This window comes from Rhodococcus sp. D-6 (genome assembly GCF_040256695.1).
GTDB lineage: Bacteria > Actinomycetota > Actinomycetes > Mycobacteriales > Mycobacteriaceae > Rhodococcus > Rhodococcus pyridinivorans.
In genome coordinates this window covers 1-54612 of record NZ_CP132972.1, presented here as the reverse complement: position 1 = coordinate 54612, position 54612 = coordinate 1, and the positions used below count along the sequence as shown (strand labels likewise).

The window sequence follows — 54612 nt, the reverse complement described above, 5'->3', positions numbered from 1 at the left end:
CCCCGCGCGGGCGTCGCGCCGAATCGCCGCATACAGCTCGACCCGCGACCCTGGGGTCAGGGCGTCAGCGCGAACTTGCCGATGGTGGCTCGCGCCTCGAGTTCGGCGAGCGCCTTCGGCCCGTCGGTCAACCCGTAGACGGTGGGCTGGCTGGTGCCGAGCACTCCGGCCGCGATGAGTCCGAACATCTCGCCCATGATCTCGCCGAAGATCTGGGGCGCGGACTGGATCAGAATCCCAATGTTGAGGCCGATGACGTGGACCTGGTGCTTGTAGACCAGGTCCCAGTTGTTGATCGTCGCCTCCCCGCCGGCAAGCCCGTAGACCACCACGCGGCCGGTCACTCGCTTGGCTGCCGCGAGGCTGGCCTCAAGGGTGCTGCCACCCACAGATTCCAAGACGAGGTCGACGCCCGCTCCGTCGGTCAGGTCCCGGACTTCGGCTGCGATGTCACCCTCACGGGAGTCGATGACATGGTCGGCTCCGAGCGATCGCACGGCCTCGTGCTTGTCGGCCGCTGCTGCGGCGATCACGGTCGCGCCGTAATGCTTGGCGATCTTCACCGCGGCCTGGCCGGTGCCACCGGCCGCGGCGTGGATCAGCACGGTCTGGCCCGCCTCGACCTGGCCGAGTGGCTTGAGCGCCGCCAACGCGGTGGGCCAGGACACGACCATGCCCAGTGCCTGTTCGTCGGTCCACCCTTCCGGCACCGGAACCGCGCCCATCGCGGGCAGCACCATGTACTCAGCGAACGCACCGCCGGCGATGCCAGCCCCGATGACGTGAGCGCCGGGCTCCACGCCAGATACTCCTTCGCCGACGGCGACGACCTCGCCGACCCCTTCGATGCCTGCCACGTAGGGCGGCTGCGGGCCACCGGCCGACAGGCCACGAGACTGGAGGACGTCGAGGTAGTTGACACCTGCAGCGGTGACCCGGATCAGGACCTCGCCCTGACCCGGGTTCGGCACCGGTGCGTCGTTGACCAGGCGAAGATCCAGCGGCCCGTTCAGTGACGTCTGCTGCAGGGCGCGCATCGTGGCGGGAGTGCTCATGACCATCCATTCGGTTTGTTTAGGGATCGACAAACAAACCTTGGCACGACAGGATGCGTCGGGTCAACGTAAACTTGATCGAACGACAAACAATTCGGCCAGAAGCAGGAGGCGCACCCGATGGCTACTCGCGGCCGACCGCGCACCTTCGACCCGGACATCGCCCTGGAGCAAGCAACAAACCTGTTCTGGGAACGGGGCTACGAAGGCACCACACTCAGCGACCTGGCCGAAGCGATGGGGATCGCCTCAGCCAGCATCTATGCCTGCTTCGGCAGCAAGGCCGACCTCTTCCGCCAGGTCATGGGGCGCTACGGCACGACCTACGGCGGGCCACCCAAGTGCGCCCTGACCGAACACCCAACGGCCCGCGCCGCAGTCCACGCCATGCTGAACGCCACCGCCGATCAGATCACCCGCTCCGATGCGCCCCACTACTGCATGCTGATCCTCGCCGCGCCCACCGGCGCGGTCGAGAACCACGAAGTCAGAGAGTTCCTCGCCGATATCCGACGCTCGCAGTTCACTTCCATCAAGGAGCGCCTCGAACAAGGCATCGCCGACGGCGACCTCACAGTGCCAGACGATGCCGTCGCCGCCATCGCTCGCTACTACGCCACGGTGGTGCAAGGACTGTCCGTCCAAGCCCGCGACGGGGCCACCCGCGACGACCTCGAAGCGATCATCACCTGCGCCATGGCCGCGTGGGACACCCTCACCTCCACGGCGGACACAGAACTCGCGCTCGGATAGCTGGAACCGAGACTCACCCTCGGCAAGTCACCCCGACCCCAGCCAGACCGAGACGCGGGGCCGCTCTGAGCGCCCGCCAGGGTGGTGTCAACTCCCACCAACACTGGGGTGCCCTCCAGGTCCGGGTGATGTCAGCACTGACCTACAAGCGGTGCCGGTGGAGACCTTCATAGCCAGAGGGCCGGCTGTTTTCAGGCCGTGCCGGTCGCGGCGCTTCTCGGGTTAACGTCGCTTCTTCGGCAGGCCTGCCCCCAAGGGGATCGCGGACACGGCGAAGGCCGCGTCGTGGGCGCCGTCCAGCGGGAGCGGAGTGAAGCCACTGATGCGGATCGAGGCGTCCAGACGTCGCCCGAAGTCCTGCACGTTCCAACCGGCCGGAACCGTGATCGAGACCGCGGAGGCCACCTTGACCAGCGACCGGCCCCGCTCGAGCTTCTCGTCACGATCGGCCAGCTTGCCAACCGAGGAGCGGTCCTTGGCCCGCTCGACCTTGCCCGCCTTCTCCCGCAGCGTCCCCGCCATCACCGCAGACATCTGTGCCCGTCCGGTGGACCGGTCGGCGGCCTGCTGAGAGACCGGCCGGTAGAACACCGTCAGTGCGCGGCGCTCACCCGGCTGGGAGGGCACCAGGACGCGGGCCAGCGCACCCATGCGTGCGCCCTTGCGGGGCAGCAGGATCGTCGAGGACACCGACTCCCACTCGCCGTGCCGATAGGAACGCATCGCGGTCGAGGCATTGGTCGGACCGGCGGCCGCGACCGGGCCACCCGCTGCGATCGAGGGGTCTTCTCGGTGGTGGATGTCCGCGTCGGCGAGAGCAGGCAAGTCGCCGGGCTCGAACCCCGTGCGGATCGCGACCGCGAGCTCGGAGGTGTCGAGCCAGTTGACCCGCGTGCAGCCGATCGACCCGGTGAGCCGGGCCTCGACCTCGGCGAGGACCGAGTACAGGATCCGCGCGCGTCCGATCACGCCCCGGCCGGCACGCTTGGCGTCCTTGTTGATGACGTCCTCGCGGACCACCACGGTCACGAACGCCTCGTGACGCACCGCCGCGCCGGCGGTCATGGCCTCCAGTTGTGCGTTGACCCGCGCCGACACCTCGGGCTCGTCTGGACGCGCGTTGTGTCGCACCCACTCCGCGCGCTCGGTGCCGTCGTCCGGGATCGTGCGGACCTGCACCACGACCAGGTCGATCTGGTTGCCGGCCGTCGCAGCTTCCATCATCTCGGTCAGCCCGGCGCCCATGCGGAACCGGTCAGCCTCATCGCTCATCCCGATCCCGGGATGGACGATGCGGGCGGTGGCCGCCCAGGTGCGGGTCGCGTGGTTCTGGATGATCGCCGGCCGCGCTGTCTGCCCACTCATCGGCGGCCCGTCGTGGATCTGGATGCCCGCCAAGATGCCCGGCAGGTCCGCCTCCCCGGCCTCACCCTCGTCGTCGTCACCGTTGCCGAGGTCCAGGTCGCCAGCGGCGGCCTTGGACTGGAACCGCGACCAGCCGAACGCGAGGCCGGACATGTGCCGGAACACGACACCGATCCACTGGATCGCCGAGTGGCCGCGGATCGGGAGGCAGACCAGCAGTCCCACCACGACCCACAGCGGCAGCAGGACGAGTAGCGCCAGCCATTGCTGCATGGCGATCGCCATCCAGGTCGGGAACCCGGCGGCAAGGACCAGGAAGAACTGTGGCCCGGTGAGCCCGAACAGCCACGCCTGCCGGTCTCTGGTGGCCGATGCTCCGTAAACGCTCATGTCTAGCTCCGCTCTGGTGTCTCGAAAGTTGGGGCTCGCGTGGCTGTGTGGTCGCCGCTAGGCGAGGAAGACCTCGGGGTCCTTCTCGGCCACGTCCACCGCCTGCTGGGCCTGCGGCGGGATGTCGTTGGCGACGCCGTCGCCGTTGGTGTCGTTGAACGGCTTCATCTGGTGTGCCCGCTTGTTCTTCTTGGGGTCGTGCTCGGTCGGGTAGTAGCCCTGGTTGCCGATGCCGCCCTGTCCGAGCACGTCGACGCTCATCGCGGCGCCGGCCTGGGCGACCTTCCCGGCCGCATGCATGCCGTTGCCGAAGGTCTTCGCGGGGTGCCGCACCGGGTAGGAGAGGCCCTTGCCGGCGCTCTTCGCGAGCGAACCCGCGCTCCAGCGATGCCCGTGCTCGGCCTCAGCACCGCTTTCGGAGGAGCTTCGTCCGTCCGCCGCGGTCTGTGCGGCAGCACCGGACCCGGCGGCCTCTCCCCCACCCGCGCGCTTGCCTCGCATCAGACCCGAGATACCGCCGTTGGCGTCCATCGTGGACCGGAACGAAGCACCCGAGGCCGTGCCCGGGTCGACGAAGGCGAGCAGGCGGAACAGCACCATCGGCATGAAGCAGGCGACCAACATGATGATCGCCCCGACCACCGACATGCCGATGTTCTCCGAGGTGGAGCCGGTCACCAGCTCCGCGGCCTTCTCTGCGGTGGTCTTCTCACCATCGGGCATACCGGCCCAGGCGAACTGGGTTCCCATCCCCAGCACCAGAGCCAGCAGCGGTTCCATCAGCACACACGCCAGGAACCAGCGAATCGACTTCCACATCCACGACTTCGTGCCCTCCGACAGCGCACCAGCCGCGGCCAGGGGCATGGTGGCAACCAGGATCAGCAGCGCGGCCGAGCGGACCATCATGATGATCATGTGTCCGAACGCGGCCGGGATCAGGATGAACAGTCCGCAGATCCCCAGCACGGTTGCCTGCGTCGTGCCCGAGACGGTGTCGACGAACCCGTCGCCGGCCGCGTAGCCGGAGAAGCTATCGACGCCGAGCAGGGTGTCCAAGATGCCCTTGGTCAGCCCCGAGGCGGCGGCGATCAGCCCGGCGCACACTCCGATCCAGCACGCGAGGACAGCGCCGTACTGGATGACCCCTGCCGCCAGGGTGCCGAATCCGCGCCCGTCCTGCCGAAGAACCGCGAGCCCGATCTGGCCGAACCCCACGATCAGGGCGATCACGAGTGCGATCCACAAGGTGACCGAGTACAGCTTGTTCAGGTCGGGGTCGGCGACGTTGGGGGTGAAGTTGTCGATGAGGTCGAAGGCGGTCTTGAGCAGCCACATGGCGCCCGACCAGATCGCCATCATCATCGAGGTGAAACCGTCAGCCAGAGTCTCCTTGGCCTTGCCGCCGAGCCACTTGAGCGGGTTGAGGGTGAACATCGGGACGATGTTCACGATGAGCGTGTCCCTCATGGCTGCGCCACCTCCAGCCACTGATAGCCGGCATCGAAGGAGGCCTGCGAGCCGGGCCATAGCGACGGGGCCGGTGCCGGCTCCTCGCCCTCGCCGATCACCCACCGGTCCTCTTGCCACACCATGCGCTGGCAGTCGGCGGCCGCGACCTGCTGCGGCTGCCCCGAGGTGGTCGTGGCGGTGACGATGAAGTCGATACACGGAATGACGAAGTCGTCACCGACCGTGCCCTTGATGAACCCCATCTTCGCTTCGACGGCGATCGTGAGCGAGCTACTCGCCTCCGAGGACATGCCCGCCGACTCCAGCAACGCGGCTACCGCCTGCACGCCCGACCAGCTCTCGGCGGTCGGGCCACCGGGGGCGGCCCACTCCTTGATGACGTCTTGGGCCACCCGGACCGATGCCGAGGTCAGCGCGGTCGTGTCGATCGCGGCCAGCTGCGCCAGCGCACCCTCCGGGGTGTGCGGGTAGCCGGTCGCAACCCCGACCTCCCCCACCTCCGTCGGTGGCGGAATCTCGATCGTGCCCGTCTCGCCCGACGACAGGCTGCCCGGCTGGGCGGCCTCCACCGGCGCCTCGGGCAGCTCCTTGTCAGCGAGCTCGTCTTGGGCCGACTGCGCCGATTCGGACCCGGCAGCATCGGACGCCGAGGAGCCGGTGAGCATGTTGACCACCGACCAGGCGCCGCCCACCACCAAGGCGAGGACGACGACCACCGCGACCCCCAGCAGGATCTGCAGCCGCAGCCGGGTCCACTCAGTGTCCGGGTCAACCAGCCGTGACTGGTAGACGTGACGGGTCCGGTCGAACATGTCAGCAGCCGTTCCCGACGATCCCGTTGAGGATGGCGTAGATCGTGACGAACGCGATCGCGCCGAGCACGGTCCAGAACAGCCCCGACGCTCCGATCTGTGCGGCACGGCCCATCTGGCCGAACTTGCCCACGATCAGGGCACCAGACGAGGCGAACCCGGCGCCGATGATGATGGCGATGACGCCGTACTTGACCCAGCCGAGAATGTCGTTGACATAGCTCTCGACGCCGGTCGGTGCCTTCGCGCACACGTCGTTGACGCCCTTGGCTTGGATGTCTCCGGTGAGCGCCACCATCTGGGTGGCGACCTCGGAGATGGTTTCGATCATCATTTGTGAATCTCCTCTTCCTTCTAGGCCCGGTTCGCCGACAGCGGCCCGGTGATGGTGGTGATCCGCTCCAGCAGGCGCTGGGAGGGGCTTGTGAGCTGCTTGGGCAAAGGGTCGGGGCCCAGACCCGGCAGGGTCTTGCCTGGAAGGAGCGGCGCGAACAGCACGGCCTCCTGCTCGTGCGCTCGGCGGAGCAGTCGTCCGGCGCTCGCGAACTCGCGGTCACTCCAGCGGCCGGCGCCCACGACGACAACCACGACCTGGTCGGCCGCCAGCTGGTCCTCGAGGTGTGTCATTGCCGCTTCGGTCTGGCTCAGCGCCAGCGCGTTCGGCCGGGTCACCAGAACCTCGGCGTGCGCTGGAGCGGCCGCGACCCAGGCTGTGTCCTCGGCGGCGACGAGCTCCCGCATCGACCAGCCCGCGTCCAGCACCGTCAGGTCCACCCCATCGGCCGAGCGAGGGCTCGGCACCGCCGACGGAACCCGGACCGCGTCCTCGACGCGGTCGATCAGCACCCCGTCACCGCGGCGGCCGCGGCGCCAGCCCTCGGCGGCACCCAGCTCGGTGACCGTGGCCCCGAGCAGCCCGGACCACGCCGGCGCGGCCGCATCGAGCACCCGCGTCCGGACACCTGCGACGTCGGCGGCCTCCGCGAGGGCGAGGGCGATCGTCGAGGCACCCGCGCCGGCGTTCGCCGCCCGCACCCGCACCAGCGGCGCCAACCCGCAGGCAGCCGTCACGTCGACCCGCGGCGCCGCGGCAGGCTCGGTCGCCGTCGCGCCACGCTCGGCGGTCAGGACCGAGGACTCGTCGAGCACCACGGTCCGGTTGGTCTCCGGTGTGGTCAGCGAGCCGGTGGCGAACTGTCCGGCCGCCAGTGCCTGGGCGGCGGCCTGGAGCTCGCGGGTGGAGTACCGCGGAGCGGTGCGGGTGCTCATCGGACCACCTCGACCCGGGCGGCCCGCAGACGCAGCGCCTCGCGCAGAACCTGGGCGGGCGTGTTGCGGAGCACCTCACGTGCCTCCGCGGCCTCTGCGGCATCGGCACGCAGCCGCGCAATCATCTGCTCCATGTCGGACAGGGCGACCTCCACGCTGTGGTCGGCCATCACGTCCAACAGCTGCGCGACGACCTCAGGGGTCGGCTCGGAGACAGGGACTGCGGTCTGCGTTTCGCGGCTCATGTTTAGAACAGCAACCGCTCCCCGCCCGGATCGGACAGGGAGCGGCAAGAAAGTTTCAGCGGGCCGGCGCCGAGAGGATTGTCAGGCGATGGCAGCCAGGTACTTCGCGGCAGCCTCCTGTAGCCGCTCCGCGGCGCGGGTAGTGCGACGACGGATCGTCCGCATGGTCACACCGTGCCGCTCGCCGACGACCCGCTGCGCCTCCTCACGGCCCAGGCCGTCGTTCTCGGCGGCGATCAGCTCGACGAGCAGGTCGACGTCCTCGGTACCGATCACGCCGACCCCGGTGGCCCAGGTGAGCAGGTCGGCCAGGTCCTCGACCGGGTCCTCGACGTCGGGAACCGCGATGAGCAGGTCACGGTCGCGATCTTCTCGACCGACACCGTCGCTGTGCAGTCCCAGGGACAGCGCGTTGTTCGTCTGAATCCGCGCCTCCAGTGATGTGGTGTCGATCCGGGAGACCATCCCGGCCGCCGGACGGCTCAGCCGCTGCCGAGCCCGCTGCAGCAGGTAGCGCGCCGCGTGGGAGCCCAGCTGAGGCTCCGCGCCCTTGACCTCCTCCCAGACGGCGGCGTTGACGTCGTCGAGCTCCCACACGTCCGTCAAGGTCATCGTCACCCGGTTCACCCCGTCCTCGAGCAGCACCGCCACCGCGAGCGCGGCGTCGTCGTCGTCCGCGCCGCGCCGCGACCCGAGCGCGGTCAGCCCGGCCACGACTTGGTAGCAGCGCTCGTCCCGGCGACGCCACGCCTCGCGAACCTCCTCGAGGCTGGCGAACCCGGCCAGCCGCGGCTCGACCTCCTGCCACTGCGCCCACTTCCCGGAGCGCTCCAGGCTGGCGATGACCGAGGTCGCCAAGGCGCTCTGGGCCTTGCGTCGTTTGTGCTGGCCGTCCGCCCAGGTGATGGCGGGGACGTGGTTGTCGTCGTCGAAGTACGGGGTGAGGGTGTTGGCCGACATGGCGGTCCTCCGAGAGAGGCGATCAGGACGCGCCTACTGCAGAGCCGACCCCTCACCACCTCGCTCACCAAGCCGCTCACCACCGCCCACCACCCCCGTGGTGACCGCTCACCAAACCCGCTCACCAAGCACGAAACCGCAGGTCAGAGGCCGTTTCGGCGCTCACCACCTGTCGGGGAAAATTCCTGAGAAAAGTTCGCCCAGCTGCTTGCATGCACCCCGAAAAGCGGGCTCGGCCCCGTCTCACCACGGTGGTGAGACGGGGCCGAACCCGGTGTCCATGGAGGCTGCGGGTTACCCGGTGGCACCCCACTCGCGCTGCTCCACGATCGTCTCCGAGCGTGCCGGCAGGTCCTCGTCGAACCGGTCGAGGACCTGCTCCCGCACCAGCTCGCCGGCCGCGGTCCGGCCCGACTCGGCCTCGGCTGCCGCGGCCTGATCCAGCCACGCGATGTCGCTGTGCGGGCTGGCCTTCCGAGCCGCGTCACAGGCAAGCCGGACCAGGTCGGTGCGACCGTCGGCGACCGCCCGCGTCGCCAAGATGTGGGCGGCGTCGTGGATGGCGGCGACCAGGATCTCGTCGTGGCGCTGCTGCCCGGCTTTGAACAGCCACTTGAACCGGTGCTCGGTGGCGGCCTCGAAGGGAGCGCCCGTGACCAGCGACAGCGCTTTCACCAGGTCCTCCTCGCAGCCGTTGTCGCCGCGGCGCGCGGCGCGGTTCTTCAGCCGGATGAACAGGTCGCCGCTGATGAGCACCCCGCCGGGGTCGCGGACGAGCTCATAGGTCGGGCTGGTGCCCCGCATCGCGCCCGCGCTCAAGCTCGCGTCCGGCAGCCAGTCGCTGCCGTCGGGTCGGGTGCCGAGCAGGAAGCGGGCGTTGGTCGCGCGGTTCTGAACCGTCTTCTGTGTCTTCCATCCGCAAGCGGCGGCAGCCCGCTCACCGGTCACCCCGTGATCCTGAACGGCCAGGTAGGCGATGAAGGCGATGGTGCCGCCGAGGTTGTCGATCGCAGATGGGTCGCCGCCGTTGAGCGCGGACACCTCAACCGGCCCCAGCAGGTGAATCTTGGGCCGCGGCGAAGACGGGTCAAACCAGTCCGCGACGTCCTGGTCCAGCGCCGGGTCCAGGGCCTCGATCTCGGCGCGGACCTCGGCCGGGACGCTCGGGGCGGCCGCCGCGAGGTCCTCCGGTGTGGTTGCCGCGGTGGCCAGATAGACGTCGTCGGCCTCGGGCAGCATCGAGGACGGGTCGTTGCCCTCGGTACGGCGAGGAGCGGTGTACTCCTCACGCAGCGAGCCGTCCGCTCGGGCGTACTTGCCCAGCGGCCCCTCGTCAGAGGTCATGGCCGGGATCGGCTCGTCGTTCAGGTTGCGCGTCGACTTGATCAGGTCAGCCATCGGCCCGGCGTCCTCGGCGGCCAGGGTGAACGCTTTGACGCTGATCCCCCACATGGGCAGGAAGGCCATCCCGTCGCCGGCCAGCTCGACCGCCGGGGACTCCTCGTCGCCGTGCAGCACCACGACCCGGGAGCGGTCCCGGCTCTCGATGTCGGTGACGAACTCTTCGTCGGGGCGGGAGGACACCACGACCACCACCGGGTTGGTGGTGTCCAGCAGCAGCCCATCGCGGCGTCGGGTCAGTACGTCGGTGTCCAGGTTCTGCTCGCCCTCGGCCATCTCACCGGTCAGCACGGCTGCCCGGGCCAGGGCAGCGCTGCGGCGGACCTGCCGGAGCCTGGCCGGGTTGAGGCGAACGGTCTCGGCCGCGAACTCGTCGGCCAGCAGGACCTCGCATCCCTCGGCCCAGTCGTTGACCGCGAGCTCGGCGACCATGAACCGGGCAAGGTCGGCCACCTGCTGCGGCTCGCCCCCGATCCCGCACATGCCCAGCGTCTCCAGGTCCAGGTACCAGGTGTGGCCACCCTCATCCAGACCGACGCTGACCAGCGCCGGGTACGGCGGCGGCTGGCTCTCCAGCTCTTCCTCGAGGATCGTCCATCGAGGCAGCATCCATGCGCGGGCGTCATCGGTCGCCGTCCACCCTTCCGGCACGTCCGTCTCAGCGGGCTGGGTGAACAGCACCGTCAGGTCCTCATCGCCAAGCACTGCAGCACCCAACGGAGGCAGCGGGGCGTCGGCCACCTTGCACGATGCCGCGACGTACCGCAGTGCACGGTCGAGGAACTCCGCGTCCTTCTGTGCCGCAGTGCCGTGCTCGATGATCGACTGCTCCACCTCGACCAGCTCGTCGGGAGTGGACGCGATCATCCGACCGACCGGCCGCTCCCGCCACTGGCGACGACGGTTGTGCAGCAGCAGCCCCAGCGCACCGGCCGACAGGCACAGTGCGCTGGCCAGCAGCGCGTCCAGGGCGCTGATCCCGTTGTCCTCGTCGGCCTCCGCCACGTCGGCGCTCGGGGACTCGGAGGGCTGCGTGGAAGTCCGTGGCTCCTCGACGGGCGCCTCCTGTTCCGGCGCGGTCGGGGCGGCCGGTGCCGCAGGAGTCTGCGACTGGTCCTGACCAGCCGCACCGTCATGACCGCCTCGCTCCCCATCGGTGGGCCTGCCGGTCGAGTGGTCACCCTGCGCGGGGCGCTCCCGCGAACCCGCTTCGGTCTCGGGGTCGGCTGCGCCGCCGGTGCCCGGCAGGACGATCACCTGGCCGGGATGGATCAGATTCGGGTCGCTACCGATCACGTCCTCGTTGGCCTCGTACAACGCCGGCCAGTTGTCGGCGTCGCCGGTGGTCTCCAATGCGATTTCGCTCAGCGTCTCGGTGGGGGCCACGGTGTGCTCGGTCTGAGGGGTCTTCTCACCGGGCAGGTTCGTCGCATCCGCGGGCAGCAGGAGCTCCCAGCCTGGCTCGATGCTGCGCGGGTTGCTGAACACGCGGCCATCGGCCATGACCCGCCCCTTGTTCAGGTCCGCGATCTCCTGCCAGCGGAACCCGTCATTCAGGTGTGTCTCAGCCAGACCCCAGAGCGTGTCGAACTTGTCGGTCACGATCCGCGGCAGATCGGCCTGGCTCTGGTCAGTGCTCGGTTCGGCCTTGACCGGTGCGGCGGACGCCGGTGCCTGCGGGGCCTCGGCCGGAGCCTCGTGTGCCACGTGTGCGATCGGCTGCAGAGGCGCTGCCGGTGCAGCCTGCGCGGTGGCTGCATGCGAACCCATCAGCGTCGTCGAGGTCACGCCGACCGCGAGCACGGTGTGCACGAGGTACCTGATGAACCTCTGCTGACCACCGATGGCGATCGGCAGCCTCGAGGCACCCTCGGGCTCGCGACGTAGCGCCGGGGGGATCTCCCACAGCGTGCACAGCAGCAGCTGCGCCCACACAAACCAGCCCAGCAGCGCGATGATGCCCATCACGGCCGAGTTGCTCATCAGCGACAACTCGTTCAGGCCACCATCGGGCCACGGGTTGCCCACGGCCGAGATCAGCAGGACGGGGAACCCGACGAGGATGCCCAGCAGCAGAGCGAGGGCTCCGAGTCGCGTCAGAAACCGCAACATAGTGCTTCCTTCTTCTCCCGGAGGGACCTAGTTGTGATCCGGCAGGACGTGCTTGATGGTGTCGCGCTGGCAGTTCCCGATGCAGGGGACGTCCCTCGGGAAGTGCTCAGTAGTGCGCACTTTGTCGTCAAGTTCCGCATCGGATGTCCAGGCACGGGGTTGTGGTCATGTCCAGAAAGGCAACGGGCCAGCGGGTGGATCGGACACCCGGGTCCGCTCCGGCAGAACTTTTCCACGATTTCGCCGCCGCGTGTGCGAGCTGCGTGCCGGGGAACCTCATGACGCGGCTCAATCCGGGCCAGTGATCGAGGTGGCCGTGCCGGTCTCGTCGACCGGGAAGCTTGGGAAGCCGATAGCGCCAAGGAACGCGTTGTCGGACTTTCCGGTGACCCGCACGGTGACGTCGAGGCCGTTGATGCTTACCGTTCCGTGCCATCCTGCCTGCCGCAGGACCTGGTTGGCGCGGGCTCGGGCGGTCGACTCGTTGATCCCCTCATTGCCATCGCGGACACCGCGCATCTCGTCGGCGGCCGCACGGGCAGCCTGCTCAGCGGCCCGGTGGGCCTCGATGCGCTCGTTCATGGCGTTGCCGCCGTCATAGACCAGGCCGAGCAGCACCAGGAACACCCCGGAGGCCGTGAGGATCGTCCATGTGGAGATCACGCCTCGCTCGTCACGGCGGGACCGCAGGCGTCGCATCAGCGGCCTCACGGCAGCCTCCTGTACTGCTCGATGGGCACCACCGCCGTGGCCGTGAAGCTCTTTGCGCCTGGAAGGCCGAATCCGACCACGTCGCTCAGGTTCGCGTGACAGGTGACTCGTGCGGTGACCTGTCCAGAGGTGCGGAAGTCGGTGCCCGCGAATGACACGGTGAGTTGGGTGCAGGCCTTCCCCCGGTCCGCGAGCGAGTCCTTGGCCGCGTCGCGGCCGGCGATCTGTGCGGCCTCGAAGCTCGTTTCCAGGGATGCTGCTCGCGCGGCGGCGTACGCCGCGTCGTCGACCTGGCTATTGGAGTCGACGATCCTGCCGCCGCCGACGACGACGGTGATCATGCCGACCAGCACAGTGGTCATCGCAAGCAGCTCGACCGCGGTGTAGCCGTGCTCGTCACGGGGTCCGCGCAGACGCGTCAGCCAGCGGCGGCCGCGTGAGTTGGAGTGGCGGCGCATGGACTGGATCGACTGCACCACGACCCACGGCGAAGCGTTGTTCGCGAAGCCGTCGACGTCCCATCGGTCCCTGTCCGGCCAGCGGTCGTCCTGACTGGGCTCCTGCCGGGTGACCGGCACCCCGGCAACCATGAGCGTCTGGCCGGGCGCGAGGTCGTGGAGAGCCTGCACGAGGTCGGGGTGGGCGGCCGCCAGTGCGGCGTCGCCGCCGGGGCCGCGGTGGTAGAAGGTGTCGATGGCGTCGCGCCAGTCAGTGGTGGTCGGGTGTGTCATTCCGCGAACCTCTCCCGTGGAACCGTCGCGGTGGCCGAGACCCGTTTGGTCATGCCGGGCAAGAGGGTCATCACGTCCCCGGAGACGGTGACGGTGACCTCGGTTGCGCCCATGCTGATCCGGACGCTGGTGTTGGACAGGTCGCTGCCGGTGTCGGCGAGGTACTCCTTGGCGGTCTGCTGTCCTGCGGCCTCGGTGCCGTCCCATGAGGCTGCGTCGACGGCTGCCTCACGGGCGGCGGCGTGCACGATCCGGTCGTTGTACAGCTGGACCGACCACTGCACCAGCATCAGGAAGATCAGCATCACGACCGGCATGACGATGATGAACTCGGGTGCGCCCATGCCGCGTTCGTCGCGGCGCCGGCGAGGCCGGCGGCGGCGCGACGCCCGTGGGCGGTCCGGGGTCATCGTCGTTAGTCCTTCTCGCTGATGCTCGTGGCGTCTGGGTCGGGGCTTACTTGCCGTTGAGCTCGTTGCCCTTGTTGGTGACGAAGGTGCGCACCGCCACGATCGCGAGTGCCGCGATCGCCAGGATGCCAAGCAGCATCACCAGGTACTCCGGCGCCGAGGCGCCGCGCTCGTCGCGGCGGGCGACTTCCCAGCGGGAGCGCCAGTAGTCGTACGCCATCTTCAGGTGCGTGAACTCGTTCATCAGGTTGTTTCCTCTCTTCAAAGGTCTGGTTGCTTCGGGTTAGGCGGTGAACAGGAACAGCACGCGGGCGAGGATCACGTACGCTGCCGCGACCAGTGCCATCACCATCAGGTTGTTGCGCATAGCGTCGGTTGACTTGTTGGCCCGGCCCTCGGCCTCGTGGAGTCGGGCCTCGCGCATCGACTGGGCTCGGGCGATGAGGGTGTTGCGGATGCTGGTGCCCTCGTCCTGCGCCAGGTTGAGTGCTGCCCGCAGGTCGAGCAGCTCCACGACGCCGAACCGTTCACCGACCTCACCGAGTGCCTGCCACGGCGTCATGCCGTTGGGTCGGGCGTTGTCGATCGCGTCGTGGAGGGTGTGGAAGGCCCACCCGTTGCCGATTTCTGCGATGTCGGGGAGCGCGTCGGCGTGGCTGCGGCCACCTTCCATCGCCATCACCACGAGGTCGAGGAAGTCCGACAACGCGTCGCACAGCTCCTCGCGGCGCTTGGCGGCCTTCTCGCGCAGGTCCTTGACCTCGCCGATGACTGCGACGATCGCGGCGAGGAGACCCAACGCGGGGGCAACGAGCATCGGGACACCCAGGCCACCCGCGTTGGCGATCAGCACCAGGGCGACCGGGCCGAGGAGGCCGACGAGGAACCACACGAGCAGCTTGGCCAGCCACTCCTCCATCGGCTGGCCGGTGATCGCGAGGTCGCGCTCGTAGGTCTGCATGTCGTCGGGCCGGCGGGTGCGCAGGTGCTCGGCGAACCACTCCGCGGCCCTCTGCGACCAGGTCTGGTCCTCGGGCGCGACATCCCTCAGGGCGCGACGGCCGGCGCGGGCGCGTGCCCGTTCCCACCGGGCCGCCTGGTCGACCAGGGGCGGCGCCGCGGGGAAGGCCAGTCGGTGAAGCCGCACCAGCCCCAGTCCCGCGATGGCGGAGACGATCAGCATCGGGATCACTGCGCCACCTCCCGGCCGGCGGCCTGCGTGAGGGCGGCCGCCCCCGATAGGAACCTGGGGTGCGGTTCTGGGGCGGCCAGACGCTGGAGCCGGACCAGCAGGGCCACGTAGACCGCGGCGAGCGCGGCGAGCACCATCTGCCCGTACACCGAGCTGTACGGCTCCACCCAGCCCCGCAAGAACACAGCCTGCAGACCGGCCAACGCCAGCAGTCCGATGGCGACCTGGTTGGACTGGCGCCGGACGCCGTTGCGTTCGGTCAGCACCTTGCGTCGCATCTCCAGCTCGGCGCGGGTATTCGCTGCCAGCGTGGTCAGCACCCGCTTGAGGTTTCCGGACTGCTGCTGTGCGGTCAGCGAGAGAGCGATCACGACCTTGTCCGCGCCGCGGTCGTCGACCTCGTCGGCGAAGTCGGCCAACGCGATCGGCAGCGGCGTACGCAGGTCAATGGCGTCGATCAGGTTCCGCAACGGCCGGCGCAGCAGAGCGGGCGCCCCGTCCATGGTGGCGGGCAACGCCTGCGCCAGCCCCGACTCGGACGCCGCTGCATCACGCAGCGACTCGGTCCAGTTCGCGATCGCCTCGATCTTGGCCACGCTGCGCTTCTCGATCGCGCCCGACCGCGCCAGCTTCGGCCACAAGAGCACGACGGCGACCGCCATCGCGCCGGCCACCGGCCACCGCGTCAGCGCCCAGACCACGACCCCGACGATCAACGCGATCGTGACCTGCCGGGCTGTCCCTTCCCGATCAGCCATCGTGTGGCGGGTCGCTGCCACCCGGGCGGGAAGCAGGCTCTTCCCACGTGCCGTGCGGATGATCCCGATGATGCCGAGGCAAGCCGCCAGCACGCACGCCACGAAAAGGGTCATCAGATCCACGACCCTTCATCGGTGTCGCTGCCGGTTCGTTCGGTGAACCTGCGCAGGTCGGCCGTGCCGTCGGGGTTCCAGCCGACCTCGAGGAGGTCCTCCTCGCAGGCGATCGCCTTCCGGGTGAACTCGGTGCGGCCCGTGGCCCTGTTGAACTTCCACAGTTCCGTCGTCTTCACGCCGTCCTCGTCACGGCCGACGACCTCGCGGATCGACTCGATGATGCGGCGCTGGCCACCGTCCGCGGTGCGGATGCGGCGCATGAACACGATGAAGTCCAGCGCGCCTGTGATCAGTCCGTTGGTGGCCTCGAACGGCAGCCGCTCGGCTGCCTGCAGTGCGTACGTCTGGATCTTGGAGACGACATCCTTCGACGAGTTCGCGTGGATCGTCGAGAGGCTTCCGTCGTTGCCCTGCATCATGGCGTTGAGCATCGTGATGACCTCATCGCCGAGAACCTCGCCGACGATGACCCGGTCGGGCTTCATCCGCGTCGAGTCGCGGACCAGGTCGGCCAGGCTGACCGCGCCGGCACCGTCGACGTTCGGCAGCCGTTCCTCCATCGCCACCACGTCCGGGTGACGCTCGGGGTCCTTATGCAGGCCCAGCTCGATCGACCGCTCCACCGTGATCAGCCGCTCGCTCGGGTCGATCTCGGACGCCAGCGCGCGCAGCAGCGTGGTCTTCCCCGCGCTCACCGCACCCGCGATCATGATGTTCTTACGGGCACGTACCAGCGCCGACATGAACGCCGCCAAATCGGGGTCCACGGTGCCCTGGCTCTGCAGGTCACGGGTCCGTTCCCGCTCCGGCAGGTGAGCCTCCCGTGCAGCCAGGCCGGGATCGGGCAGGAGGGTCACCTTGGTGAACCGGTGCTTGCGGATCGAGATCGACAAGCCGGTGTCCGTGACTCCCTGCACCGCGTGCAGACGCGACCCGTCAGGCAACCGAAGGGTCACGCTGTAGTTCAAGACATCGAAGGCCCGCGTGGAGAGCCCGTCGTAGGTGGAGATGGTCTTGACGATCTCCTCCAACTCCTTGTCCGAGTTGGCGATCGGCGCCAGCTGGGCCTTGCTGCCGTTGGCGTAGGTGACGAGCACGTTCTCGTGCCCGTTGATGGTGATGTCCTCGACATCGGGGTCCTCGAGCAGCTGGTCGAGGTTGCCGGCCCCGAACAGCTGGGACTTGAGTGCCGCCTCCAGCCGGTTCCGTGCTTCTTCCTCCAGCGGAGTGCCACCGTCCTCGACGAGCTCGGACTCGTACTGGTTGAGCACTGTGGCCAGCAGGGCCTCGGTGTGCTGCCGGGCGTCTTCGCCCTTGGGCGGCGTCTGTCCGTTGCGTCGGAACTCCTCCAACGCCTTCGACCGCCGGGCACCCACACGAGACTGGAGTCGTTTGACGAGCACCTGGTCGACCGGCGCGAACCGCTTCACAGGCATCCCGTTCGAGTGGGCGCCGTACCCGTTCGCGTGTGCTCCGCTGCTCACCATCAGGCCTCCCCCGTCTGGACCGCGTAGGTGTCGACCGGCGCGGCCTGGGCCGCGGCGTACGGTCCGACACCGGCGGCCTGGCTGATCTGGTCGTTGAGCACCCCGGCCGACTTCATGAGCTGCGTGCGCGCGTTCTTCCCCGCCACCTGGCCGGCGTACATCGCCTCGACCCCGGACGGGTCCAACGCGAGCCACCCAATCCCTGCGACCGCGCGGGCCACGTTGCTCGGTGCGAGCATCCGTCCCACTTCCGCAACGACCGCGTTCGCCTGCCGCTTGGGTGTCACCACCACCGGCACGATGATCGGCGGCGCGTTGCGGATGCTGGCCAGCACCGGCGCGAGCCGCTCCAGCCTGTCCTTGAGGTGCAGCACCGCCCCTACTTCTGGGCGCGTCACCATCACGACCACGTCCGCGGCCGCCGCGATCGGAATCGTCGGCGAGCTCGAATGGATCCGGCCCAGGTCGGCCACTACCCGCGACGAGGACGCCCGCAGCGCCTCCGCCAACGGTGCCCAGTTCTTCACACCCGCGGCCATCTCGGCCGAGAAGTGGCCAGGCACGATCCGCGTCGACCCGGTGAAGTCGTGCGCCTTGCTGGCCACCAGGCCCGGGCTCATCGACGTCCGCGCCTCGGTCGCCAGCGTGAGCACCGTCGGCGTCGGCGGGAACGCCTCACCGTGGCCACCCGGGGCGACGCACCGCAGTGCCAGGTCCCCGCCAAACGGGTCGGCCTCGACCACGATCGTCGGCTCCGGTGTCGAGACACCCAGCGCCAACGACGACGTCGTCGACCCCGGAGCGCCCCGGTCGCAGCACACAGCGATCAGCATCAGCCCTGCCCCCCGGCGTCCTCTGGTGCGGAGTCCTCGGGATCGCCCTCGGTGATTGGGGCCTGCAGCAGGGTCAGCTGCCCCACGGCCCCGTACGCCGCGACCGTCTTCGCATCGGTCTCGGAGATCAGGATCGTCACGACCACGGTGCCGTCCTGCGACCTCTTCGTCGAGTACACCGTCGCGCCCGCCGAGATGACCGGCGGCTCGTCGAGCGCCTTCGGGTCACCCGACTGGCCCTCCTGAGGCACTGCGATCGCGTCAACCACAGCACCCGGAGCCAACGTGTCAGGCACTCGGCCGGCCGGGAGGTTCACCGCGATCAGCCGCTTGCCGTCCTGCGGCAACAGGTCCTCGGTCAGCGAGTCCTCGGTCAACACCTGCCCCGGCAGCAACGCGACCGTGGTGCGCTTCCCGAACACCTCATCGACCTCCGAGACCGGGATTGCCCCGTCGATGCCCGACACGCTGCGGGCAACCAGCAGCGGGTCCGTCGAGGTGCGGACGTCGTCCTCGGTGATCGGGTGCCCTGCCGGGATCGGCTGGTCGACGACCAGCACCTCCTCCACGCCGCCCTTGTTCATGTAGAGCCAGCCGCCGGCGACCACTGCCGCGATCACGACCAGGACCATGATCAGCATCTGCCCGTACTTGCGCGGCGTCTTGGACACCGCCTTCGACAGTGACGCCGCACCGGGCAAGCCGCCCGGCAGCGACGCCCGCTGGCCATCGGCTCGGTTCGAGGTCCGAGAATCCACAGAAGTCACCGTTCTAACCGCCGTTCTTGTTGACCGTTTGGCGCTGGTACACCGTGATCGTGGTTGAGTCACCCGCCGCGGCGAGCTGCGAGCCCAGGTCTCCACTCGTGGAACCGCCACAGTTGCCCGTGCAGGTCCACGCCAGCGTGTAGCTGATCCGAGCCGACACGGTCCACGTGTCGCCCTCGGGGTCCTCCATCTCCTCGTACGCGTAGGAGCAGTTCGTCGGCGCGTTCTCCGGCATCCCCTTCACCCACGCACGACCAGCACCGACACACGAGACCGTGTCCTCGTTGCCCATGTCCCACTCGACGTACGACGGAGACGCCGTCAACGTGACCGTCGCACCCCGCACCGACCGGCTCGCGGAGACCGTGTGCCACTGCGACGACTCGATCCACAACCAGTTCTTGTACGAGATGTAGGTGTGATACGTCGGCGGCGGAGCGATCTTGGCGTCTGCCAGTTCGAACGGAATCCTCAACACCAACTCACGAGCGACCGCTGCACCGTCCACCGGCGCAGCACCGCCGCTCGCCCACCAGACTGTGTAACTTGCTGCGTTCCCACTCGCACCGGTCTGGCAGGTCCACCACATGCCGTTCTCGTTCTCGTGACCCCGCGGCGGCGGATTCTGGGGCTGTTGCGGCTCGGCGTAGCACCAGCGCGGAGAACCCCACCACGTCAGGCCGTCCTTCGTACACGGCACCTCGGTCCCGTCTTTGTCGTGGCATGCGGCTGTTCCTCCGCCCGGCTCACCGGTGTTTCCGGGCACTGTCGGTGTCGCACCGGGGATAGTCCACTTGAGGCATGTCTCGGTCTCCTCGTCGTAGACCTCGCAACCTTCTGGCCCATCTGCCCACGAGCTCGAGTTCCCGGCAGTCACCATGAGGAAGCCCGCGAGGATTGCTCCGATGGTGCCGACCACACTCGCGGTGGCCCGAGCTGAGCGACTCATGGCGCCGTGCGTGTGCATGTGGTCACCCCCTTCTTGTCCTCGAGCTGCCTCTCCTTCTTCCAGCCCTCACTGGTCTTTCGCATGCGTACTCGAGCCAGGACGAGCAGGGGCTCCTTCTTTGGAACCACCTCGCCGTTGACCGTCACGCGGGAGTTGGTGTGGTCAAGGCAGTAGTTGAAGTCGACGACGTCTTGCGTAATTCGCTCCGCACTTGTCCACAGGACCTCAGGTGGCACCTCCGACCGTGCACCGCTTCTGACGTAGTTGTCGAGGAATTGCGAGCGGTCACCTAGTGGCGACATGGAGTACTTCTCGAACCCGGACTTGACGCCGGGGGTATCGACTCCCTTGCGGGTGATCTCGGTGTAGAAGTCCCAGTACTCCAGCCAGCGGTCACGCGCGGCGCGGTAGCTCTTGAGCTGCGCGGGGCTGTACTTGTCGTCCCAGGTCGGCTCAGGCGTGGTGGTCGCGGAGGGCGACGAGGTCGACTCTGTTGGCGTCGGGTCGGCCTTCGGCTCGTCCTCGCTGCAACCGGCGAGCGTGCCAGCGAGGGCGAGCGCTGTTGCAGCAATGAGAGTGCGCTTCATGAGGGTCCTTCCTGAGCCCGAGTCGCCCGATGCACGGGCCTTGGGCACCAGTCTCGACGACATGGCCGACAGGTTGCCGACCTCGCCGTACTGCGAGTCGGGTTCACGGTGAAGTCCTTCCCCTCCGAATGGGCTCTCTATCAATGAAGGCAACCGGGCACGGAGCGGATCGGACACCTTCCGGCGAACAATCTTCGAGACGCGCGCTCTGGCGCGTCAGGCGAAAGGGGCGGCGCCGCATCAGTCGCCGGCCCGGGTGGGCCAGCGAAGGCCGCAGCATCAGAGCCAGGTCGTTACAGGTGCGAGCGGCCCATCCATGGCCCCGTGATGAGCAGTTGGACGCGCCAGGGCTCCCCGGGGGTGTCTTCGTCCCCGGCGGCCTGTGCTGACGTGTCCCCACGACCGCGTCCTTCCTTCCTGGGCCCGAACCCAGGGCCCCTATTGTCCGTCGACTCGTCAAGTCGCCGCTCCGACGCGACCCGTGGCTCCCACCATCGGGCCGTGTCGTGCACTAGCCTGAGCATGACACAAGAACGGCGCTAAAGGCAGTTCTAGCGAAAATGGGCGAGTCTCGGGATCCGGCACAATGCGGCACGTGCCCCGTCTGTCGAAGCCGCCAAAGATGCCCGAGGAGGTGCTGGCGATCATCGACGCGATCGGCAACAGTGCGCGCACCGAGATCCTGCGCCACCTCTCGGTGCGGCCAATGAATGCGATGGAGCTCGCGGAGGCCGTCGGCATCGACCACAGCCGGGTTCTTCGACACCTGGCCGTCCTGGAAGACCTCGAGCTCGTCTCCGCCGACCACCCTCGCGGTGCCCGCCGGGGCATCGGCCGAGTGGTGATGTGGGAGACCAACCAGACCCGCGTCAACGAGGTCGCCAACACCTGGAAGGCCTACGCAACGGGCCAGGGCTCCGCGCCCGAGGACAAGTAGGAGCCGCGCAGGTGGGGCAGAATCTCGGGTCAACTGTCCGATCTGGTGTGACTCCTGTTGCTCTTGTTGATGTGAGGGACCACCACGAGCAGCAGCAGCGCGACAGCTCCAGCCGGAGCCCGAAGCCCCGACCTTCCGCTATTTCTGAAATTTGCGACACGCCGCGTTGCCCCGGTTGCAGGGCGCGACTGGTCGAAGCCGATTGGATAAGCGCATGGGTCGCAAGTCCAAGGGTGAGCGCCACACGTTCATGACTCGCGTGCCAGAGCTCGCGGGTGCGCGAGTTCGTCGCGAGGCGATGGCGCTCGGGTGCCACTACACCGACTACCTCGCGTATGTGGTCTGCCGTCACGTTGACGTACCGATGGAGGTTCCAACGGGCGGAGTCGTCGACCATGCAGAGCCGCCGGCCGTCGCAGACGACCGAGTGCAGTTCATCGCCAGGGTGCCGATGGCCGCTGCGTCGATAGTCAAGGCCGAGGCTGAGGACATGGGCGTCTCACTCAGCGACTACATCGCCAAGGCGATCTGCGACTTCCACGACGTCCCCTTCGAACCGAGGGTGATGAAGAAGGCTTTGAAGGCTCGAGCGAAGGCCGCTGAGGCCGGAGAGCAGATGCGGATGACGGGTTGACCGGGTCAGGGCAGTGCCCTGAAAACGACAACGGCCCCGCGGGAACGGGGCCTAGTCGGAAGCTCCACCGGGTTGCCGCCCGGATTCGCAAAGTCTGATCCCTCACGAGGAGGTGTTGTGCTGCCCACTGTAGAGCAGGCCCGCGTCGCGTGGAAGTCATTCCCGCGCTGGCGTGTCGACGCGCGCGTTCAGCAGCACTCCCCCTCGCTTCGTGGCGGCGACGTCCGAGTCCAGGTCGCGGCAGCCGTAGAGAGCGCCCGGTCCATGTACTTCCTGTCCATGCGAGCACGGAAGGCGGTGATGGCGGCCGGCAGCGTCCGGGACGGCCCATAGGCCCAGAAATGACGAAAGGCCCCGTTGGCGCGGGACCTGACCGTCTTGGTGAAGACCGGGAACCAGTTGGCGCTGGCGACCGGGAGACTCCGAAAGGAGCTATCAAGATTTGTTGCCGGTAACTGTACCGGCGTCGCACCGCGATGCCGCACACCCTGATGCAGGTCGGCGTGTCTCGCCGGCCCTGCTGGCGCTCGACGAGTGGATGTTCAACCCACACGCGACGCAGTGGTTCTTCATCGACGACGGCAACACGGCTGTGCCGAAGACGACGGTGACCACGCTGGTGGATGGGCTCGAGCTGGTCGGCCGCGGCCGGATCGCCGCCCTGGTCGGGCATCTGCGTGACGGCGTCGGCGTGGTCGACGTCGACGTGCCCGGCGAGTTCGGCACCTTCCTCGCCGCTGAGATCGCCGACTGGCTGCGCCGGCGCGACTGTTGGGTGCTGGAGCGTCCCTCGGGCGGCGCCCCGGGCCGCTGGCACATCTACTTCGCCCGCGCTGACTACCGCTACGCACCGGCCGCGACGAGGACCGGGTTCTGCGCCGAGGTCGGCGCCTTCCTGACGGGGCTGGCCGCGGACGTGAAGGTCCCGCGCAACGAGCTCGACCTGCGCGACGCCGTACGGCCGCTCTGCTCGCCACACAAGACGGGCGCGGTCACCAAACCCAAGGGCGACCTGCGCCAGGCGCTGCGCGACTTGAAGCGGGTGTTGCCGGACCGCCCGGTCCCGTCGCCGCTGCGGCCCCGCCGCAAGGCCAAGGCCACCACGACCGGCCAGCACGCCCCGACGGCCGGCGGCGGGCAGGGGTTCGTGGTGCCGCTGGCGTTGCAGCGGTGGAAGCGGCAGCTGCGCCCCGACTGGCGCCGCTACCTGGTCGAGGGCCAGGTCCCGGCCGGGTCGTGGGCCGCCGGCTCCACGAAGACCCGTGACGCGGTCGACGTCGACCGCTCGCTGGTGGAGGCGGCCTGCACCCGGGAGATGGTGTGGGCGATCGGCGACCCCGAGACCGCGTGGCGGCTGATCCGCGAGTCCCATCCCACGGCGATGACCAAGGCCAAGCACCAGGGCTACTCGTGGTGGCTGGCCTATGTGTGGAACGAACTGGTCCGCACCGCGTCCGAGTTCAACCTCGACCCCGACCAGAAGCCTCGGCAAGTCGAGGCGCCACCCGAGGAGGTCGTCCACGCTGTGGCGGCCGGCCGGGCCGAGTTGGAGCGACTGATGTGGACGGTCCCGGCCCGCCAGCGGCCGGCGCTGCTCCAGGTCGGGCACCAGCTGCTCGACCGTGTGCTCCGCACCGGGGAGCTGCGGGTGCCGTGCCCCGAGCGGGATCTGCTGCTCGACACCGGGCTGGGTGACCGCAAGACCATCCGCGCCGCGCTGCGCCTGCTGAACGGCCGTCTCGGGACGCTCCACACCGACTGCCTCTCCTTGGTGGAGCGGGACTCCACGAGCTACGAGTTCGAAATCAACTCCGCCCCGAGCACAGGGGGACGGGAAATCCCCCCACCTGCGTTTGACCCACCCCCGCCGGTGCGCGGCCTGTGGGCCACCCTCCCCCGCCCCAGCCACAGCCTCTGGCGCACCCTCCTGACCTCCTCAACCCCGCTGGCCCCGAGTGAGCTGGCAGTGAAGGCAGGCCTGGTGGAGACCCCGAGTGATGCGCCGTCGAAGTCGACCAGGTCCACCGCGAAGGCGGCGCTGGTCGCGCTGGCCAAGGCCGGGATGGCCAAGGTGGACGAGCACGGAGGCTGGCAGGCAGCGACCCGACCCCGGTCGATCCAGGTCGAACAGGAGGCGGCCGCGGCGTACACCCGCCAGCTCGAGGTCGTCGAGTCCGAACGCGCTGCCTACCGAGCCGGGATCACCTCGAGCTGGACTGCCGGCCGTGCACGCGCGATCAAGGCACAGAAGGCGAAGGAGAAGGCCTGGTGGGACAACCTCTCCCCCGCGGCCCGTGCCGAACGCATCGCGGCGAAGCGGCTCGAGTTCGACCAGATGTCCATCACCCAACAGTCCGCACTCAAGGCCCGTCTCGCCGAGCGACGGGCCCGCGCCGGCATCGACGAGCTCGACCAGTACCAGACCTGGCTCCGCAGCATCCCCGCCGACGAGTACGTCGCCCGCAGCCTCGACCGCAAACGACGCTTCCAGGACCTCTCCCCCGCCGAACGCGGCGCCTCGGTCGCCGCATGGGACCGCCACCGACTCCGGTACGGCCTCACCGCCCAGCGACTCGCCACCTCGGTGGTCGACGAGCGACCACTCAGCCCGGATGTCGAGCGGGCAGCACTACTCCCCGACGGGCCAGCAACACGCGACGCCGACTTCCTGGAGCGCCAAGGCCACCTGTTCGACCAGGCCGCAGACGAGCAGGCCGTCGGCTAAGGCAGGGCCCTACTCCGCCGGCGGAAGTCCTCTACGGGCAACGCGCTCCCGGGCGTCCCGCAGGATCGCCTGGAGACGCTGCTCCAGCTCGTGCTTGGGTGGCAGCGCCGTCCAGTACTCCGCAACCACGATGCCGTCCTTGTGCATCTCCAGCAGCTCGACCTGCTCGCGGCTGGCCTCCGTGCACAGGATGAGACCGATCGGCGCTTCTTCTCCCTCAGCGCGCTCGTAGCGGTTCAGCCACTTGAGGTACAGCTTCATCTGGCCCTCGTGTCGGGCGTCGAACTTGCCGATCTTGAGCTCGACGGCGACCAGGCGCCGCAATGGCCGGCTGAAGAAGAGGAGATCGAGGTGGAAGTCGTCGCCGTCGATGATCATTCGCTTCTGGCGCTCGACGAAGCTGAAGCCGGTGCCGACCTCCAGCAGGAACGCCTCCAGGTCACGCAGGATCGCGGCCTCCAAGTCCGCTTCGGCGTACCCGTCGTGGAGGCCGAGGAAGTCGAGCAGATAGGGATCGCTGAACGTGTCGGCCGGCACCATCGTCCCCGGCTCGACCTGTGAGTTGGCGATCGCGCGGCGCTCGAAGGCCTTGCGCTGTATCGCCTTCTTGAGCTCCCTGACGGTGAGCCGACCGGTGGCCACCTGGTCTGCATAGAAGGCTCGGGCTTCCTGCGACTTGAGTGGCAGGAGGGTCACGAAGTGCGTCCAGCTCAATTGTCGCGCCAGCGACGCGACAATCTCGGCGTCGGGGTACAGCTGGGCGAACTTGATCATGCGGCGCAGGTTCTTCTCCTCGAAGCCCCGCCCGAACCGCTCGGTCAATTCTCGCGCCAGTGACGCGACAATCTGGGCACCGTACTCGGCCCTCTCGCGGCCAAGGACCTCGGAGTCGATCAGCGCACCGACCTGCCAGTACGTCATGGTCAACGTCGCGTTGGTGTACGACGCGATCGCCTCACGGGCCTCAAGAACCAGCGACGAGACCCGTTCGACCAGGTCGTCCGGCGTAGCAGCCTGACCTGCCGAGGCTCGGCGCACTGGGCTGACGCCGCGGTCCTCGCTCGGGATCGGCTCACTCATGGGTCAACTCTCCCAGCACGGTCCGACATTCACCGGTCCGACGGCGGCATCCACTCGGGGGTGACGCTGAGTGAGCGGGGCTCCTTGGTCGAGGACAGCGCACCACGGCGGTGCAGTGCGTCGATCATCGCTGAGGCCAGCGGCCCTTTCACGCCGAGCGCGGCCGCCAGCTCACGCCACGTCGGCCCCTCCCCTGTCTCGGCCCGCACCCGCGCGACCTGCTCACGAGCCGCCACGGCGTGCTCGTCGGCCAGTTCAGCGGCCTGCTTCCGGATGCGTGCCGCCCGCGCCTGCCGTGCTTCTCGCCGCCGCTTCTCCTCGGCGTAGATCTCGCGCACGTGTGGCACCTCCGGTGCACCCATCGCGCCGTTGAGGATCGCGACCGCGGCCTTCCACCGAGGCAGTCCCGGCTTCCCCGCGTGCGTTGCGAACCGACGATGCTCCTGGAGGACCTCCGGCGTGACCGCCCGGTTGTACCCGGCCGCCTGCAGCAGCTCCTCGACCCGCTCGTCGCTGGCCTTCGGCCGCGGGCGCTTGTCACGACGAGCACTCGGCCGGTCAGCGGCGGTCGCATCGCCACCCCCGCCGCCCGAGGACTCCGCCGAGGGCGCGGCATCAGATTCAGCCCGGCTCGGTGCCGCATCCGGCGGAAATTGAGCAGCGCTCGTCAGCCGGCCACGGACCGCATGTCCGCAGGACCGGCATAGGGCGTAGGGCCACTCCCCCACCCCACCTGGCCGGGTCCGGTCAGCCTCACGCTGCATCTCGACCCAGGTGTTGGTCGACCTGCACGCGATGCACGGCGTGCCCAGTGGCCGCCGCGTGCGGGAGGCCCTCGTCTCGTCCGCTCTCGTCCTCATGTGGGCTGCCCGGTGGCCACCTTGAGCGCTCCGATGACGACGTGGGTGCGGGTGACCTTGGTCTTGGCCTTGCCCTGAGCCCGCTTGAGTATGTCGTCGACGGCGTCGAGCTCGAGCGCATCGACTCGAGCCGTGACCTGCAGCGCGGCCGCCCCCTCGCGGTTCGGCCCGCGCAGCCGGCGGCTTCCGACGCTGTCGGCAGCAAGGGCCAGGACTTCGGCGAGGACTGCATCGTGGTGGTCCTGACACGTCCAGGCGATCAACTGGCCCCAAGAGGGCTTGCCGACGCCCTTCACCAATGGCAGTGCCTCGGCGTAGAGGTCGCCCGGTACGCGGGCTGGGACCTTGGTGATGGTGTCGACGAGTTCCTTGCCGGCCGCGGGGCGGCCGCCGGTGCCTCGAGGTCGCGGCGATGACTTGGGCTTCTCCGCTGCCGTGCCGTCGTTGTCCTCGGTGCTGGAGAGTGCGCGTTCTGCGGGCACGGCCGCGGGTGCTGGTGGCTGCGTCACGGGTGGTGCCGACGTCAGGGGTGGCAGGTCGTCGTCGTACTTGGGTAGGAGGCCGGTCGTCGTTGTACTCGTCGGGGCATCAGCCTCCACGTCGCGGTCGACGGCGAATGCAGGCTTTCGGGCTGCCCTAGGCAACGTTGGCTCCGAGCTTCTCGCCGATCCGGCCGAGGATCTGCTTGGTGAGGTCCGTGTAGTCGCCGGCGAGGCCGGAGCCGTCACGGGTTGCCCAGAGCTCGTCGGGGTCGGCCAGCCGGTCATCGGCGCTCGCCTTGTGGCGACCCGGCTTGATCTGCTTCCTTGCCTCCCGGACCTCGCTCTTGGCGCGCTTGGCGATCTCCTTGCGCTCCTCGGGGCTCGGGCCGCGGTTGTTGGCCGCTCGGAACTCCGCGACCAGTTCCCTGCGGCGGTCGCTGACGTCCGGCGCCATCTCTGCCGCCCGCTCGCGGAGCACTTTGAATCGCGTGCGGCGGACCTCCTCTGCCTTCTCCGCGACCTGGCTCGCCGACAGTCCGTATCGGCGGGTGTCGCTCCGGGCGGCCTTTGAGTCGCGGATCATCGCGGTGAACGGCTCCCCCGCACCCTCGACCGCGGCGGCCAGGTCCTCCAGGACTGCCTTGTTGCGCACGGTGGCTTGGTGGTCGACCAGGGTCAGGACCGCGCCGAGCAGTTCGATTTCCGCGCCGCGGTTGCGGGTGAGGTCGACGGTGCGGGCGCCCATCTTGTCGAGGCCGTCGAAGCTCGCCTCGTCGCCGTCGACGACCGGGACGACGAGCCACTTGGCGGTGAGCATGTAGGCGTCGAGGAGCTTCGTGTCGCCGGGGCCGGAGTCGATCAGCACCAGGTCGTAGCGGTTCTGAGAGCACAGGCGGGCCAGCGATCCGCGCAGATTCGCGGCCATGTCGAGGTCGACGTTGTTGGCCGCGCCGAGTGCGCCCAGCAGCTCCGGACCGCCGCAGACCACGTCGACGCCGTGCGCGCTGATCGGTGTGAGGTCGGTGCCGTATTGCAGCGCCATCGCCAGGCCGCGGCCGCGGTCGGAGTCCCATCCCCCCACCTCGACCAGGCCGAGCCCGAAGTCGATCTTCGACAGGTTGCCCTGGGGGTCGCCGTCGATGACGAGGACTCGGTAGCCGAGCCGGCCTGCCTCGTCGGCCACGGAGCGAACGATCGAGCTCTTCAAGACGCCGCCTTTGCGGTTGGCGACGAGGAGCACGCGACGGAGGTAGGCGGAGAACTGGTCCCCCGTGCTCTTCAAGCCGCCGCCCTTGCTGTTGGCGACCACCGTCGGGTTCTGGATGACTGGGGAAGAGTTAGTCATAGCCATAGACATACCGGCTCTCCGCTGTGGTTTTGTGCGCGACACGCGCTGTGGCTCTGTCTGCTTCCTCCTCTGCTTCCTCCTGTGCTTCCTCCTCTGCGTCCCCATCTGCGCCATCGCCTGCTATCGCGTCGTCGCCCCCGCCTGTGCGCTCGTCGGAAACCCCGTCTCTGATTGCGTCGCTTGACGCGTCGGCGCTGCACGCTGGCAGTCCGTCTGTGCCGCTGTATGTGGGCGTGTATGTATCTTTAGACGAGCGCACCGATGGGACCATCGATGCGGCGACGTCTGCTAGTTCTACGGCGGTGACATGCCGCCGGGCTTCGACAGCCGATTGGACCTCGCGAGGCGTGGTTGGGTCCGCCGAGACCGTCGTAGGCCGCGAGAGCGGCATTCTGAGGCTTCTGACGGGGTGTCTGAGTGAGGCTATGAGGTCGGTAAACCACAGCGTGGTGATTCGCTCAACTTCCGGAAAATGTCCGATCGTGGGGGAGTGGGTGCCCGCTGCGCCGGGTCCAGGATGACCACGGAGTGTCCGGTGGGGTCATTGACCGAGGGGGATGTCGACGTACGCCGCCGGAGGTTGGGTGCGCAGGAGGAACGCGGAACCGAGCTCGTCGGCGTGACGGAGGTCGACGTTCCAGCCGATCAGTGCTGACGGGTGAGACGCGGCGACCTGCCGTCCGTTGGTCCGCGGCACTCCGAACTTCACGCGCCCCTTGACGAACAGCAGCGACGTCGCTGACGCCATCGCCTCATGCCAGATGCGAGTGTCGGTGTGCGCAGGGATGAGCAACACGACCCGTGACCCGGCCGCGCCGGCCTCAGCACACCGACGTACCCACCGCACCCGCGCCTCGCCGTACGGCGGGTTGCAGAACACCGTTGCAGCCGACCACGAACGAGCAGCACCATCATCGGGAAGCGCGTAGAACCGCTCAGCACCGACAGGATTGTCCGCCGTCGTACATGGGTCGAGCTCGATCCGCCCGCCGAGCACGGCGCGGACCGGGTCCAGCACGTACTCCGGCGTCAAGTGGACCTGCTCCTCGGCGTCCTCGGCTCGCCGCCGCAGGCCGTTGTCGAACCGGAACAACGCCAGCTCCGCAGTCACGCCACCAACCTCCGGCCAGTCAGCGACTCGGAGCCCGGTCAACCGAGGCGCCCGCGGAGGTGACCGGCGGCCGCGGAGGCGCGGTGGTCGGCGTGTGCAGCGCGGCCGCCTGCAGGGCGACCGCCGGGTCCGGCGCCCAGCCTGGCTGGTGGGGGAGTGGCCGGTCAGCCGGGGTCGCGGCCCGCTCGTCGAACAAGGCACGCTCCTTGGTGCCGCCCATCGCCATCGGCACCAGCGACCTGGTCTCGAGCCGAACCGCGTCCCAGGTCGCAACTCGGTCCGGCGGGGCTTCCTTCCGCTTGAGCGGCATGATCCGGTATTCCTGCCGCAGCGCCATCACGGCCGCCGCGGCAGCGTGGTACCCCGACTCTGCGGCAGTCTCCCGCGCGACGCGGCGCACGTGGTCGACGGCGGTGACATGGTCGGTGAAGCGGGCCTGTTCACTGGTCATCAGAACTCCTTCGCTCGGTGGGCTTCACCGCGGAGGCCCCGAGCGCGGCTGGGAAACCGCGGCCGCGGGGGAGTGCGGCTGAGTGGTCAGGGCCTGCGACGTCGTCACGGCGAGCGCCGAGCGCATCAGCGAGGTCCCCGTCGCCGGCGCGGTTGTCGGCTCGCACCCGGGGCTGGCCTGGCCGGTCACCTCAGCGAGCAGAGCGATCGCGCGGTCAGCGAGGTCGCAGCCGGCGTCGTCGCTGTCGTGCCAGTCGTCGCCCGCCACGTAGCGGCCGGCCTCCTCGGCGGCCGAGAGGTCGGCGCGTTCCGCCCGCCACTCGGCGTGCTCGGCGAGCAAGTCGGAGGCGGCGCGGAGCTGGTCGACCGTAGGCCCATCGACACTCTTGCCCAGCGCGGTGGCGAGAAGCGGCAGCAGCTCCTCGGCGGTGGGCAGGTGTACGTCGGCGGCTTCGCGGTGCTGGCGGTCCCAGTCGGGCCGCGCGCCGGGTGGATGGCCTTCGTAGTCGCAATAGTGGCCGTCCTCGACACCGTCGAGCGGATACCCGTCGACCGTCGCACCCGACACGACCCACCGGCTGGTGCCGGCCTCGGAGCGGCCTTCGCCGGAGTCGGCGACGAAGACCGAGCGGAACGTGGGACCGGCGTACGTGCCGCCCTGGTCGAACGACACGAAGACACCGGTGCCGTCGGTGGTCCAGCCGGTCACGGTGCCGAACTGCGCCCGCCCTTCCCCGGTGCGGCGGAAGACCCGGGTGCCGGCGGGCGCGGCCTCCTGGGTGGCGACCACGGTCTGAGTCGAGGACTGCTCGAGGTGGAGGTAGACCTTCACGTGGTTCTCGATTCGATGCGGATAATCCGGATCATCAGCCCACGGCGACTCCTGGGCAGGGGAGGGGGCGCCGGCGGCCGCCGGGTCGGTCGAGTGATCGCTCATCGTCAGCGCTCCTTGGATGGGGTGGTTGTGTGCCCGGCCCCGCAGGTACACCTCCCCCGAAAGGAGGAAGGGGATTGTGGGTGCCCTTCGCCGCACCGCCATTCGACGGCGTTGACGGGGCCAGGCAAGCGTGTGGAGTTGTCAGAACGCCGGGGCGCCGTAGGTGGCGCTCCGGGCCGCCGGGAACGGCGTGGGTGGCCGCGCCGACGAGGTGGTGGGGGTCAGGTTCAGGGACTGCTGGAGCGCCGCACGCTGGAGCGGGTTGCTGAACCGGGCCGCCGGCTCGCTCGGGGCTGGCATGTTCACCAGGTCGGTCAGCGTGGCCTCCAGCCGTGAGCGGCGCCCGACCCGCACCGGGCCGTCGCGATGGCGGGGGTGAGCGTCGATGAGGTTGCTCGTGGTGCGGAGCAGCTCGCGGCGCAGCGACTTGCCGAGGTTGTGGGTGACCTCGTGGGTCGCCTTGGCCAATTCAGCCATCTGGGTGGGCTGGAGCCGGATCGGGACGCCCTGGTCTTCCATCCGCGCAACCGCGGTCGTGAGCTCGCTCTGCTGCCAGAAGCGGCGCATGTTGGGCTCCTGGGCCGGCGAGGCGTCGGCCAGGTGGCTGATCTGCGGCTGCAACGCCTCCAACACCTCAGCGCGGTCGGCGAAGAACGCCGCGAACATGCTCGTCTTCGGTGACTGTCCGGCGGCGGCCGCGAACGCCCGGCACAGGTAGAGCTGGCTGGCCGTGATCTGCCGCGCCGAGTCGGCGGTGATCTCCGGCTCGGCGGCGTAGAACGCCTCGGAGGCCATCATCGGGCGCAGGAAGCGGCCGAGCCGCTGCTGTGCGGTGGCGAGGTCGGTCGGCGCGGACACCAGGGACACCGGCTCAACTACCTTCGATGCGGCGGCCTGCCGCAGCCGCGGTGTGGCTGCCTCGGCGGCGGCGCTCGTGGCGTGCCAGGTCGCCACCCGGGCGGTCTGGGAGAGCACCATGCGCTTCTCGTCCAGCCCCATCGTGAACTCCGGGTGCTGATGCTCAGCCAGCAGGCCGACCTCCTCGAGGCGGGAGTCGAGCACCAGGACCGCCTCCAGCGCGACCGCGACATCGCGCATCACCCACCAGGCGGCGCCCGGGTCGGTGCGCCACGGCTGTTCCTCGGCCGCCGACAACGTGTGGGAGGCCGACAGCAGCTCGATCGCCGCCATCCGCCACGACTCGACCGTCGGCTCATCCGAGGCAGGCGTGAGGTAGTCGGAGTGGGGCCGGCGCTCGTCGAGCGGGAGCGACGGCAGCGCGAAGGCGATGTTGTCCACCAGGGTCGCCAGCTTCTCGTCCAGCCCGGCCAGCATCGGCTTCGGCGTCCGGGCCGGCAGATGGTCCGGCGGGGGATACCAGGAGTCCTGGCCCACGTCGTAGAGCCGCTGCCGCAGAGCGTCGACCACGGCCTCACGGCAGTGCAGCAGCTGGTCGACCGCGCGCTCGTCGGCCGGGATCACATCGTCACGGATCAGGGCATTGAGCGCCTGGGCCGCGTTCTCGGCGTGCTCGCCGTACGTGGTGACCGTCATCACCGGTCACCCGCTGGCTGCTGGTCGGGACAAGTTGCTGCCATATCCCGAGAAGCAACCGCCGCGGCGCCGGATCGGACACCGCGGCGGGAACTAGTTGTGGAGAAGCGGGATCGTTCTACCTGCCCGGCGTACCGGGGGAACGGTCGATGCCCTCGGTGGGCGGCCCCACCGGCGGCCGCGGCATCGACCGACTGGTGCCCAGCGCCGCGGACTGCAGCACCGTCGACCGCTGCCCCTCGGGTGCGGCCAGCAGTTCCGCGGACCGGGCGCCGATCCTCACGCCGAGGTCGTGGAGCTCGTCGAGCAGATCACCGGTTCCCCAGATCTGGTTGCGGGTCCGGGCCGTCAGCGGCCGGATCACCTCCGCGCCGGCCAGCCGCTCGATCGCCCGGTAGGTCGCCGCAGTCGAGAGCCCAAGTCGAGTCTCGAGGTCGTCGGCGGTGAAGATCGGCGTGGTCGGCAGCGATGCCAGCACCTCCGCGGCGGCGCTGCCCGCCCGCGGAGCGCCAGCCAGCTCGTGCCACTGCTCAGGCATCGCCGCCAGGCGTCCAGCGGTGAGGGTGGCCTCCTGCGAGGCGACGATCGCCGAGCGGGCGAAGGCGTGCACGATCGGGCCGGCGTCTCCGGCCCGGTAGTGGTCCAGCGTCCCGAAGTAGTGCTCGCGGCGGGCCACCAGCGCCGAGGCGATCGGGATCACGACGTGCTGCGCCACACCGCGATCGCGGATCACGGCCGCGGCCAGAGCCCGTCCGATGCGGCCGTTGCCGTCGGTGAAGGGGTGGATGGACTCGAACTGCGCGTGCGCGATCGCGGCCTGCGCGATCACCGGCAAGTCGGTGCGCCCGGCGAACGTGACCAGGTCGCCCATCAGCTCCTCGACCAAGTCGGGCGGCGGCGGCACATACAGGGCGTTGCGGGGGGAGTGGTCCGAACCCCCGATCCAGTTCTGCATCTCACGCCAACGGCCCGCGTAGGCCCGTTCGGTGGGATCATCGGCCATCAGCAGCCGGTGAGCAGCCGTGATCCCGACGGCGTCGATCGGACCGTGCAGCAGCCGGTCCATCGCGCCGGAGGCCGCAACCATCGACGTGGCCGACGAGTTCGCCTTCACGCCATGCAGGGCACGGGCGAAGTCCTCGATGCTCGCATCCTCGTGCTCGATCTTCGACGACGCCACCGACTCGGCCCGCAACAGCAGTGTCGCCAAAGGCCGCAGATGCGCACCGCCGATCTCATCCAGCCGGGCGATCGTCCGCACCGCCAGATCGCATTCGGCGAGGAGCTCGTTCGGTACCCGCGGGTCCAACCCAGCCACCTGCGGCGGGATCGACACCGTCACCTCGCGCAGCGTCCGGTCGTCCACCGTCCCACCGCGATGGGCCTGCCGCCACGCAACCGTCCGCTGCCCATGCGCAGGCACAACCACCCGCGGACCGACCGACCCCACCGCGGAGTCGCCTGTGACGTCGTCACCCACCGCGAACACCTCCCGTCGATCTCTCAGATACTACGGATAAGTGAGAATAACGGCTAGGTGTTCTCACCACACCCATCGCACGTCCAGGGTTAGGGCGTGACGACAGGGCCAGAGTCGCCGATCGTGTGATGCCCGGCAGCCGGCCGAACCGACGGTGGGGGAGTGGTGCTGAGGGCGGCCGCCTGAATCCCGGCGCCCCACACCGAGATACCGGACTCCGACTGCGTGTCTGGGCCCGGCAGGTCACCGCGCCCGAAGTGGTGCGGGTCGCCCGGGTCAATCAACGTGACCCGGTTCCCGTAGTCGGTGCACATCCGGGCGATGGACGCCGGGTCGGTGGCCACGTACACGTCGTCGAGCCACTCCTCACGCTTGGTGTCCTCAGCGAAGCTGTCGATCAACAGCGAGTCCTCCATCGCGGAGACCGCCTGGGCGTACGACGTGTACGGACCCACCACCTCCGGCCGCGGATGCACCGAATCGGCATACCAGCACAACGTCACCCACCATCCCGGCACATCCGCCCCGCCGTGGGCGTTGACGTAGTCGGACCAGGTCGCATCTGCCGGAAGCGGGTTCGTCATGTTCTAGAGAAGCAACCGCCCACACGCAGGATCGGTCACATCATCTGAGCGCAGATGCCGTGCTCAGTCACGTCCAGTGAGATGGCGGGCCTCGGCGACAATCTCGGCGTACCGCTCAGGCGTCAACGGTACGACGCGAAGGTTCCGGGTCCGGGCTCGCTTGCTCGCCGCCTGCCCAGTGATCCCCAACTCGCGGCCGATCGCGGCCCAGGCCGCAGGATTGTCGCGTCGCCGGGCACTGACGATCTGGTCGTCGATCATCGTGTCGACATGCCGTGCGAGAGCTCGCAGACTCCGCAACGTCGCCAGCTCTCGGTCTTGGCTCACCGTCGGCCCGAGGTGAGATGCGTATTCCTTGCCGAACGCCTCTCGCGACCGCGCCGCATCGGCTTCGTGCGCGGCAAGCATGCGCCGGACGATGCGCCGCAGGTCGACGTCCAACTGACCCACGGTGTAGCTGCCCTCTACCCGGCGCCCCACCCCTCCAGTCTGAAACTCAGGTTTCAGACTGTCGAGGGTTCAGCGACCGGCATCGCCGCACTCCCTGCTAGGCGACGGCGGCCACGCCGCGGCGCAGCAGCCGCCGCGCCGAGTCGAGGCGGAGGCTGTGCTGGAGCACCTGTGAGTTGGCCAGAAGCGTGGTGAGGCGCTCCTCGAGGTCGGCCAGCCCAGTCTGCAGGTCACCGACGTGCACGGGAACGTAGCGAGCGGGGCGCCGCTGCCCGAAGTCGGTGAGCTCGGCACGAGCCATGCCCAGGAACGGCAGCACCATGGCGTGCCCGTCCTGCCCGGTCGCGCCCTCGAGCGCGGCAAGCAGGGAGACCGCGTAGACGAAGTCCGGGGACGCGTCGTACACGTCGCCGGCGCGGACGTCGGTGGGAACAGACATCAGGGTGTGGTCCTTTCGAAGAGGATCGACAGCGGGTCCGACCCCGCTACCAAGTGGAACAGACCCAGCCAGGCGGCCGCGTCCGGCGCGCCCGAACGTGAGGAGAACCGGCGTGGGACGTCGCCTGTGGATGAGAACTGGACTCGCGTCGGGGTCATCGCGACCACCCCAGTCCAGCCGTGGGTCCACCAAAGCCCGGCGGCGGCGGGGACGCCGGTGGCGGAGGCGGGGCGATCGCGGGCCGAGGAGATGGCCGGGATCCGTTAGGTGCCGACGCCGAGGCGGGCGCGTGGTCGGCGGAGGCGTCGCGGGCGTGGATTCGTGGCCGGGGTGCAGGTTCCCCGCGGGCCTCGCGTGCACGCTCGGCCATCTGCTGCTTGATCCGGCGCCGTGAGGTGCGGATCGCGCCCATCTCTGCCGGCTTGACGTTCCCCGGCGCCTCGAGCCTGGCATCGCGCAGCGCCCGCCATTTCTCGGTCGCCTCGTTGTAGGTGGTCTCGGCCTCGGCCACGAGAGCGGCGTGCTTGCGTGCGGCATCGTCGGACGCACTGCCGGCCGACGCCGCCGACTCGGCAGCATCCGGCGCCTCTGCCGCCCCATCCTTGCCCTTGTTCGCGCCGCTGGGGCGGTCGGCGGCCACCAGGCGCATGAGCTCGGTCAGCGCCCGGTTGCGTTCCTTGAGAGCGTCGAGCTCGTCGGCGGCCTCGAAAGTGGTGTCTTGCTCGGCAGCGGAGACCTCGACTTCCTTGCGCAGCCGGTCGACCCGGGCAGCCAGCGCGGCGGGACGATCGTTGATGCTGCGGACCAGGTTCTCCAGTCGAGTGATCGCACCGGTGTCGATCTTGCCGGGCGTCAGGTCGGCGGGGGAGAGGTCCAACAGGTCCGGCGCCCACTCGCGGGTGTTGCGGGGATCGTCGACCCCGACCCGGTACGACGCCTTCCCGATCCCGGGGCGATAGGTCCAGGCGTAGAGCCGTACGCCGCCCAGCTTGCCGATCAGGAACGGGCGCCCCTCGCCAAGGGGCGCGAAGTCCAGATTCCCTGACAGGCCTGGAGACGCGGCCAACCTGAGAGCCGCGTGCTTGCGCTCGATCACGGGCCGGTCCTCGAGGCGGCCGTACTTGTTGGTCGCGAACATGCGGAACGCCTCACCGGAGGTGTCGCTCACCTCAGTGGCCGCGGCCTCCAGCGCGGTGATGCTCGCGGTCAGGGACTCGATCATCCGCGTGCCCTGGGCGACCACGTTGGCGTGGTAATCCTTGGAGGCATCGAAGGTGTCGGCCTGGTTCTGCATCCGCCGCAGATCCAGGTCCAGTTGGGTCTTGTCCATCAGCAATGGGTTGTTCGCCGCGAGCGCCTTCAACATCGCGGCCTCGGACTGGGTCGCCGACTCGGACTGGCCGATGATCGTGGCGTCGAGGTCGGCGAGCGCGAACGCCCGCAGGAAGTTGTCCTTACGGGCCACGTGCGCCCACTGGAACCCCTCCGTGGAGCCCTCCAGCGGGTAGTACAGGACCCGGACCTCGTCGAACTGGTTGCCGCGACGGATGGCGCGGCCGTTGCGCTGCTCGATCTGGTCGGGCCGGTAGGCGCCGTCGACGTGGTGCAGCGCCGAGAGACGGTTCTGCACGTTCAGGCCGGTGCCCATCTTCCCCGTCGACCCGATCAACACCTTGATCTCGCCGGTACGGCACCGTTCGGTCAGCTTCCCCAGCTTGGTCGCATCGCCCTCGGCGTCATGGATGAACGCGACCTCGTCCGGCTTGAGGCCGCCGTCGACCAGCGCGAACTTCAACGCGTCGTAGAAGGAGTGCTTGCCCTCGCTGTTCGGGACGCCCTTGTCGCAGAACACCAGCTGGAACCCGCCCCGGATCGGCGCCGGCTCCGCCGACCCGCGGCGAACCGTGAACTCCATGTCACGCGTCCGCTCCCACTCGGCGAGGACCTGCTCGGCGACCAGCGGCACCTTCGAGTCCTCATCGGTCAGGTCAGCCGGGTCGATCCCGGCCTCCCACAGTTTCAGCTTGGGGATGAGCCGCAGGTCGACGGCCGAGGTGAGCCCGTCGGTGCCGATCGCGACGACCGTGTCCTCGCCCGGCTCGGGCTTGAACTTCGGCTTGATGGCCTCCCGACGCACGTTGAGGTGCCGGATGAACGCCTGCTGATGCTCCGAGACACCGCGCAGGATCTTCTCCGCCTGCCCACCGCGCAGCTTCGGGCGCTCCAGGCCGACGTCCTCGGCCGTGACCTCGTCGGCGAACTGCACCCAGATCCGCTTCAACTCGCCCGCGTTGACCAGGCCGTCGCCCTCGCGCATCTTCACCTGAAGGCGGCCCGTCACGGTCGGCTCGATGGACTCCTCCATCTGCAAGAAGGCCTTGCGGAAGTCGTCGAACTCGCTCACGCCGGCCTCGGCGAGCAGATCGGGGCGCAGGAACCGGATCATCACGTAGAACTCGCGCGTGCTGTTCGAGATCGGCGTCCCGGTCGCGAACAACGCCACCGATCGCTTCCCCAGCTCGGCGTTGCGTTCGCGCAGCCAGTCCAGCTTGGCCCGCAGGTCCACCGCACCCAGGTTCGGCTTCCCCTTCGCCAGCGCCCGCACCGAGGACTCCACCTCGTCGTTCTTGTACTCGTGCGCCTCGTCGACCACGACGTAGTCGAATCCGGCGGTCTCGAAGTCCAGCGGCCCGATGTCGCCACCGATGCGGTCCTGCAGTTCGCGCAGCGAGGACTCCTCGCGCTCGATACGTTCCCCGATCCGCTTCACCGCCTTGGTGTCGCCCTCGGCAAGCGCTTCCTCGCGCTCGCCCCGGAGCTTGTCCAGGCGCTGCTGGATGTTGTCCTCGATCGTCTCCTCCGACAGCGGCAGCAGCCGGAACGAGGAGGCCGTCATCACCACCGCATCCCAATCGTGCGAGGCTGCCTGGGCGACGAACCGGCGCCGGGCGTCCGGGCCGGAGATGCCCTTGGTGTCGGTGGCCAGCAGCTCGGCGTCGGGGTAGAGGATCGTGAACTCCCGCACCCACTGCTCCAGCAGGTGGTTGGGCACCACCACGACCGGCTTGTGGATCTGCCCCAGCCGCCGCTTCTCCATCATCGAAGCGGCAAGGGTGAACGTCTTCCCCGTGCCAACTTCGTGGTGCAACAGCACCGCCTCGGAGTCCTTGGCCATCGCGACCGCGTCGTTCTGGTGGGGATCCAGGGCGATCGCGTCCGACATGCCCGGGTAGGCCGAGTAGGGGGAGTCGACGTAGTTGACGTCGGTGTAGGAGCGGTACTTGTCGTTGTAGGCGGCGTGCAGCCGCTGCTTGCGATCGGGGTCGCGCCACAGCCACCGGGCGAACTCCTTCTCGATGACCTCCATCTGCTCCCCGGCGGCCTCGGTCTCGGCGCGGTTGATCCGCTCGACACCCTCGGAGTCCTTGTCGGTGACCTGCGGTCGCTGGCCCTTCAACGCGGTCTCGACGAGCTGGTAGGTGGTCCGCCGCGAGGTGCCCCACTTCGCCTTCAACGGCTTGCGCCAGTCATGCCCCGGTGGGGCGCCCATGCTGCCGCCGCCCTCCAGGGCAGGGTTGCGGCGGGATCCGCCGTTCGCCGGGGAGCACTTCCAGCCGTCCTCCTCGGAGTAGGTGACGATGGCCCGGTCGTTGCCGGTGATGTCGCGAACGAACGTCTCCACATCCGTCGCGGGGATCCACACCATGCCGAGCTTGGCGCTGATCTTGGTGACGTCCTTGTCCGGAGGCACCGCGGCCCGCATCGCGGCCGCCGCCTCACCCCACTTATCCGGATCGTCCTTGGCGAGCTCCTCGAGCTCTCCCGCCTTGCGGCGCACGTTGCCTGACAGGAACAGGTGCGCGGGCACCAGGTCGCCGGTCCGGTGGTCGGTGAAGACCAGCCCCTTGGTGAGCGAGGTGGCCTCCTCGACGTTGACGCCGAGCAGGCCGGCAATGCGGTCCATGTCGACGCGGCCGTCGTGCTCGCGACTGATCGCCACCGCGTCGGCCGGCGACTCCGCCTTCGCCGGGAGCTCGCGGAAGCCGACCATCCGCTGGGTGAAGAACTTCGCCTTCGTCGCGGTGTTGGTGAACTCGTCGTAGGCGGCTTCCAGGCCCGTCAGCGACCACCAGGTCGGGTCCTTGCGAATGCCACCCATCCCCGGCTTGATGTAGGTGATCTGGTACCACTCGCCGTCATCGCCCTCGACCAGCCCTTCGGTCTGGTTCGGGTCCTCGGCGTCCTTGACCGTGACCTGCTTCTGAGACGCCTTCATCCGGCTGATCGGGCCGTAGTCGGCCACGTAGGTGTCGTAGCAGCGGTTGAGCTCGGCCCTCAGCTCGTCGATCTCCGGGGTGTTCTCGACTGTCTCCCGCTCGGCCTCGCGCAGGTCCGCGGCCAGGTCCCGCATCCGCAGCAGGCTCACGAGCTCGTCGGCCTGCGAGGGATGGTGCCCATCCTTCGTGCGCCGCCCGGCTGTCTTGGCCCCGTCCGGGACGTAGGGCACCTCCGTGCCGTCGAAGTCGACGACGGTGAACGAGTGGCGAAGCGACCCCGCCGAACCCCGGCGCTTGCCCGGCACCGGCTCGGTGGCGGTGTGGGTGATCTGCCCGACCTTCTTCGCACGGGCCAGGGTGCGCACAGACCGCACGGGCCCGTGGCTGACGGGTGCGGGAGCGCCGGCCGTCGACCGCGTCCGGCTCGCTGGCGTGGCCGGAGCCTGTGCGGGCGTCTGTGCGGTGGACGTCTGGGTCGACGGTGGCTCGGTGCCGGCGGGGGAGTGGCCACGGTCCTCGGCGAGGGCGGCCGCGGCGATCACCTCGAGCCGTTCCCGCAGCTGGCTGCCCAGGGGGCCGTCCGAGGCGAGCGGACGTACGGCGAGCAACTCGCGGCCCATCGCGGCCTGCCCCGTGGCCGTGGTGCCGAGGATGTTCTCCGGGTGGGCGGCGAAGTAGCCGTTGATGTGCCGTTCGGTGCCGTCGTCCAGCCGGGTCGGCACCGAGGTCACCCACGCGTCGTCTCCCGGGGTCCGGTCGGATTCGCGGCGCCGCAGCACGAGGACGTCGGTGACGACCTCGGTGCCCGCGGCCGCCCGGTGCGCGGCGTTGGGCAGGCGTACGGCCCCGAGCAGATCGGCCTGCTCGAACCAGCCGCGGCGCACGGTCGAGAGTTGCTTGTCCAAGGTGCCCGCGGAGGTGATCACCGCCATCGTGCCGCCGGGCTTCAACCCGACCAGGGACTTGGAGATGAAGTGGTCGTGGATCAGCAGCTGGTTGCGCGGATTGTGGACGCGGTCCCTGACGGGATAGTTCCCGAACGGGACGTTACCGATCACTGCATCGTAGGTGCCGGGCCGCATCGGGGTCTCGCCGAACGACTCCACCCGCACCTCGGCCGACGGGTAGAGCAGCCTTGCGATGCTGCCGGAGACCTCGTTGCGCTCCACCCCGACCATTCGCGCACCCGCGGGGGCGAACCCGATGAAGTTGCCGGTGCCGCAGCCGGCCTCCAGCACCAGCCCGGATTCGAACCCTAGACCCGTGAGGGCGGCCCACATCGGCTCCACCAGGCCGGCGTCGGTGAAGTGGGAGTTCAACGCGTTCTGCATCGCGTCGTCGTACTCAGCGGGCGACAACAGTCCGCGCAGCTCCTCGCGGACCGGCGCGTAGGTGTCGTCACCGGTCACGAAGACCTTCGGCAACGCACCCCACCCGGCGAACCGCGCGAGTACCTGCTGCTCATCGGCCGCGGCTGGACGATCCTCTGCCTCGATGTGCCGCAACAACCGCAGGGCCGCCAGGTTCGCCTGAACCTTCGCGTCCACCCCGGGAGGAGCAAGATCGCCGTGGCCGGTGGGCTGGAAGTCTGCCGTCCCCACTGCCTCGTCCGGCTCCTTGGTCGGTGCATCCGTCGGTGTGCCTTCGATCGCGTCCAACCCGAGACGGCGGCCGAGTGCCTGCCCCGCGGAGGTGACCGGTGTCCACTGCTCGACCGCTGACGCATCACGCGTCTGGGCTTCGTGCATCAGGCGGGTGCCGATGCCCTGGCGGCGATGGTCGGGGTCGACCTCGACGGTGGGGTTGCCGTAGCCGGGCGTCCAGTGGACCTTGCCGATTCGCTTGCCATCGAGCAGTGCGTGGATCTCGGCGTGGGCGGCGTACGGATTGCTGTCGTCGTAGGTCAACCGCCGCGCGCTGCCGTCCGGCATCCGCGCGAAGTCGACGGCGTGATACTCCACCGGCACGTAGCTGACCGCGTCGGCGGCGGTGGTCGCCGCAGGGTTGCGCCGGTCTGCGGGATCGTCGGTCGACGTCGAGCCGGGCTCGATGATGCGCTGCCTGGCCAAGGTTCGGCGGGGGTCGCCGAACTCGGTGACCGGGTGAGCCTCGACGTAGCCGTCACCAGATCGCACCGCGACGTTCTGACTGCTCACCGAGACCACGATGCGGCCGCCGGTGAGCTGGTCTCCGGGCCGCACCGTGTCGACATCCAGGTCCTGACCGGGGTCAGGGGAGTGGACGGTGGCGGCGGTCGGCGAGGTGGATACCTCCGCCGACGATTGGACTACTCCGAGGTCAGCGTCGTCGGCGTCTCGCGTGAGAGGGTGCCCCGTTCCTTCGGCAGGTACACCAGCTCGGCCAGCGCCTCTTCCTCGGCCCGCATCCGTGCCATCGTCGCCCGGCGTCGCGTCAAGTCCGGTGGATCGTGCGGCCGGCTGGATGCTCGCAGGTTGTCCGCGGCCAGGTAGTCCACCATCTCGGCCACCTGCTGTCCCAGGTCCTCGAAGAACGCTCGGCGCTCCGGGACCGGGATCGTCTCCAGGCGGCTCGGCAGGTACGTCGCCCAGTACCGCGATGCCATCGACGCGTACTTCATCTTCGGGTCGACCTCGTTGCTGGTCTGCGGACTCATCGCCTGCTCCTTCCGCCTCGTCCCTAGTGTGCGCCCTCTCTCCGACAGTCTCAGCGAGCCCGGGCTCTGGCGCGTCCGTCGCAGCGGCGGCGTCGTGCTGGCTTCCCTTCGTCCCCGACGGCTGAAGAATGGTGACCTCACCAGCAGCGGCAGGTACCTCACCGGCCGGTTCACCTGGCTCCTCACCAAGATCCCACAGCGCCAGCTGATCAGAGTCGTCAGCACTCGCACGACCTCGCGCCACGCCCGGCACCTCCAAACCGTTGGTGAGGACGCCGGCCGCAGCCCACACCGCGGCTCACCACCGCCCTCTTCAACGAAAGGCACCCACTCGGCCCGCAGATCGGACACCTCGGGGAGAAAAAGTGGAAAAAGTTGCAGACGGACCGGGCCGCCGGCGTCCGATCCACGGGCCCCACCGTTGCCTTTCTGGATATGACCACGACACACAGCGCACCGGCACCAGCCCGGGCAGACCATGCAAGCGACCACGACCGTGACCGGCAGACCTTCGAGCTCTACGGCCGCCGGATCACCCACACCAACCACCCCGACGTACAACAGCTGCTCGCGGCCGCGCACACCGACCGGATCCGGCCCCTGTGCCTGTGCCGCCCCGACGGCGTCGCCATGTACGTCGCCAAGATCGGGCCCGAGAAGTTCGTCATCAAACGCATGCCCGACACCGGTCTCGAGCACACACCCCGATGCGCCTCGTACCTGCCGCCCGAAGAGCTCTCCGGGCTCGGGCAGGTCCTCGGCTCGGCGATCACCGAGGAAGCCGACAGCGGCCTGACCGCCATCAAGCTCGGGTTCCGCATGTCCAAGGCCGAACGCGCCGCCCCGGCCGGCGCCGGCAGCGGGGGAGTGGCCGACTCCGTTGCCGCCGACCCCAACCGCCTCACACTGCGTGCGGTCCTGCACTACCTGTGGCAAGAAGCCGACCTGGCGACCTGGACGCCCGGCATGGACGGCAAGCGCAATTGGCGCATCGTGTCCTGGTACCTGCGTCAGGCCGCCCGCGGGAAGTTCACCAAGGGCAAGCCGCTCGCCACGAAACTCTATGTCCCTGAACCGTTCAACGTCGAGAAGAAGACCGAGATCGCTGCCCGCCGACTGTCCGCGTGGGCGCCGCTCCAGCAGCACGGCTCCGCGCAGCAGTTCATGATGCTGATCGGCGAGCTCAAGGAGATCGCGTCAGCCCGGTTCGGACACAAGCTCGTCATCAGGCACCTGCCCGACGCGCCGCTGATGGTCGACGACACCCTCCTGGCGCGCCTCAACAAGCGGTTCGGGGACGAGCTCGAGCTGTGGCAGAACAACGACGACGGCCACCTGATGGTGATCGCCACCTTCTCCGTCGGCCGCGCCGGCCTGGCCACCGCCGAGGAGATCTCGCTCGTCATGACCGACCGCAACTGGCTGCCATACGAGTCGCTCCTTGACAAGCTGCTCCTCGACACCGCGCTCGACGCGCGCCGCAGGTTCACCAAATCGCTGCGCTACAACCTCGCCCCCGACAAGCCCATGGCCTCCCTGGTGTTCACCGATACCGAGACACCCACCGCGGCGTTCCTGCTCACCAGCGACGAGGACCGCGAGGTCGCCGCCCAGATCGCCGCCGACACCGGCACCGAGGTCTGGGCCTGGGTCGTTACCGAGGACATGCCACCCCTGCCGCCCGTCGCGGAGCACCGGCACACCACACCCAGCGACCAGTGAGCACCACCATGTCGCGCCGTCGACCAGAAACTGTCGGTGCCGACAGGCACCATCACCTCCAGAGACCAACCCAGGAGACCCCCTCGGAGGAATCCATGGCCCAGACGCTGCGAACCCAGCCCATCGCGTCCTACGACAACGCCAGGGACCCGGCGCCGATGACGCTCAGTGCCGCCGCGGTCGTCGACCGGATCTGGGACACCACCCGGTGGAAACCGCTCGTCCTGGTCTCCTGTGTCCTCGACGACCGACCGAAGGTGAGCCTCGACCGGCTCAGCTCGGCGATCGGGGACGCGGCCGAGATCCTCGTCATCACCGCCAGCGAGGCGTGGAGCCTCCAACGCCGCGTCCCCCGCGGTTTCGAGGCCTACGGCGGAGCCATCCGCGTCGTCCTCCCCGACGCCACCGAGGACGACCCGTCCGAACGACACCCCCTGTTCTTCACCTTCGACAACGACAACCCCGCCGACACGGTCTCCCGCATCTCCTCCTGCCTGACCCGCAACGGCTTCACCCGCACCAAGAGCGAGCAATCACCGAAGCCGGCGGCGACACCGCGCCAACAGCGCCGCGCCCAGAAGCTCCACCAAAGGGTTCCTATTGGACCCCATGACATCGACAACGCCGAGATGTGCGACAGCGCCGGACCTGTATGGGTCCGGCGTTTTGTCGTTCAGCGTCTCCTCGACGAGTTCGCGACTGGCCTCCAGTGCGGCGCCGAACACGGTTCGCTCGCCGGTGGCCGTTGCCTGGTCGTTGGGCGGATCCTCGGTGATGTCGATGTAGATCCGCGAGAACCATGCCTGGTTGTAGCGTCGTCGGTCTTCGTCGATGAGCTGGTGGTAGGCGAGTGCTGGGTCTGCGATGAGGTCGAGGACAGCGGTGAGGGTGGCTTCGGTGTCGATGCCCGCCCGTTCGAGGGCCTGGAGTTCGCCTTCGAGATTTGCCAGCTGGCGGGCGAGCGCCTCCTGCTTCTCGCGGGCGATATCGGTGGGAACGGCGCCCTCCATCGCCCGTTCCGCCCACTTGTAGCGGTCACGTCGGACCTTCTCGATCCGGCGCTGGAGGGTGGTGGTGCTCTCCCCAGCCGAGGTGCGGATCGCGCTGAGGTGTTCGATTAGGCCGGCGCGAATCTGCGGCAGGGCCGAGGTCTGCCATGGCTGCAGCTCGTGCTTCCAGAGGGTCTCGACGGCGGCTTCGATCCGGTCGATGCTGATGTAGGGGGCGTCGCAGTCGTTGGCCTTGGTGTGGTGGCCGGTGCAGACGAAGTACTCGTAGCGGCCACCGCGTCCACGGCTTCGCGAGTAGACCATGCGGGATCCGCATCGCCCGCAGAACAGGGAGCCGGAGAGGTAGTGGCGGTGCTTGCGCTCCCGATTGCCGCCGGCGCGGTTGCCCGCCAGACGGTTCTGGACAGCGCTGAACACCGGCTCGTCGATCATCGGCTGATGGTTGCCGGGGTACTCGACCCCGCGCCAGGTGACGAAGCCGAGGTAGTAGCGGTTGGTCAGCATCCGATGGACGTGACTGCGCTGGAGTGGTCGCTCGGCTTGATTCGCGGTCGCGCGGATGGTCAGACCGCGGTCGTTGAGCATGTCCGTGAGGGTGGCGATGGTGATATCGGGATCCTCGGCGTATGTCTTGAACGCCCAGCGCACGTGTTCGGCGCGGTCGGTGTCGATCTCTACGTGACGGGTCTCCTGGCCGTTGACGAGTGCTCGGACGTTGAGGTATCCGATGGGTGCTCGTGTGGGGGTCCCTCCGCCCCTGACCTTCTCCTCCATCCCCTTGACGACAGCCGCAGTGGCTGACATCCTACGGTCGGGACTCGACTCGGCCTTGCTTGGCCTCGGCCACACGGGCGTGGCCGATTTCACTCCAGACGATCTGCATCTTCCAGATTGGCTACAGCTTCGATTCGATTAGGAGAAGGGAGATTCCGCCATGTGTTGCGAAGATCACCTGGTCCCCCCACAAATCCAAAAAATGATTGCGGCCTACCAAGAGTCTCAATCAACCGGACGCTACGATTTCGATGCCGAGCTACCTCCACCTGTGACGTTGTTCTGGAAATACATCGACCGTTGCGACATGGCTCGATGGCTCGATGCCTTCGACAGTCTCTCACGGGGCGACGGCATCTGGGCTGACTGCGTGAATGGGATCATCAGCTTCATGGAAGATCCGTTGCCCCCAAATACGGCCGTACTTCGTGACGGCCGGCTGGTCCTACCACCTCGGCTACCATACGTGATCGATCGCCAAGCGACCACATACGACGTCTTTGTTGCCGGAACGCCCCACGCGCCAGGAACGGTATCGACCCACGAGGTCAGCTTCCAGTCGCCGGTCCTGCATGTCCAAGGCCATCAGGCGACCGCGGCCGAGCCGATCGAGTCCAGTCGTCTTCTCTTAAGAGCCGACGATATCTCACGATGGACTGTGGTTGACGATCGCGGCGGAGCTTGGTTCCCCGAAGGTGTTCTGATCAAGTACGATGCTCATCGGCAGCCATATTTCTATGGAGACGAGGTCGAGATTGATGTGCCTACATCGGATTTGACAGTCCGAGTTAGCCGTGGTCCAGAGTATCGCACGGTTTCGCATTCCGCACGGCCCGCTGCCGGCGAGGTGCTCACAATGGACCTGAGTCTTGAGCGGATCGAAAATGACGCTCGGCGAGGTTGGTACAGCGCTGATCTGCATGTTCACTTGAACTTCATAGGAGGCCAGATCTGTTCGCCAGCAGATGCCATGGCTGCGCAGGCTGGTGAGGGTCTCGATCTCATGAATGTCCAGGCGGCCAACGCATGGGGAGCGACCGTTTATGAACGAGAGGCATTCGAGCATTATGCTGGAAGACAGGTCGAAGGGGTCGACGGAAGGCTACTGACGTGGGGATATGAGTACCGCAACGACATGTTCGGCCACTTCCATACCCTCATGCCGGAAGAACCACCAGCTATCTATCACACCGGGCATGCGGGATCGGATCAGCCGCACGACTGGCCACCCAATGCAGTAGCCGCACGAGAAGCAAAGGAACATGCAGCGACGGTTGGATATGCGCACCCCGTCTTCTGGCCGATAAGCGACGACGTCAATCCCGCGTTCGAACCGCACAGGGCACGCCTGCCGGTCGCACGAGAACTGGTAGCCGATGCTGTTTTGGGTTTGGTCGATTCCGTCGACATCGGTCAGCCGGCTCACATCGACGGAGCCGAGCACCTCTACCACCGGCTGCTGGGCTGTGGCCTGAAGCTGGCGGCTACTGCGGGCACCGATGCAATCTTGTCCCACAAACGCGGATGGTTCCAGGCAAATCAGCCTGGCCTGTACCGCTGCTACGCCTACCTGGGCGAGGATCGACTCTCGGTTGAGGCATGGCGCGAAGCCATGCGAGCCGGTCGCACGTTCGTCACCAGCGGCCCATGGCTCGAACTGGAGGTCGACGGCAGGATGGTCGGTGACACCGTAGACATCGCGGGACCCGGAAAGGTGCGCGCGACGGTCAGGTGTCAAGGCGACGATGTCGAGTATGTGAGCATCGTTGGGCCCGGCGGAACGCTTGCGACCGTCGAAGTAGGACGCGGCCAAGAACTCACTACGCTCACCGCCGACGTGCATGTCGCCCAACCTTCATGGCTAGCAGCGGTGGCACGCGGCGGGACGGTTCAAACTTGGGTCGGTGAGCAACCTCAGGCATATGCCCACACCAGTCCAGTGTGGGTTACATTCCAGGGCCAGGCGGTCGCGAACCCGCAAGATGCCCTTTGGTGCGTGGATTGGCTCGACAAGTTCGAACAGCTGGCCAGAGAGGAAGGCAGCTTCGCAGAGCCCAAACAGCTTGAGGATCTGGTGGAAATTCTCGACCAAGCACGTTACAAGTATCGGTCGATAGCAACGCGCAGGGACATGACAGGATGACCAGATCCGAAGAATTTTCGCAGGCCCACCGAGGAATGGGACGCTGGGGCGACCGGATGGTCAGTTGCCACCAGCATACTGAAACTCCGATGGCAGATCTCCATGAGTTCGCGCAAGGGACGGCGTCACGGCGACTAGCCGAACTCGCACGTGAAGGGAACAGCAGTCATGGCCGATTCGTTGCAAGTATCCATTGTTCAGCGCATGTACGACGCCAAGGGTGACCTCGACGTCATCAGAACTGTCATCTCGCCGGACGCCGTCTGGGACGTTACCGACGGATTTCCTGACGGAGGATTGTATGCCGGGTTAGATAGCATCCTCAACGAGTTCTTCTCCTTTTTCGCGGAGTTTGAAGAGTTCTGGGCAGATCCGGAAGAGCTTTTCGAGATCGGTGACCCCATGGCCTGGGAGGCGTCCTCGCCGGACGGCAGCTTCTCGCGGAAGGCGTCATAGCCGCGGACCGCTGAGCGCATCCGGGGCAGCGAGACACTCTCGACCTCGTTGAGGGTGATGAAGTCCGGCGACGGTTTGGCGAGCGCGTGCACCCCGGGGTTGAAACCCGCGTCGGTCTTGATGTTCGCGTTGGCGACGGTGACGGTGCCGTTGACCGCGCCTCCCGAGGAGGCGGAGATGCTCGTCGGCATCACGCCCAGGTCGGCCGCGCCGGGCTGAGTCGGCGTCGAGCCGGCCAGCTGCACGGTGGTGTGGACGAACGGGTGGTCGGTGTACTTGTGCGCCTTGTCGTTGGTGCTCTCGTCCACCACGGTCCCGGAGAAGGTGGCGCCGGGGCTGCCCATGATCCAGTCGATCTGCTTGTCGGTGGGGTTGGCGGCCGACCACCCCGACGCGAGCGACAAGAACAGCCGCTTGAACCGGGCCTTGTCGTTCATGTCGCCGGTCAGGAACAGCGGCGTGTTCGGCTCGGCTGCCTGCAGCTTCGTCAACGCGGTGGCTTCGGCGCGCACCGCCTTATCGCGCATCGCGTTCGTCCCGCCGACCGCCCCGGCAGGGTTGTGGGTGTTGAGAACCCAGATCGACCCGAGCCCCGTCGTGGAGGTGAACCTCGCCATCGGCACCTGGATCATCGGGCCGCCGTACCGGATCGACACGTACCGGGTCTCGTCGAGCTTCCAGGCCGAGGGCTGATAGGCGATCGCGTTCGCGGTCGATGCCTTCCCTCGGCCGTTCTTGCCCTCCACGATCGCCCAGCCGCCGTTGGTGGCCTTGAGGAAGGCCTGTGCCTGCTGCGGCTCGAACTCCTGGAACCCGATGATCGAGGCCCCAGAGCCGCTGATCTTGGCCACCATGTTCGGCACCCGCTCGCTGTAGGGCCGTTCGCCGGGGTGTGGGTTGCGCTTATAGTGCGAGGCGCCGCGCCAGTTGAGCGTGCCGATCCCCATCGACCCGCCCGCGGTCGAGTTCACCGTGGTGCCACATGCGGCGCGGACCGACTCGATGCTCGCGCTCCCCATGCCCAAGACGAGCAGCAGCAGCGGAGCGATCAGCACCAGCGGCAGGCCGAGCAGGATGCCCTTCTTCATGTCAACGGCCTCTCGGGTCAGCCGTCGAGCAGGCACAGGTTCGGTGCGAAACCGTCAGAAATCCGGGGAACATTCACACTCCCGGATCAATCGCTTCGTTGGTGTAGGTAAGCCGCTTCTCCAGTGGGGTCAGCAGCGTCTGGACCTTGTACCGCTGGTCGCCGACCATCCACAGGGCGCGGCCCTTCTCCTGCATCGCCCAGTTAGTGATCACGCCCTGCTGCATCTCAGACAGGCCCATCAGGCGGCCGAGCTCGTCGGCGACCGACTCGTCTTGGCCCATGAGGATGCGGACGTCGGAGAGGTTGAGCAGGTCCTTGGCGATCTGTGCGGCCTGGCTGCCCTGGTCGCCGGCCGAGAGCGGGTCGGACGGCTTGTGGTAGGTCACGAGCTGGATGTCGCCCTCGGTGCGGGACAGCCGCAGGTTGGCGTCCAGCGCCTCGACCGCCTCGAGCGAGAGGCGGGTCTGCAACCACGCCTCGTCGCGGAGCACGATCCGGCGATCGCCCGCCGATGCGGCCTCTCGCATGCCCTGGCCCCAGGAGTTGAGGCACATCAGGGCGATCCCGACCGCGACCTTGTTGCCGGTCTCGTGCAGCGAACGCAGCGACAGAGTCTGGATCGGCTTGCGCCAGTCCGGCTCGAAGGTCGACTCGGTGTCGAACATGCCCTGCAGAGAGCCCTCGCACAGGGCCCCCAGGGCGTCGCGCAGCGGGCGGGTGCCGTTGAAGAACGCCTGCTCGCTCTCATAGCGGCAGTCGGTGACCAGGTCCTTGGTGGGCGAATCCAGGGCTGCCCACACCAGCGGGATGGTGACCGGCTTGAGGCGGGACGCCCCGGCCGACCAGCCGGTCAGGTGCCGCAGCACCTTGTTGATGACCCGTTCCTCGGTCGGACTGAAGACGACCCCTTGGGAGGCGACCAGGCCGCGGATCAACATGAGCCAGCGGTTGAAGATCACCGTGGCGCGCTTCTCCTGCTCCTCAGCGGTCTGCTTCTCCCAGTCCGCGCCGAGCGGGCCGAGGTCGAGCGGGTTGATCCGCCCCGGCAGGCCGGGGCCGATGCGGAACGGCGTGACGCCGAGGAAGTTCGCCAGGTCCTCGTACTCGTCCTTCACATCGCCCAGCACCAGCGAGCGGTAGCCGAACTTGATCATCCGGATCATGAACGCCTTGACCGTGGCCGACTTGCCCCGGCCGGGCTTGCCGAAGATGAAGATGTTGGGGTTGGTGACCGGGATCGAGTCGTCGAGCACCCAGCCCATCGGGTCGCAGTAGAACTTGCCGCCCGACAGGACGTCGTAGCCCATCTCGGCACCCCACGGCGGGAGCCCGTCACCGGAGATCAGCGGCCACAGGACCGGGGTCTCCTCCGAAGTCATCTGATAGCCGGCCAGGGGCGGCATCGTGGGCGACCACCCATGCCCCATCCGGCGTACGCCGCTGCTCTTGACCGTGTGCGGGAACAACTTCTCCGCCGGCGGCGTCGGGGCCGGGGCCTCCTTGCGCGGCATCGTGGTCCCGAAGTCCGCCAACAGGTCGTCGATCGTGCGCGACGCCGGCCGCGCGTTCTTCGCCCCGCCCCGAGAGCGAGTCTTGGTCGCAGCCACGCTCACCACTCCCCCGCGGTCACGTGCGGCGCGCCCGCTCGTGCGTGATCAAACGCGAGCGGGTCGATCACCCTGTCGTGCCGCGAGAGGTGGAGGGGCTCGCACCCCGCGAGTTCGTCCAGCACCGCCTCGTACCCCTCGTGCGGGTCGATGACGACGACCGGCCAGCTGTGTGTCGCAGCGGCGCCGAGTCGTGCCGTCAGGGCGCCCTTGCCGCGGCCCGGTCGGCCCAGCACCGTCATCTGTGGCGGGATCACCCCGCCTCCGGCAACGCGAGAGGCAGGCCGCCACGGCTGTGCTGCGGCGACGGGCCCCGTGGGCGCCAACTCGTGCAGGCGACCAACAAGCGGGGGCCGAGTCGGGCTCGGTCGGTTCCTCGAGTGCGTCAGGGGTGTCTTCATGTTCGAGAGAAGCAACAGCCCGGCCGCCAGATCGGACATCTGGCGGCCGGGCTCTTGGAACTGCTGCCTGTTCTACCTCCACTTCATTGAGGCCAGCGGCTCCACAACGGCGCGTAGGCCAGCGCCCACACGAACCAGACGGCAGGGACGCTGGCGGCTGCGAGGAGGACGACCCTGATCTTGAGCGACCATCCGAGAGCCGCCCAAGACGAACCGAGGCGCTTCATCGCTACGAGCAAGGTGGCGAGCGGCGCCATCATGAGCATGGCCAGCACGCTGAGCGCCAGCGGGACGTACGCCATGCCCGCGGTGGCGTCGCCGTCCGGGTACTTCGCCCACGCGACGACGTAGGCGCTGGCCCACACGACGACGGCCACGCCGCCAGCACGGGCGACGTTGCGCGTCCAACGGTCGAGGTTTGGGGAGGCCCCGTGCGGTGCGGGGACCGCCGAGGCACCGGGAGTATTCATTGGACTTCTCCGTTCTTCGGGTGGTTGTGCCTGAGAGAAGCAACAGCCCGGCCCTCAGATCGGACATCTGAGGGGCTGGCTTCGAAGGTCTGGTCCGACACCACTTGTAGGTGGGTTCTGACACCACTGAGACGTGATCTGGGCCGGCGATGGTGGTCTCCGTCGACACCACTTCGCGCACATGGGCGGCGGTCAGGTTGTGCGCTGCTTTGCGGCTTGGGCCAGGCGGTAGGAGTCGGTGCCGGTCTCGAGGATGGTGCCGCCGAAGGTGAGTCGGTCGACGATGGCCGCGCAGAGCCTGGGGTCGGTGAAGGTCTTGGTCCAGCCGCCGAAGGACTCGTTGGACGCAATCGCGACCGAGGCCTTCTCCTCGCGCTCTGTGAGGACCTGGAACAACAGCTCGGCCCCGCGGCGGTCGAGTTGCATGTAGCCGAGTTCGTCGATGCAGAGCAAGTCGACGCGGCCGTAGCGGGCGATGGTCTTTGCGAGCGTCATCTCGTCGGCGGCCTCGACGAGCTCGTTGGCGAGCTGGGTGGCCAGGGTGTACTTGACCCGGTAGCCGGCCATGGCAGCCTCGGTGCCGAGCGCGATCAGCAGATGGGATTTTCCGGTGCCGGAGTCCCCGATGAGGCACAGCGGTTGCCCCTTCTGGACCCATTCGCACTTGGCGAGGGTGTGGATCACGGCGGGGTCGATGTTGGGGTTGGCGTCGAAGTCGAAGGCCCGCAGGGACTTCTCGCGGGGAAACTTGGCGGCCTTGATCCGTCGCTCGGAACGGCGTCGCGCGCGGTCGTCGCATTCAGCGAGCAGCAGTTCGGCGAGGAACCCGCGGTATGACATCTGCTCGCGTCCGGCCCGGTCGGCGTAGTCGGTGAACGAGTTGCGGATGGTGGGCATCCTCAGCATCCGGCAGGCCTGGTCGATCGCCGCGTCGGCTGCTTCCTCGGTCATCCCTCGGCGCTTGGTGGTCACGGTGCGGCTCCTTCGTTCGGCGGGTCACGGCGGTTGGCCAGCAGCTGGTCGTATTTGTCCACGCTCGGCAGCGGCCGAGTGTCGGTCGGGATTTGGGCGCGCAGCCGCCGCTCGGTCAGCGATCGCACGGCAGGGGTCTCGGCTTCCTCGTGTCCGTCGTCGACAGTCAGGGTGGTCGGGTGGTTCGCTGTCGTGTTGTCGGCTTCGCCGTCTGCCGCCTCGTTGTGCTTGCGTGCTTCCAGTGCGACGGCGTCCGCGGTGAGCGCGCCAACGCGCAGCGCTGTCGCGAGCCCGGCGACGACGTGTTCGTGTGGAAGGTGCCGGTGCAGCATCAGGACCTCGATCAGGGCTCGGGTGCCGTCGCCGTCGCCGTGGGCCTTGCAGGCCGCGGCCCACCAGGCGTCGTGAACGGGTGTGAACCTCCCCGAAGCCCGGGCCTGTTCCAGCGCTGTCGCACCGGATAGTGCGCCGGGTTTGCGTAGGAGGACCTCGAGGTAGTGGTCCAGGTCGACCCGGGCCGAGCCCTTGGTCATGAGCCGTTCGTGGCGGGCGATCTCGGTCTTGCCGTCGAACACGATCAGGTTGCTGGCGTTGAGCAGCACTCGGGCTTGACGGCCGACCATGCGCGCGGGGACGGAGTACTTGTTCATCCGGACCGTGATCTGGGCGTACCTGTCCACGCGTGGGGTGAACCAGCGGCCGGTCTCGAACGGCTCGTTGGGAAGTGGCGCGAGCAGTGGCTGCTCGGTGGCGAAGTGTTCCCCGACCGTGCGGGCGCGGGACCCGATCCGCCGAGTGTCGTCGGCTTCGTCCCAGGCATCGACCATGGCGTTGAGCTCGTCGAGGGAGCCGACTTCTGGGATGGGGACGAGGTGGTTGCGGCGGAACCAGCCGATCTGCCCCTCGACGCCGCCCTTCTCGTGCGCACCTTGGATGCCGGGCTGGCAGTAGAACGCCTCAATGCCGTAATGGGAGCGGAACGCTGTCCACCTGTCGGCCTCGACCCGCTGACGGGAGAACCCGATCACGCTGGCAACGGCAGCCTTGAGGTTGTCGTAGCGGATCTTCCCGGTCGGCACCCCGCCGAGGACCCGGAACGCGTGCGCGTGGCCCTCGAAGAAAGCCTCCTGCCCGGCGGACGCACTGATCCTGTGTGCGGCCTTGCCAGAGTATGAGAGTCGCAGACTGAACAACGTGCAGGTGACGAGTTCACCGCGCAGCCGGATCGCGACCTCTCCGAAGTCGACCTCGGCCTCACGGCCGGGCAGGTGCTCCTGCGGGATGAACGTGTTCGCGGGTTCCCGACCCGCTTCGACCCGGATCTCGCGGCGTCGGGTGGCGACGTACTCGCGCACCATCCAGTACGACACATCGGTGGCGTGGTGCTCATCCAGAAGCCGGTCGAAGATCCGCTTCGCGGTGTGCCGCTGCTTGCGGGGCGCGTCCAGGTCGGCACGCAGCCAGTCGTCGATGACGTCTCGGTACTGGTCCAGCCGTGACCCGCGCTTCGGGGGTGGCTTCCGCTCCCTCGGCCAGGCCGACTCCAGCGCGGCGACCACGGTCCGGTAGCCGACGCCATGCTTGCGTTGCAGCGCACGATTCGACAT

At 68.4% G+C, this 54612-nt stretch carries 49 protein-coding genes; 7 read left to right on the top strand and 42 right to left on the bottom strand.

Features of this window, described 5'->3' with window-relative positions:
- Positions 1-56: 56 nt before the first annotated feature.
- Complete coding sequence (locus RBB84_RS25295; protein WP_350247793.1) at positions 57-1055, bottom strand: zinc-binding dehydrogenase; 999 nt, start codon at positions 1053-1055, stop codon at positions 57-59.
- Positions 1056-1175: 120 nt separating this feature from the next.
- Here RBB84_RS25295 and RBB84_RS25290 point away from each other — a divergent pair, with 120 nt between their 5' ends.
- Positions 1176-1808 (top strand): TetR/AcrR family transcriptional regulator, encoded by a 633-nt coding sequence (locus tag RBB84_RS25290; protein ID WP_350247791.1) that lies wholly within the window; start codon positions 1176-1178, stop codon positions 1806-1808.
- A 222-nt stretch (positions 1809-2030) separates the two neighbouring features.
- Here the strand turns inward: RBB84_RS25290 and RBB84_RS25285 are convergent, their stop codons facing one another.
- From RBB84_RS25285 to RBB84_RS25195, 19 genes are all read right to left on the bottom strand, one after another.
- Positions 2031-3563, bottom strand: coding sequence for an SCO6880 family protein (locus RBB84_RS25285; protein ID WP_350247790.1), 1533 nt, complete (start codon positions 3561-3563; stop codon positions 2031-2033).
- Between the two features lie 57 nt (positions 3564-3620).
- On the bottom strand, positions 3621-5033 hold the full coding sequence (locus RBB84_RS25280) for a hypothetical protein (RefSeq protein ID WP_350247788.1): 1413 nt from the start codon (positions 5031-5033) through the stop codon (positions 3621-3623).
- On the bottom strand, positions 5030-5848 hold the full coding sequence (locus tag RBB84_RS25275) for a hypothetical protein (protein ID WP_350247786.1): 819 nt from the start codon (positions 5846-5848) through the stop codon (positions 5030-5032). Before RBB84_RS25275 ends, RBB84_RS25280 begins: the two co-directional genes overlap by 4 nt.
- Position 5849: 1 nt before the next feature.
- Entirely contained in the window at positions 5850-6182 is a 333-nt protein-coding gene (locus tag RBB84_RS25270; RefSeq protein ID WP_350247784.1) for a hypothetical protein, read from the bottom strand.
- A gap of 20 nt (positions 6183-6202) precedes the next feature.
- Positions 6203-7117 (bottom strand): hypothetical protein, encoded by a 915-nt coding sequence (locus RBB84_RS25265; protein WP_350247782.1) that lies wholly within the window; start codon positions 7115-7117, stop codon positions 6203-6205.
- Positions 7114-7362: a hypothetical protein gene (locus RBB84_RS25260; RefSeq protein WP_350247780.1), complete on the bottom strand. Its 249-nt coding sequence runs from the start codon at positions 7360-7362 to the stop codon at positions 7114-7116. Before RBB84_RS25260 ends, RBB84_RS25265 begins: the two co-directional genes overlap by 4 nt.
- An 81-nt stretch (positions 7363-7443) precedes the next feature.
- Positions 7444-8322: a hypothetical protein gene (locus RBB84_RS25255; RefSeq protein ID WP_350247779.1), complete on the bottom strand. Its 879-nt coding sequence runs from the start codon at positions 8320-8322 to the stop codon at positions 7444-7446.
- Positions 8323-8616: 294 nt separating this feature from the next.
- The gene (locus RBB84_RS25250) at positions 8617-11835 is read right to left on the bottom strand and encodes a LysM peptidoglycan-binding domain-containing protein (protein WP_350247778.1); all 3219 of its coding nucleotides are present in this window, start codon (positions 11833-11835) and stop codon (positions 8617-8619) included.
- A gap of 288 nt (positions 11836-12123) precedes the next feature.
- Positions 12124-12498 (bottom strand): pilus assembly protein TadG-related protein, encoded by a 375-nt coding sequence (locus tag RBB84_RS25245; RefSeq protein WP_350247777.1) that lies wholly within the window; start codon positions 12496-12498, stop codon positions 12124-12126.
- 44 nt (positions 12499-12542) lie between these two features.
- Positions 12543-13277 carry a TadE/TadG family type IV pilus assembly protein gene (locus tag RBB84_RS25240; RefSeq protein ID WP_350247775.1) on the bottom strand — a complete coding sequence of 245 codons (735 nt, stop codon included), beginning with the start codon at positions 13275-13277 and terminating at the stop codon, positions 12543-12545.
- Positions 13274-13687 (bottom strand): TadE/TadG family type IV pilus assembly protein, encoded by a 414-nt coding sequence (locus RBB84_RS25235; RefSeq protein ID WP_350247773.1) that lies wholly within the window; start codon positions 13685-13687, stop codon positions 13274-13276. The genes RBB84_RS25240 and RBB84_RS25235 overlap by 4 nt, the downstream gene beginning before the upstream one ends.
- A gap of 46 nt (positions 13688-13733) precedes the next feature.
- The gene (locus RBB84_RS25230) at positions 13734-13931 is read right to left on the bottom strand and encodes a hypothetical protein (protein ID WP_350247771.1); all 198 of its coding nucleotides are present in this window, start codon (positions 13929-13931) and stop codon (positions 13734-13736) included.
- 39 nt (positions 13932-13970) lie between these two features.
- Positions 13971-14870 (bottom strand): hypothetical protein, encoded by a 900-nt coding sequence (locus RBB84_RS25225; protein WP_350247825.1) that lies wholly within the window; start codon positions 14868-14870, stop codon positions 13971-13973.
- Positions 14871-14875: 5 nt separating this feature from the next.
- Positions 14876-15751, bottom strand: coding sequence for a type II secretion system F family protein (locus tag RBB84_RS25220; protein WP_350247823.1), 876 nt, complete (start codon positions 15749-15751; stop codon positions 14876-14878).
- Positions 15751-17241, bottom strand: a complete 1491-nt coding sequence (locus RBB84_RS25215; protein WP_350247770.1) for an ATPase, T2SS/T4P/T4SS family — start codon at positions 17239-17241, stop codon at positions 15751-15753. Before RBB84_RS25215 ends, RBB84_RS25220 begins: the two co-directional genes overlap by 1 nt.
- Complete coding sequence (locus tag RBB84_RS25210) at positions 17241-18074, bottom strand: hypothetical protein (RefSeq protein ID WP_350247769.1); 834 nt, start codon at positions 18072-18074, stop codon at positions 17241-17243. The genes RBB84_RS25215 and RBB84_RS25210 overlap by 1 nt, the downstream gene beginning before the upstream one ends.
- Positions 18074-18832 (bottom strand): SAF domain-containing protein, encoded by a 759-nt coding sequence (locus RBB84_RS25205; protein ID WP_350247768.1) that lies wholly within the window; start codon positions 18830-18832, stop codon positions 18074-18076. The genes RBB84_RS25210 and RBB84_RS25205 overlap by 1 nt, the downstream gene beginning before the upstream one ends.
- A 13-nt stretch (positions 18833-18845) precedes the next feature.
- Positions 18846-19349, bottom strand: a complete 504-nt coding sequence (locus RBB84_RS25200; RefSeq protein ID WP_350247767.1) for a hypothetical protein — start codon at positions 19347-19349, stop codon at positions 18846-18848.
- A gap of 437 nt (positions 19350-19786) precedes the next feature.
- Positions 19787-20377: a hypothetical protein gene (locus RBB84_RS25195; protein WP_350247765.1), complete on the bottom strand. Its 591-nt coding sequence runs from the start codon at positions 20375-20377 to the stop codon at positions 19787-19789.
- A 586-nt stretch (positions 20378-20963) separates the two neighbouring features.
- Between RBB84_RS25195 and RBB84_RS25190 the strand changes: the two genes are divergently transcribed.
- The 4 genes from RBB84_RS25190 to RBB84_RS25175 all read left to right on the top strand — a co-directional run bounded on the left by RBB84_RS25190 (position 20964) and on the right by RBB84_RS25175 (position 24673).
- Positions 20964-21314: a winged helix-turn-helix domain-containing protein gene (locus RBB84_RS25190; protein ID WP_350247764.1), complete on the top strand. Its 351-nt coding sequence runs from the start codon at positions 20964-20966 to the stop codon at positions 21312-21314.
- A 214-nt stretch (positions 21315-21528) separates the two neighbouring features.
- The gene (locus tag RBB84_RS25185) at positions 21529-21948 is read left to right on the top strand and encodes a hypothetical protein (protein WP_350247763.1); all 420 of its coding nucleotides are present in this window, start codon (positions 21529-21531) and stop codon (positions 21946-21948) included.
- Positions 21949-22065: 117 nt separating this feature from the next.
- A complete protein-coding gene (locus RBB84_RS25180) occupies positions 22066-22281 on the top strand; it encodes a hypothetical protein (RefSeq protein WP_350247761.1) in 216 nt (71 codons plus the stop codon).
- Between the two features lie 112 nt (positions 22282-22393).
- Positions 22394-24673, top strand: a complete 2280-nt coding sequence (locus RBB84_RS25175) for a hypothetical protein (protein ID WP_350247759.1) — start codon at positions 22394-22396, stop codon at positions 24671-24673.
- Between the two features lie 9 nt (positions 24674-24682).
- On the opposite strand, the gene RBB84_RS25170 is transcribed toward RBB84_RS25175, so the two are convergent.
- From RBB84_RS25170 to RBB84_RS25105, 14 genes are all read right to left on the bottom strand, one after another.
- On the bottom strand, positions 24683-25753 hold the full coding sequence (locus RBB84_RS25170; protein ID WP_350247758.1) for a PDDEXK nuclease domain-containing protein: 1071 nt from the start codon (positions 25751-25753) through the stop codon (positions 24683-24685).
- Positions 25754-25782: 29 nt separating this feature from the next.
- A complete protein-coding gene (locus RBB84_RS25165; RefSeq protein ID WP_350247756.1) occupies positions 25783-26091 on the bottom strand; it encodes a hypothetical protein in 309 nt (102 codons plus the stop codon).
- Between the two features lie 518 nt (positions 26092-26609).
- Entirely contained in the window at positions 26610-27122 is a 513-nt protein-coding gene (locus RBB84_RS25160) for a hypothetical protein (RefSeq protein ID WP_350247754.1), read from the bottom strand.
- Positions 27123-27249: 127 nt separating this feature from the next.
- Positions 27250-28440: an AAA family ATPase gene (locus RBB84_RS25155; RefSeq protein WP_350247821.1), complete on the bottom strand. Its 1191-nt coding sequence runs from the start codon at positions 28438-28440 to the stop codon at positions 27250-27252.
- A 544-nt stretch (positions 28441-28984) separates the two neighbouring features.
- Entirely contained in the window at positions 28985-29554 is a 570-nt protein-coding gene (locus tag RBB84_RS25150) for a DNA N-6-adenine-methyltransferase (protein WP_350247820.1), read from the bottom strand.
- A gap of 19 nt (positions 29555-29573) precedes the next feature.
- Positions 29574-30005: a hypothetical protein gene (locus tag RBB84_RS25145; protein ID WP_350247819.1), complete on the bottom strand. Its 432-nt coding sequence runs from the start codon at positions 30003-30005 to the stop codon at positions 29574-29576.
- Positions 30006-30029: 24 nt separating this feature from the next.
- Positions 30030-30941, bottom strand: coding sequence for a hypothetical protein (locus tag RBB84_RS25140; protein WP_350247818.1), 912 nt, complete (start codon positions 30939-30941; stop codon positions 30030-30032).
- A gap of 141 nt (positions 30942-31082) precedes the next feature.
- A complete protein-coding gene (locus RBB84_RS25135) occupies positions 31083-32495 on the bottom strand; it encodes a hypothetical protein (RefSeq protein WP_350247816.1) in 1413 nt (470 codons plus the stop codon).
- Positions 32496-32613: 118 nt separating this feature from the next.
- Positions 32614-33975: a Fic family protein gene (locus tag RBB84_RS25130; RefSeq protein WP_350247815.1), complete on the bottom strand. Its 1362-nt coding sequence runs from the start codon at positions 33973-33975 to the stop codon at positions 32614-32616.
- Between the two features lie 89 nt (positions 33976-34064).
- Positions 34065-34559: a hypothetical protein gene (locus tag RBB84_RS25125; RefSeq protein ID WP_350247814.1), complete on the bottom strand. Its 495-nt coding sequence runs from the start codon at positions 34557-34559 to the stop codon at positions 34065-34067.
- 63 nt (positions 34560-34622) lie between these two features.
- Positions 34623-35000, bottom strand: coding sequence for a hypothetical protein (locus RBB84_RS25120; RefSeq protein ID WP_350247812.1), 378 nt, complete (start codon positions 34998-35000; stop codon positions 34623-34625).
- 106 nt (positions 35001-35106) lie between these two features.
- Positions 35107-35448, bottom strand: coding sequence for a hypothetical protein (locus RBB84_RS25115; protein ID WP_350247811.1), 342 nt, complete (start codon positions 35446-35448; stop codon positions 35107-35109).
- Between the two features lie 154 nt (positions 35449-35602).
- A complete protein-coding gene (locus tag RBB84_RS25110; RefSeq protein WP_350247809.1) occupies positions 35603-41881 on the bottom strand; it encodes an SNF2-related protein in 6279 nt (2092 codons plus the stop codon).
- A 131-nt stretch (positions 41882-42012) separates the two neighbouring features.
- Positions 42013-42360, bottom strand: coding sequence for a hypothetical protein (locus tag RBB84_RS25105; protein ID WP_350247808.1), 348 nt, complete (start codon positions 42358-42360; stop codon positions 42013-42015).
- Positions 42361-42795: 435 nt separating this feature from the next.
- On the opposite strand from RBB84_RS25105, the gene RBB84_RS25100 reads away from it, so the two are divergent.
- The gene (locus tag RBB84_RS25100; protein WP_350247806.1) at positions 42796-44082 is read left to right on the top strand and encodes a DUF1173 domain-containing protein; all 1287 of its coding nucleotides are present in this window, start codon (positions 42796-42798) and stop codon (positions 44080-44082) included.
- 130 nt (positions 44083-44212) lie between these two features.
- Here the strand turns inward: RBB84_RS25100 and RBB84_RS25095 are convergent, their stop codons facing one another.
- Positions 44213-44395, bottom strand: coding sequence for a hypothetical protein (locus RBB84_RS25095; RefSeq protein ID WP_350247805.1), 183 nt, complete (start codon positions 44393-44395; stop codon positions 44213-44215).
- A 220-nt stretch (positions 44396-44615) separates the two neighbouring features.
- Positions 44616-45896, bottom strand: a complete 1281-nt coding sequence (locus RBB84_RS25090; protein ID WP_350247804.1) for a recombinase family protein — start codon at positions 45894-45896, stop codon at positions 44616-44618.
- 172 nt (positions 45897-46068) lie between these two features.
- Between RBB84_RS25090 and RBB84_RS25085 the strand changes: the two genes are divergently transcribed.
- Positions 46069-48009 (top strand): CehA/McbA family metallohydrolase, encoded by a 1941-nt coding sequence (locus RBB84_RS25085; protein WP_350247802.1) that lies wholly within the window; start codon positions 46069-46071, stop codon positions 48007-48009.
- A 197-nt stretch (positions 48010-48206) separates the two neighbouring features.
- Here RBB84_RS25085 and RBB84_RS25080 read toward each other — a convergent pair whose 3' ends face one another.
- From RBB84_RS25080 to istA, 6 genes are all read right to left on the bottom strand, one after another.
- A complete protein-coding gene (locus RBB84_RS25080; protein WP_350247801.1) occupies positions 48207-49553 on the bottom strand; it encodes an endonuclease/exonuclease/phosphatase family protein in 1347 nt (448 codons plus the stop codon).
- 73 nt (positions 49554-49626) lie between these two features.
- Positions 49627-51162: a hypothetical protein gene (locus RBB84_RS25075; protein ID WP_350247799.1), complete on the bottom strand. Its 1536-nt coding sequence runs from the start codon at positions 51160-51162 to the stop codon at positions 49627-49629.
- A 2-nt stretch (positions 51163-51164) separates the two neighbouring features.
- Positions 51165-51419 (bottom strand): hypothetical protein, encoded by a 255-nt coding sequence (locus tag RBB84_RS25070; protein ID WP_350247798.1) that lies wholly within the window; start codon positions 51417-51419, stop codon positions 51165-51167.
- Positions 51420-51646: 227 nt separating this feature from the next.
- The gene (locus RBB84_RS25065; protein ID WP_350247797.1) at positions 51647-52033 is read right to left on the bottom strand and encodes a hypothetical protein; all 387 of its coding nucleotides are present in this window, start codon (positions 52031-52033) and stop codon (positions 51647-51649) included.
- Positions 52034-52225: 192 nt separating this feature from the next.
- A complete protein-coding gene (gene istB, locus RBB84_RS25060; protein ID WP_114651940.1) occupies positions 52226-53005 on the bottom strand; it encodes an IS21-like element helper ATPase IstB in 780 nt (259 codons plus the stop codon).
- On the bottom strand, positions 53002-54612 hold the full coding sequence (istA, locus tag RBB84_RS25055; protein WP_350247795.1) for an IS21 family transposase: 1611 nt from the start codon (positions 54610-54612) through the stop codon (positions 53002-53004). The genes istB and istA overlap by 4 nt, the downstream gene beginning before the upstream one ends.

Bases quoted from the DNA above. Each gene is read 5' to 3' on its own strand.
- RBB84_RS25275 (WP_350247786.1), bottom strand. From the start codon at position 5,848: ATGTTCGACCGGACCCGTCACGTCTACCAGTCACGGCTGGTTGACCCG.
- RBB84_RS25190 (WP_350247764.1), top strand. From the start codon at position 20,964: ATGCGGCACGTGCCCCGTCTGTCGAAGCCGCCAAAGATGCCCGAGGAG.
- RBB84_RS25225 (WP_350247825.1), bottom strand. From the start codon at position 14,870: ATGCTGATCGTCTCCGCCATCGCGGGACTGGGGCTGGTGCGGCTTCAC.
- RBB84_RS25125 (WP_350247814.1), bottom strand. From the start codon at position 34,559: ATGACGAACCCGCTTCCGGCAGATGCGACCTGGTCCGACTACGTCAAC.
- RBB84_RS25285 (WP_350247790.1), bottom strand. From the start codon at position 3,563: ATGAGCGTTTACGGAGCATCGGCCACCAGAGACCGGCAGGCGTGGCTG.
- RBB84_RS25170 (WP_350247758.1), bottom strand. From the start codon at position 25,753: ATGAGTGAGCCGATCCCGAGCGAGGACCGCGGCGTCAGCCCAGTGCGC.
- RBB84_RS25220 (WP_350247823.1), bottom strand. From the start codon at position 15,751: ATGACCCTTTTCGTGGCGTGCGTGCTGGCGGCTTGCCTCGGCATCATC.
- RBB84_RS25155 (WP_350247821.1), bottom strand. From the start codon at position 28,440: ATGACTAACTCTTCCCCAGTCATCCAGAACCCGACGGTGGTCGCCAAC.
- istA (WP_350247795.1), bottom strand. From the start codon at position 54,612: ATGTCGAATCGTGCGCTGCAACGCAAGCATGGCGTCGGCTACCGGACC.
- RBB84_RS25265 (WP_350247782.1), bottom strand. From the start codon at position 7,117: ATGAGCACCCGCACCGCTCCGCGGTACTCCACCCGCGAGCTCCAGGCC.
- RBB84_RS25100 (WP_350247806.1), top strand. From the start codon at position 42,796: ATGACCACGACACACAGCGCACCGGCACCAGCCCGGGCAGACCATGCA.
- RBB84_RS25210 (WP_350247769.1), bottom strand. From the start codon at position 18,074: ATGCTGATCGCTGTGTGCTGCGACCGGGGCGCTCCGGGGTCGACGACG.
- RBB84_RS25295 (WP_350247793.1), bottom strand. From the start codon at position 1,055: ATGAGCACTCCCGCCACGATGCGCGCCCTGCAGCAGACGTCACTGAAC.
- RBB84_RS25105 (WP_350247808.1), bottom strand. From the start codon at position 42,360: ATGAGTCCGCAGACCAGCAACGAGGTCGACCCGAAGATGAAGTACGCG.
- RBB84_RS25090 (WP_350247804.1), bottom strand. From the start codon at position 45,896: ATGTCAGCCACTGCGGCTGTCGTCAAGGGGATGGAGGAGAAGGTCAGG.
- RBB84_RS25195 (WP_350247765.1), bottom strand. From the start codon at position 20,377: ATGAAGCGCACTCTCATTGCTGCAACAGCGCTCGCCCTCGCTGGCACG.
- RBB84_RS25095 (WP_350247805.1), bottom strand. From the start codon at position 44,395: ATGACGAGGATCTCGGCCGCGTCCCCGATCGCCGAGCTGAGCCGGTCG.
- RBB84_RS25230 (WP_350247771.1), bottom strand. From the start codon at position 13,931: ATGAACGAGTTCACGCACCTGAAGATGGCGTACGACTACTGGCGCTCC.
- RBB84_RS25255 (WP_350247779.1), bottom strand. From the start codon at position 8,322: ATGTCGGCCAACACCCTCACCCCGTACTTCGACGACGACAACCACGTC.
- RBB84_RS25215 (WP_350247770.1), bottom strand. From the start codon at position 17,241: ATGGTGAGCAGCGGAGCACACGCGAACGGGTACGGCGCCCACTCGAAC.
- RBB84_RS25270 (WP_350247784.1), bottom strand. From the start codon at position 6,182: ATGATGATCGAAACCATCTCCGAGGTCGCCACCCAGATGGTGGCGCTC.
- RBB84_RS25145 (WP_350247819.1), bottom strand. From the start codon at position 30,005: ATGACCAGTGAACAGGCCCGCTTCACCGACCATGTCACCGCCGTCGAC.
- RBB84_RS25085 (WP_350247802.1), top strand. From the start codon at position 46,069: ATGATTGCGGCCTACCAAGAGTCTCAATCAACCGGACGCTACGATTTC.
- RBB84_RS25290 (WP_350247791.1), top strand. From the start codon at position 1,176: ATGGCTACTCGCGGCCGACCGCGCACCTTCGACCCGGACATCGCCCTG.
- RBB84_RS25280 (WP_350247788.1), bottom strand. From the start codon at position 5,033: ATGAGGGACACGCTCATCGTGAACATCGTCCCGATGTTCACCCTCAAC.
- RBB84_RS25235 (WP_350247773.1), bottom strand. From the start codon at position 13,687: ATGACCCCGGACCGCCCACGGGCGTCGCGCCGCCGCCGGCCTCGCCGG.
- RBB84_RS25140 (WP_350247818.1), bottom strand. From the start codon at position 30,941: ATGAGCGATCACTCGACCGACCCGGCGGCCGCCGGCGCCCCCTCCCCT.
- RBB84_RS25065 (WP_350247797.1), bottom strand. From the start codon at position 52,033: ATGAATACTCCCGGTGCCTCGGCGGTCCCCGCACCGCACGGGGCCTCC.
- RBB84_RS25080 (WP_350247801.1), bottom strand. From the start codon at position 49,553: ATGAAGAAGGGCATCCTGCTCGGCCTGCCGCTGGTGCTGATCGCTCCG.
- RBB84_RS25185 (WP_350247763.1), top strand. From the start codon at position 21,529: ATGGGTCGCAAGTCCAAGGGTGAGCGCCACACGTTCATGACTCGCGTG.
- RBB84_RS25240 (WP_350247775.1), bottom strand. From the start codon at position 13,277: ATGACACACCCGACCACCACTGACTGGCGCGACGCCATCGACACCTTC.
- RBB84_RS25115 (WP_350247811.1), bottom strand. From the start codon at position 35,448: ATGTCTGTTCCCACCGACGTCCGCGCCGGCGACGTGTACGACGCGTCC.
- RBB84_RS25250 (WP_350247778.1), bottom strand. From the start codon at position 11,835: ATGTTGCGGTTTCTGACGCGACTCGGAGCCCTCGCTCTGCTGCTGGGC.
- RBB84_RS25135 (WP_350247816.1), bottom strand. From the start codon at position 32,495: ATGACGGTCACCACGTACGGCGAGCACGCCGAGAACGCGGCCCAGGCG.
- RBB84_RS25260 (WP_350247780.1), bottom strand. From the start codon at position 7,362: ATGAGCCGCGAAACGCAGACCGCAGTCCCTGTCTCCGAGCCGACCCCT.